The following is a 54646-nucleotide window of genomic DNA, read 5'->3' as shown; positions in this document are numbered from 1 at the left end:
CGGGGCATGGCTTGGTTTCTCCTGTGTGCACCCGTCATAGGCGCAAATGGCGGCCGCGCCACCTCTTGGCTGAGGGAGGGGGCGATAGTCAGGCACTTGGGGTCAGGCGCGGGTCAGCGTGCGCTTGAACGCGGCGACCACATCCGGGTCATAATGGGCGCCGGCCGCCTGCTCCAGAACGGCCAGCGCGGCGTCGAGGCCCAGCGCCGGACGGTATGGCCGGTGATTGACCATCGCATCGGCGGTATCGGCCACGGTCAATATCCGGGCTTCCAGCAGGATCTGGTCGCCGGCAAGACCGAAGGGATAGCCTGAGCCATCCAGCCGTTCGTGATGCTGGCGCACGATATCGGCAACCGGCTGCGCGAACTGGACACGGCTGAGCACCTGATAACCGGCCTCGACATGCAGCTTGACCAGATCATGTTCCAAAGCGGTCAGGCCGGTCGGTTTCACCAGCAGTTCGACCGGGATGGCATTCTTGCCGATGTCGTGGACCAGGGCCGCCAGGCGGACAATCCGGCAGCGCTCGTCGCTCAGCCCCATCTCCCTGGCGATCCGATCGGCCAATGTGGCCACATTCTGCTGGTGGCCGGCGGTATAGGGATCGCGCATCTCGATCATTTCGGCCATGGCCAGCAGCGATTGTTCAAGGGCGAGGTCCTGCTGGGCCACATGGGCTTTCGTCTGTTCCCGCAGCTCCTGCTGTTCGGTCACATCGTGAAAGCAGACCACCAGATTCTCCACCGTGCCATCGGTGGTGCGCAGCACGGGCCGGGCGCTGAGCCGGATCCAGCGGCGGCGGCCATCGGGGTGGGGAACGCCGAGCAACTGGTTGTCCAGCCCGATGCCGGTGCGCACCACCTGCATGATCGGATGTTCCTGACCGGCAAACACCGATCCATCCTCCCGGGTCACATGCCATTCGCCCTTCACCGGGCTCCAGCCGATCATGTCGGCCTCCTTATAGCCCAATATGGCTTCGGCGGCCGGATTGACCCGGATCACGCGGCCATCGGCATGATGATAGACGACCCCCGTGCTCATGGTTTCGAACAGCACGCGATAATGAAGATCGCTGTGCAGCAGTTGGTCACGGACATCGGCCAGATCGGTGATGTCGGTGGCGGTCAATGTGATGCTGGTGCACGGGCCTTGCAGCGGTTGTCGCTTGAGGCGCAGGTGCCAGCGCCGTCCCAGCGCACCGATATGGTCATGTTCTGACGTGCCGCTTGCCAGCACCTCGTCGATATAGGCCTTCCAGTCGGTTTCTGTTCCACCGTTGACGGCAGTGCGCAGATCGACGCCAGCGGGATCATCCAATCCCAAGGCGCGCGACAGCCAGGCATTGCCGGCATCATTGCCATACATCAGCTCAAAGCCGGGGTAGGCCATCACCAGCACCACATCAGGCATCTGGGCGATGAGGTCATTCGCAAGTGACTTGGCCAGAGCAGGTTTCGTGCGTGTGCTAAGCATCAACCCCCCGGTTCAACACGGCTTGTCGACGATGCGGCGCCGTCACCAGCACCCAGCCATCAATATATCCAAATTGAACAGTATCACGAAGAAATTGCAAATGACATCCGCTTCATCGCTTCCTATCCTTTGGTATCGAAGAGGCTCACCGCCACCAACCGGCACGCCGGCGAAATTACATTTAACAATTATTCGCGCATGTTTTGCTCGAGATTTTTCATGATTGGTTTCTGGTTCTTCAGCGTCGATCAGGCAGAGCTGGTTCCAGGGGATCAGATGTCACCGCCGGGATTTGCCGATGCGGGGAAAGAATATTGTGGATCATCACGGACCGCATGACCTGCGGCGCCATCTGCAATTGTGATGTTGATCAAGTGGCGCGCAGCGGCCTGCGCGTTGATGGTGCACCTGGTGCCTGTGGTGCTTCAGTCCGGACGATGGCGCGACACGGAAGGGTGGGCTGGCCCGAAACCGCCGGCGAAAATTTGCAATGCCCGATCAGATTTCGACCTGACTGCCCAATTCCACCACACGGTTCGTCGGCAGCTTGAAGAAATCCATCGCGCTTTCGGCGTTGCGCATCATCCAGCTGAACAGATGTTCGCGCCAGATCGCCATGCCGGGCTTGTCGCTGGCCAGCAAAGTCTGGCGCGACAGGAAGAAGCTGGTTTCCATCATCTTCAGCTTCGGCCCGCAGTTTTCCACCGTCTTCAGCACGGCCGGGATGTCGATTTCCTGCATGAAGCCATAGCGGATGAGGATGCGATAGAAACCGCCACCCAATTCGCGCACGCCGATGCGATCCTCGTCGGAAACGTACGGCACTTCATCGATCACCACGGTCAGGATCATGATGCGTTCGTGCAGGATCTTGTTGTGTTTCAGATTGTGCAGCAGCGCCTGCGGCACGCCCACCGGCGATGTCGTCATGAACACCGCAGTGCCGGGCACGCGGGTGGCGGCGGCGGCGGCCGATTTGATGAACACCTCGATCGGCATCGACGAATCACGCAACCGATCCTGCATCAGCGCGCGGCCTCGCGACCAGGTGGTCAGGCCGGTGAAGCCGATGAGGCCGATGACCAGCGGGAACCAGCCGCCATCAGGCACCTTGGTGAGATTGGAGGCGAAATAGGCGAAATCGACGATGGCAAACACGGCCAGCAGCGGCGCCGCCCACCACATCGGCCAGCGCCAGATGGTGAGCACCAGCACGCCGAGCAGCAGCGTATCGATGAACATCGTGCCGGTCACGGCGATGCCATAGGCCGCTGCCAGGTTGGACGAGGATTGGAAGCCGAACACCAACGCCATCACCAGCACCAGCAGGGTCCAGTTCACTGCCGGGATGTAGATCTGTCCGAAGGCCGAAGCCGAGGTGTGCACGATCTTCATGCGCGGCAGGAAGCCCAGTTGAATCGCCTGCTGCGTCACCGAAAACGCGCCCGAAATCACCGCCTGGCTGGCGATGATGGTGGCCAGCGTCGCCAGCACCACCAGCGGCAGGCGCGCCCATTCCGGCGCCATCAGGAAGAAGGGATTGGCCACCGCTTCCGGTGTGACCATCAGCAGGGCGCCCTGGCCGAGATAGTTGATCATCAGCGCCGGCAGCACCAGCGCATACCAGGCCAGCCGGATCGGCTTGCGGCCGAAATGCCCCATGTCGGCATAGAGCGCCTCTGCGCCGGTCACGGCCAGCACGACACTGCCCAGCGCCAGGAAGGCCGCCAGCGGCGAATCGAGGATGAAGGCGGCGGCATGCCAGGGATTGAGCGCGGCGAGAATGCCGGGATAATCGAGGATGTTCACCACCCCCAGCACCGCCAGCGTAGCAAAATACACCAGCACGATCGGGCCAAAGATGGCGCCGACGCGCTGCGTGCCGCGGCTCTGGAAGAAGAACAAAGCCAGCAGGATGGTGATGGCGATCGGCACCACCACGGGGGCCATGCTGGCTTCGACCACAGTGATGCCCTCCACCGCCGACAGCACCGACATGGCCGGCGTGATGATGGCATCGCCAAAGAACAGCGCGGTGGCCAGCACGCCGAGCAGGATCAATTGCGCCGAGCGTGTGTCCCCCGGCGACAGGCGCGAGATCAGCGCCAGCAGTGCCAGCGATCCGCCTTCACCGCGATTGTCGGCGCGCATGATGACCATGACATATTTCAATGTCACCACCAGCATCATCGTCCAGAAAATCAGCGAGACGACGCCAAAGACGTGCAGCCCATCCACCGCCAGCTTGTGGTGGCCACCAAAGGTTTCCTTGAAGGCATAAAGCGGGCTGGTGCCGATATCGCCGAACACCACACCGACAGCCCCAACCGCCAGCTTGAGCAGCGATTGATGCCCGTGATCGGTCTGAGCGGCTGCGGACGGTGCGCCGTGGTTCGACATGCAGGTGCCCACTTGTTGCAGGACGCGCGGCCTATCACAGGGCCTGCCATGCTGCAATGCGGCAGGCGGCTCGAGATGCTGGTGAAGCGCACCAAGCCGGGCTATGGCGATGTCGACCGGAGGCGAACCCATGCGCATTGGCTTTCTGCTCTACGACAATCTCACCCAGCTCGATCTGACCGGGCCGGCGCAGGTGCTCAGCCGCTTGCCGGGCGCGCAGGTGGACTATGTGGCGGCCACGCTGGCCCCGGTGATGAGCGACTGCCGGCTGGCGCTGATGCCCACCATCACCATGGCCGATGCCGGCCAGTATGATCTGCTCTGCGTGCCGGGCGGCTTCGGCTGTTCGGCGGTGATGAATGACGCCGTGGTGCTCGATTGGCTGCGGGCGCAGGCGCCGGGCCTGAAGTATCTGACCAGCGTGTGCACCGGATCCTTGATCCTGGCCGCCGCCGGCCTGCTGCAGGGCCGCCGTGCCGGCTGCCATTGGGCGTGGGGTGAGTATCTGGCGCTGTTCGGTGCCGAATTCGTCGCGGAGCGCACGGTGATCGATGGCAACATCATCACCGCTGGCGGCGTCACCAGCGGCATCGATTTCGCCTTTCGCATCGCCGAACATCTGCACGGGCGCGATCTGGCCGATGTGCTGCGGCTGGCGCTGGAATATGATCCGGACCAGGCGCCGGGCGGCACCCCGGCCAGCGCCCGACCGGAGATATTGGCGCAGGTGCAAGCCATCAACGCCACCCGCATCGGCCAACGCGATGCCGAAATCCGCAGCGCTGCTGCAAGTTTTGCCGGAGACCAATCATGAAGACGATCCTCGCTGTTGCTGCCCTGATTGCCGCTGCGCCGGCTTTTGCCATACCCACGCCGGTGGTGGTGCGGGTGCTGTCCCAGGGCGCCAAGTTCATCGGTGACGGCATGGGCGGCGTGGAGGTGACGTTGGTCGATGTCGCCACCGGCAAGACGGTGAAGCAGGGCAAGGTGATCGGCGGCACCGGCGACACCGCGCGCATCATGAACGGTGCACCGCGCGGCGAACGGCTGGCCACCGAAGGTGTGGCGACCTTTGCCACCATGCTCGACATCGATGTGCCCACGCAGTTGCAGTTGACGGTGAACGGCCCGCTGAAGCCCGCCGGCACCGCGGTCTCGCTCACCACCACGCGCTGGCTGATCCCCGGCCAGCCGATTGCCGGCGATGGCTGGGTGGTGGAATTGCCCGGCCTGGCGCTGACCGCAAAGCGTGAAGGCGGGCGTGTCGTCGCCGATGTGTCGATGCTGTGCGGCTGCCCGATCGCACCGGGATCGCTGTGGGATGCCAAGCGCTTCCGCATCGACGCCTGGGTGGGCGACAAGCGGGTGCCGCTCACATACGCCGGGCAGACCGGGCGCTTTGCTGGCGAGGTGCCGGCGGGTGCGACCTGGGTGACGGCGCTCGATGCGCTGTCGGGCGCCAGCAGTGCAGTCAAGCTGACGCCCTGAGCGCCCTCAGCGCGATGGGAATGCCGAGCAGCGAAATCAGTGCATCGGTAAAGAACAGCGCGCGGGTTTCGCCCAGCGTGGTCGCCAGCCCCCACGCCGCGAACGAGGCCGCGGTCACCAGGCCATAGGCCAGCGCGAGCAGCGCCAGCGGCCGGTCTCGCGTCGCGGCCCAGCGCGCGGCGATGGTGATGGCGGCGGGGAGGAACAGAAACAGATAAAGGCCCTCCACCACGGTCACGGCGCGGCGGGTGGGCGGCGCGGCCCAATCGCCTGGGTAGGGCCACAACAGCCAGCCCTGCCAAGCGTACAGCCCGGCCATAGCCAGTTCGGCGAGCAGCCACAGCCGCAACAGCGCGTCCGCAACGTCGGGAGATTTTTCCGCCATGCCGTGGCCATAGCGCGGCGGATGGCGCAGCGCGAGACTGGCGGGGTGAACCTTCGCGTCCGAAGATGGTATTGAGCCCTGGAAGGACGTTGAGATGGCATTGATCACCCGTTTTGTCACCCGCTCGCTGGCCGCCGTTGCCACCCGCCAGATCGCCGCACGCGTGGCGCATGGCGGGCTGGGGCCGATCGGCAATGCTGCGGCGGTGGCGCTGCCGTTCGTGCTCAGCCGTGTGTCGCCGCTCGGCCTGGCGGCGGTGGCGGTGGGCGCCTGGGCGGTGGGGCGGCTGGCGCAGGACGCGCCGGCGCCAGCTGCAGACCGCGCGCCGGCGGATTATTGAGGCCATTTCCCCTCTCCCCTCGCGGGAGAGGGGTGCGAGGCGAAGCCGAGCGGGGAGAGGGAATGCTCCGGGGTGACCACGGTTGCACCCCCTCACCCTCCCGCCGCTTCGCGGCGGGCCCCTCCCTCTCCCGCGGGGGGAGAGGGGTATGTGATTGCACCGGTCACCACGCGCCGCTATCCCGAGACCGGTTTTGGGAGGCTCTATGATCGTCCGTGGTATTTCGTTGGCCGCACTGGCCCTTGCGCTGGCGCTGCCCGCCCTGGCGCAAACCGCCGACAAGTCCCCCGAAAAAGCATCCGACGCCATCCCCGCCCCCAATCGCGTCACCGCCAAGCGCGCCGGCACGTTCGGCGGCATCAAGATGAATTACACCGCCATCGTCGGCGAGACCTACCTGAAGGACAAGGACGGCAAGCCCACCGCCGCCATCTTCTCCACCACCTATCTGAAGGACGCGCCCGAACCGAACCGTCCGGTGTTCTTCCTGTTCAACGGCGGCCCCGGATCGGGCAGCCTGTGGCTGCACATGGGCGCCTTCGGGCCGAAGCGGGTGAATATCCCCGATGCCAAGGATGACGGCGCGCCGCCCTATGACATCAGCGACAATCCCGAATCGCTGCTTGATGTCGCCGATCTGGTGTTCATCGATCCGGTCGGCACGGGCTGGAGCCATGCGCTGGGCAAGACCGATCCCAAGGAATTCTGGGGTGTCAAATCCGACGCCGAATCCGTCGCGCAATTCGTCCGCCTGTGGCTGAACGAGCACAATCGCTGGAACGCACCGAAATTCCTCGGCGGCGAATCCTATGGCACAACCCGCTCCGCCGCGGTCGCCCATGAACTCAACCGGCAATACAACGATGTCGCGCTGAACGGCGTCATCCTGATCTCCACCATCCTCGATTTCGGGCTGGAGGCCGAGGATGAAGGCAATGAAATGCAATATATGGGCCTGCTGCCCAGCTATGCCACCGCCGCCTGGTATCACGGCAAGGTGACGAACAAGCCCGCAAACGTCGCCGATTGGGCCGCCGAAGCCCGCGCCTTTGCCGGCGGCCCCTACATCACCGCGTTGATCAAGGGCAACAGCCTGCCCGCCGATGAACGCGCCGCCATCCGCAAGCAACTCGCCCGCTTCACCGGCCTTTCCGAAACCTATCTCGAACAGGCCAATCTGCGCGTCACCCCGGGGCGCTTCTACAAGGAACTGCTGCGCGATCGGGGCCTTTCCATCGGCCGGCTCGATGCGCGCTACACCGGCAAGGATTACGACAATGCCGGCGAAACCCCCGACAATGATCCCAGCTTCTATGGCATCGATGCCTCCTACCCGGCGGCGGTGAACGCCTATCTGCGCGGTGATCTCGGCTACAAGACCGACCTGTCCTATGTCTCCATCGGCGGCGTCGGCCGCTGGGATTGGCGGCTGGGCAACGGGCGGGATTCCTACATCAACGTCGCCCCCGGCCTCGCCCGCACGCTGCGGGAAAACAGCCACCTGAAGGTCTGGGTCGGCCAGGGCTGGTATGATTTCGCCACGCCGTTCCACATGGCCGAATATTCCATGAACCGCCCCGGCTGGCCGACCGACCGCGTCGAGTATCATTATTACGACGCCGGCCACATGATGTATGTGCGCGCGGCTGATCGGCTGAAACTGTCGAACGATATCCGCGATTTCATCCGCCGGCAGCGTTGAACGGCGCCGCCGGCCAATCCGGCGCCAATATATCGTCGTCCGGACCCTGCGGCATCGCGGCAAGCGCCCGCAATTCCGCCCGCAGTTTTGCCACACTTGCCGAATCCGGCGGGATTCGGGGTTTCAAAGCGTCCGTTCTTTGCCGATCCAGCCGCTTGAGGTGATACAGCAGCAGCCGCACATCCGCGGGCCGTCGCCGCACCGCCACCACCACACCCTCCCGCTCGATCACCTCCTCCTCACCGTCCAGCAACCGGTCCATCGCAAGATCCTCGATCAAGCGGCCCCGGTCCGCCAGCGCCGCATCCCAGGCCGCCGCAAAATCGACGCTGTGGGCCTGCCGCCGCAACCAATAAGCCGATTGCTTCGTCATCCCCGCACTGCGCGCCGCCGCCGAGACGTTCCCATGCAGGGCAAGATGATCAAGAAACCGCTGCTGCCGCTCCGGCGACCAGCCATTGTGCTGCGGACGCAAAGAGGTTTTGGGGGCGGGGGGCGTGTTGCTGCTCATGGATTTGGTATAACCCATTGGCGGGGTTGTAGGACAGACCGGGAACGGAGGAAGTGGAGCCTCCGGCGGGCAGGGACTCGTCCCTGCACCCGTGAGTTTTCGTGAGCACCTATCGCGGCAGTCAGCGAATGGCCATTGCGCCGGATTCCCCGCCGCCCTAGAATCCGGTTTGTACGGCAATTGCAGAAAGGTGTAGAGGCCGCACAGTAGCATAGGACAATCCAGTATGGGCATCGAAACTCAAGCAATCCTGCCCGGTCATTTGACGGCAGAAAATGTCTGCGAGCTTCTGGCCACACAGTGCGGCGTGACGCGCGCTGTTGCCAGGCCCATGCATCGGCCCGAGTACAAGATCATAGAGTTCGTTGATCGCAGCGGCTCGCTTCAGGCTTTGAACCTCTTTTTGAACTCCTACGCCGCTTCGGACTATGCGGACGTGTTCACAGGCAACAGCACACTTGCCACGTTGGAGTTCAGCCCGCCCAACTTTGAGGTTCTAAGCGCCCTTGCTGGCGAAACTGGGGGCTATGTCCAGCGTATTGGCGGAGAGTCGTGGTCAAAGGTCGCGGCGCGCGTGGCATAGGGGGCATTGGGGGCAAACCGGACCTTGCAAATGGTCAGGTGCCCCCTCGCACAAATTCACCAATTTATACGTCGTTGAGTGCAGAAGGTTAATCGATTTCGATCTTAAGGCTGGGGTCCGTTTCGTACTTCTCGATGATAACATTGTACCGATTTACAATGTCAGTAACAACTTCACGGGTCGCTCCACTGGAAAATCCACCGATTTCGTGGAAATTAGTAACCATAAAGTGTTCAAAATCGAGTATGTCTACTCGCCCCTCGATCCCTTCAGCTTTAGAAAGAACCTCCGCAGCTATAACGCCGGAGGAATTAGTTACGATTATAGGCTTAGCGCCGGCCTCGATGTTCTTTCTGCATTTCTGAAGCAGGGGGCCGGATGGAGATGTAGTGACGTGTATCGATACGTCTCCGAGGTCAAAGTCTCCACCCCTTCCAGTATCATTTTGATTTGATCCATGATGCGGTATTTCAATTGATCGTTGCGAAAATGCTGCCTCCAACTTAGCGCCAACAAGATGCTGCATCACAGTTCCAACGACTTGAGTTCCTCTTGTTTCGCTTTGGCGCTCTTCAGCCTTAGAAATAAGGTTCCTTAAGATCGATCGAAGGCCAAGAGCGGGATCCATTTTGAATGAGATTGGAGTAGCAGAAAAAAATGCCTTTACTCTCTCAATCCAATAACCTTCTATCGCCGGTATGTCTAATGAACCGGCAGCATGCCATCGATTCATAGTAGCGATAAGGGCTTCCATGCGCTCAATACTGCCTCGCGATGTGCGACCTCCTTCGCTTGCCAATACGCGGTCAATGCCGTTCCTGAGAAGTATTCTAGCCGTTGCCGCACCGCCTGCCCCTTTTACCTGTCCAGCTTTCGGCGACCTGAACCGCGCGGGGTCAAGCGGCAACTCCTCTTTCGACGCTTGATCTACAACCGTAAGAGCAATAGCTAAAGGTCCCTTAGTCTTAAAATCAAATGCCTCTACGAGCGCATCGAGCTCTTCGCGTTGCTTACTACTCAGCGGCATGTGCGTGTTCCAATTTATTCGATGTACCAATCAGTATTGGTTCTAGTAAGCTCATGGCTAAGTGCCTTACGACCGGAACTACCACACCGTCGCCGGCAACATGATAAGCATCATTATAGTTTTCAGGCAACGTAAACCAATCCGGTAACCCCATGAGCTTTGCAGCTTCTCGCGCCGACAATAGTCGAGATCGCACGGCAGAACCTTTTACCACTAGCACAAACTGCCTAGACGAGCCGCCCGATGGCGTGCGGAGACACCCGGCGACGCCGTCACATCTAAGCTCAGACCGTTGCTCGCCTAGCCTAGTTCTCCTGTAAATTGTCCCAATCATGCGCCTGCCGCTCTTCTTCATCGCGTCCAACTTGGCGACGTTGAGTGGGCTCATCATGCCGACTAGGCGCTTAGTCTCCGCTTCCGTATGCCACCTCACACCCTCTGGGTTGTCGGACACAATAACATCGAGTGTTGCGACTTTGGACGTGGGGCGAGGCAAGCGCCACCAAATCCAATGGCGCTTCGCATGCAGTGACAATCCTTGCTGCGCTGCAACAAGAGAATTAGGATGCCAATCTTTAGACGAGAAACTATCGTGCAAATTATTAGGTAAATCTAGGTCTTGTCTGACGCCGATTATAAACACTCGCGGGCGTGACTGCGGTACGAAGTGTACAGCATCAATTACCACTGCGCCGAAGCGGTAACCCGCGTCAGCAAAGCACTGACCTATTGCAGCAAAGTTTTGTCCGCTTTTTGCAGTGAGTATCCCATAGACGTTTTCTAGAACGATAAGGCGCGGCCCGCGTCCTTCTTCCATCAATTCCAACATAATGTGCCAAAACGCCCAGAAGGTGCCAGACCTTGTGCGCTTTATGTCGCCGGCATCCCCTATGCCCCCATAGTTTCCGGCGAGCGAAAGGTCCTGACATGGGAAAGATGCCCAAGCTAGGTCTGCTTGCTCCGGCAACCGCCCAGCATCAAGCGTTTGGATGTCCGCTAAACTGAGGTCTGCATCTCCCCAATTGCACCGGTATGTCTGAGCCTTCATGGGATCGATGTCGTTGGCAAAAACGCATTGCCAGTCTGAGCCTAGCCCAGCTCTGGCCATGCCCCCGCCCGCAAAGAACTCATAGAAAGTACGCACGCTTCCGGGTCTCCTCAGCGTTCCCTTACTGTTCCACACCCTTAGGGCTGAGATGATGCGGCCTCAATCCTTATTTCATCCAACCTTGTCTGGGCGTTGCCGGTTGAGCAGCACACGTTAGCCGGCCTTGACGTCCTCCTCGATCCTAGCCTGCGCAAGTCGATTGAATAGCGACACAAAATCTGCCTGCCGCATAGCTGCTTACGGTATAGCGTGCAAAAAAGCCAAGCCAAACCCCGGATCAGGTCCGGGGCGACGGGTGTGGAGGGGAGGGTGGCTCCAAAACAAACGGGTTCAGGGACGAGTCCCTGCCCGCCGCCCCGGATCAAGTCCGGGGCGACAAGGCTGTTCTTCTCTTACGCCGGATAGCGCGCCGCCATCATCGCCCAAGACTGCCGCGCCATTTCGGTCAGCACCGCCACGTCGATATCGGCGAGTTTCTTCACATAGAGGCATGACACGCCGGTGGTGGCCTTGCCCAGGCGCGCCAGCAGGTCGGCGTGGCCGTCGAAGCCGTCCATCAGATAGATCACGTGCTGCGCCTTGCGTGGGGCGAAGCCGAGGCGGGGGGCGGTGCCGCTGCGGCCGCTGGCGTAGGTGTAGTCGTAGCGGCCGAAGCCGATGATGCTGCCCCACAGCACCGGCGCGGTGCCGCTGATTTCGGCGAGCAGGGTGCAGATGGCGTGCGCATCGGCGCGGCGCTGGGCGGGTTCGAGGGCGGCCAGGAAGGCGGCGACGTCTTGCGTGGTGGGCTGGGTCTTGTTTTCGGCCATGATGTCCTCCCCGTGTGGGAGATATAGCATCGGTTGGGCGGCTGCGCATTGGCGGCGTTGCGTGGGGCATGTGGCGCGCACCCACCCCCGGCCCCTCCCTTGAAAGGGAGGGGAGAAGAGGGGCGACTGTTGCAGGATCGCTGCGCGCGCCGCACAAGGCCGCCACACGAATCACGATGTTCAAGGAACCGCCGATGTCCCAAGTCAACAAGGTCGTTCTCGCCTATTCGGGCGGGCTGGATACCAGTGTGATCCTGAAATGGTTGCAGACCGAATATGGCTGCGAGGTGGTGACCTTCACCGCCGATCTGGGCCAGGGCGAGGAGCTGGAGCCGGCGCGGGCGAAGGCGTTGCTGCTGGGGATCAAGCCGGAGAATATCTTCATCGACGATCTGCGCGAGGAGTTCGTGCGCGATTATGTGTTCCCGATGATGCGCGCCAATGCGCTGTATGAAGGCCAATATCTGCTCGGCACCTCGATCGCGCGGCCGTTGATTGCCAAGCGCCAGATCGAGATTGCCAAGCTGGTCGGCGCCGATGCGGTGAGCCATGGCGCCACCGGCAAGGGCAATGATCAGGTGCGGTTCGAGCTCGGCTATTATGCGCTGGCGCCCGATATCCGCATCATCGCGCCGTGGCGGGAATGGAATCTCACCAGCCGCGAGGCGCTGATCGCCTTTGCCGAACAGCATCAGATCCCGGTTGCCAAGGACAAGCGCGGCGAGAGCCCGTTCAGCACGGATGCCAATCTGTTGCACACGTCGTCCGAGGGCAAGGTGCTGGAAGACCCGTGGGAAGAAGTGCCGGACTATGTCTACAGCCGCACCGATCACCCGGAGGATGCGCCGGACGCGCCGGAGTATATCACCGTCGATTTCGAACGCGGCGATGCGGTGGCGGTGAATGGCGAGGGAATGTCGCCGGCCACGTTGCTGGCCAAGTTGAACGAGCTGGGCAAGCGCCACGGCATCGGCCGGCTCGATCTGGTGGAGAACCGCTTTGTCGGCATGAAATCGCGCGGCATGTATGAAACGCCGGGCGGCACCATCCTGCATCTGGCGCATCGCGGTATCGAGCAGATCACGCTCGATCGCGGCGCGGCGCATCTGAAGGATGAGCTGGCGATCAAATATGCCGGGCTGCTCTACAACGGCTTCTGGTTCTCACCGGAACGCGAGATGCTGCAGGCGGCGATCGATCACAGCCAGGCCAAGGTGAGCGGCACGGTGCGGCTGAAGCTGTACAAGGGCAGCGCCAGCGTCGTGGGGCGCAAATCGCCGAACAGCCTTTATTCGGCCGGCATCGTGACCTTCGAGGATGACCGTGGTGCCTATGACCAGCGCGATGCCGCCGGCTTCATCAAGCTGAATGCGTTGCGGTTGCGGTTGTTGGGGCGGCGCGACGGGCGGTAGGCCGGTGAATCCCCCTCGCCGGCAAGCGGGAGAGGGGGCGTTCAACCGCCGCGCGGTCTCACCACGGGATCGTCGCGCCGGTGTAGTCCAGATAGCGCTGGCCGGGACCGCGCACGGTTTCGATCACATCGGCCAGGCCCTTGGCGCTGGTCGCCACGTCGATGTCGGCGCCGTCGCCGCCCATGGCGGTCTTCACCCAGCCGGGGTGCAGGTTGAGCACGGCGATATCGCGGCTGCCGACATCCTGCACGGCAAAGCCGCGGGTCAGGCTGTTGAGCGCGGCCTTGGACGCGCTGTAGAGTTCGGCATAGCCATGGTCGCGGCTGCCGACGCTGCCCAGTCGTGACGTCATGAAACCGATGCTGCCCCCGTCCTTGATCAATGGCAACAGCAGGCGGGCGGCGCGGATCGGGGCGATGGCGTTGGTCCAGAACAATTGGGCCATGGCATCGCGGGACACATTGGTGGCCGTCTCGCTGCGCGGTCCGGTGATGCCGGCGTTGATCAGCACATGATCAAAGCGTTCACCGGCCAGGCTGGCCGCCAGCGCCGTGAGCGTCGCATCATCATCCATGTCGGCCACGGCCAAGCGGGCGCCGGTGGCGGCCAGTTCGGGCGCCGGGCTGCGGTGCGTGGCCGTCACCTGCCAGCCGCGGCTGATCAGTTCGCTGGTGAGACCAAGGCCGATGCCGCGCGAGGCGCCGAGGATGAGGGTGGATTTCATGGGCTGCATGTCCTTAAAGATTGAAACTCTGCTTGATGCCATCGATCACGAACTGCGCCGCCAGTGCCGCCAGCACGACGCCGAGCAAGCGGGTGAGGGCGCCTTCGAACTTGGCGCCCATCAGCTTCATCAGTGGCCCGGCCGCCAGCAGCGACAGGAAGGTGAGGGCCAGCACTGCCACCAGAGCGGCAAGCACGGCGAATTCGCTGGCGACATCGCCGCCGGTGCGGGCGCTGAGCAGCATCACGGAAGCGATGGACCCCGGCCCGGCCAGCATCGGAATCGCCATCGGGAAGACGCTGATATCTTCTTCTTCCAGGGGCTTGCCCGATGCGGCGGCCGTTGATTTCACTTCCTCGGCGCGGCTTTCGCGGCGCTGGGTGCGTTTTTCGAACACCATGTCGATGGCGATCACGAACACCATGATGCCGCCGGCAATCTTGAACGCCGGCAGGGTGATGCCCAGCGCCGACAGAAAGGCTTCACCGCCCAGCGCAAAGGCGACCAGCACGCCGGCCGCGATCAGGCAGGAGCGGATCGCCATCTGGGTGCGGTGGGCACTGCTCGTGCCGGCGGTGAGGCTGGAAAAGATCGGCACGCAGCCCGGCGGATCGATCACCACGAACAGCGTGACAAAGGCCGAGATGAACAGCTGGACGAGCGGGCCATTCAGGGCAAATTCGGTCATGTCGCGGCCCGTGCGGTCGCGGCCGACAGCGTGTTGGCCAGCAGGCAGGCGATGGTCATCGGCCCGACGCCGCCCGGCACCGGCGTGATCCAGCCGGCGCGGGTGACGGCGCTGTCAAAATCGACATCGCCCACCAGCCGGCTCTTGCCATCGGGCAGGGCGATCCGGTTGATGCCGACATCGATCACGCAGGCGCCGGGCTTGATCCATTCGCCCTGCACCATGCCGGGGATGCCGACAGCGGCCACCACGATATCGGCGCGCGTCACATGCGCGGCCAGATCGCGGGTGCGGCTGTGGGCGATGGTCACGGTGGCGCTCTTGTTCAGCAGCAGCGCGGCCATCGGCTTGCCGACCAGGATGGAGCGGCCGATCACCACCGCTTCGGCACCGGCGATGGTGCCAATCGCGTCCTCGATCAGCATCAGGCAGCCACTGGGCGTGCACGGCACCAGGCCCGGGCGGCCGCTCACCAGCAGGCCGGTGTTGATCGGGTGCAGGCCATCGACATCCTTGGCCGGATCGATGACGGCGATCACGCGGTCGCTATCGATATGCGCCGGCAGCGGCATCTGCACCAATATGCCGTCAACTTCAGGATCGCGATTCAGGCGCGTGACCAGCGCGAGCAGATCGGCTTCGCTGGTGCTGGCCGGCAGGCGATGTTCGCCAGAGATCATGCCAGCCTCGCGGGTCGCCTTGCCTTTTGATCCCACATAGACGGCGCTGGCCGGATCATCGCCAACCAGCACGACGGTCAGGCCAGGCTGGCGGCCATGCGCCGCCACAAAGGCGGCAACGCCCGTCGCAACCTCGGCGCGCAGCGCCGCAGCGCGCGCCTTGCCGTCGATCAGAGTTGCACTCACTGCAACAGCAGCCCGCTATCCATCACCAGCGCCGGCACCAGTTGCTGCAGGCCGGCCAGGATCAGCCACAGCACGGCCGGCGACAGATCGATGCCGCCGAAATCCGGCAGGATGCGGCGGATCGGGCGCACCAGCGGTGCATAGACGCGGTCCAGCCCATTCAGGATGGCGCGCACCACCGGGTTGTAGGCGTTGATGATGTTGAAGGCGACCAGCCAACTGGAGATCGCCCACACCACCAATCCCCAGATCAGCACCTGGGTGATCATGATGAAGATGTTGACGAGCGCGAGGGTGGTGTTGGCCATGGGCGAGGGCTTTACCGTGCAGGCCGGCGCGCCGCAATTGAAACTCTGGCCAAAACAACCGGCACGCGGCACAACCGCCTGCGGGGAGGATCGTTCATGTCCACACGCTTTGCCACGCTGGCCGAGATCAGCGCGCATTTTGCCGCCACCACGCCGGATCGACCCGCCATCCGCGTGGAGGGTGCGGTGTGGAGCCAGGCGCAATTCCATGATCGCGTGCTGCGCAGCGTGGCGATGCTGCGCGGCCTGGGGGTGAAGCACGGCGACCGCGTCGGCTGGCTGGCGCTCAACCATCCCGATTATCTTACATTGATGTGCGCCTGTTTCCGGCTGGGCGCGGTGCTGGTGGCGATCAACGCCCGGCTGGTGGCGCGCGAGATTGCCTATGTGCTGTCGGACGCCGGCATCGAAGTGATCGTGTCGGAAACCGCGTTCCTGCCGCTGGTGGAGGATGCGCAGGCCGCCACCGGCCTTGCCCATGTCGTCCTGCTCGATGCCGACCATCATGGCCGCCCGGCCTTTGCCGTTGCTGTGGCCGCCCATGTTCCCGATGCCGCCATGCCGGCGATTTCGCCCGATGATGTGGCGCTGCAACTTTATACCAGCGGCACCACCGGCTTTCCCAAGGGCGCGCTGCTCAGCCACCGGCAATTGCTCGGCACCATCGAGAAGGGCCAGTTGACCGGTGAAGCCTGGGGGCGGTGGGACGCGGATGACGTCGCGCTGGTCGCCATGCCGCTGTTCCATATCGGCGGCACCGGCTGGGCGCTGCACGCGCTGGAGGCCGGCGCGGCGATGGTGATCCTGCCGCGCCCCGATGTGGCCGGCATGGTCGAAGCGATTGAACGCGAGCGCATCACCCGGATGTTCGCGGTACCGGCGGTGCTGCTGGCGATCTGCAACCATCTGGAAACCGCGCCGGCGGATCTGACCAGCCTGACCGAGCTTTATTATGGCGCCTCACCGATCCCGCTGGATGTGCTGCGCCGCACGATGCGGGCCTTTCCAAATGCCGGCCTCATCCAATGCTATGGCGCCACCGAAACCTGCGGCACCGTGGTCAGCCTGTCGCCCGCCGATCATGATCCCGCCGGCAACGCCCGCATGCGCGGCTGCGGCAAGCCGCTGCCCGGCAATGACGTGAAGATCATCGATGGTGATGGCGGCGTGCTGGGGCCGGGCGAGGTGGGGGAAATCTGCATCCGCTCCGTCAGCGTGATGAGCGGCTATCAGAACAAGCCCGAAGCCACGGCCAAGGCGGTTGTCGATGGCTGGTATCACAGCGGCGATGCCGGTTACCTGGATGAAGATGGCTATTTGTACATCCACGATCGCGTGAAGGACATGATCGTGTCGGGCGGCGAGAATATCTATCCGGCCGAGGTGGAAAATGCCCTGCACGAACATCCGCTGGTGCTGGATTGTGCGGTGATCGGCGTGCCCGATGAGCGCTGGGGCGAAGCGGTGAAGGCCATGGTGGTGAAGAAAGGCGCGGTGACCGCCGCCGAGCTGATCGCGTTTGCGCGGGTGCGCATCGCCGGATTCAAGGTGCCCAAGAGCGTGGATTTCATCGACGCGCTGCCGCGGAACCCAAGCGGCAAGATCCTGAAGAAGGATCTCCGCGAGCCGTTCTGGGCCGGGCGCGAGCGCAAGGTGAATTGATCTGGAACAGATCGTGCACAGTTGAAGCGCGTTACGCCCTCCCCGCAAGGGGGAGGGAGCCGTGCTCCGACCAAATGCAATCAATTCGGAACCAAAAAAAGGCGGCCCGGCAATCGCCGGGCCGCCTTCCATCGAACCGGCATCAGCCTCAGTTCGGCTTCTGCATGTCCTTGCCGGCTTCTTCCAGCGTTTCGCCGGTGTTCTGCTTGGCGTCAGCCGCAGCGGCTGCAGCCTTGTCGCCGGCGCGTTCCATGGCGTTGCCGGCCTTGTCGGCGGCATTTTCCATGGCGTTGCCGGCGTTTTCAGCCGATTGCTCCATGGCGTCGCCAGCGGCCTTGGTGTTGGCGGCGGCGTCATCGGCGGCCGATTCGGCGGCCTGGCTGGTTTCTTCCTTGGTGGTCTTCGAACAGGCGGTCAGCGCCACCGGCAGGGCAGCGATCAGCAGGAAACGGGCGATGGTGATTTTCATGGTCTTGCACTCCTCTGGTGCAAGCAAACCGTGCAAGACGGCCATGGTTCCCGTTCGCGGCCCGGATCGACGACATTATTTTCGGGCTATCCCGGCGATGCCGCCGAACCGGCCAATATGCCGCCATCGATGTGGAATTCGCTGCCGGTGACATAGGCGCTTTCGTCGCTGGCCAGATAGGCGGCCATGGCGGCGACTTCGTCCGAAGTGCCAAAGCGTTTCAGCGGCGTGTCGGCGACGAAGGCGCGTGTGGCGGCCTCCCGTTCGGCCGGCGTGGTGCCGAGCATCGGTTCCCACATCGGGGTGAGGATCGCGGCCGGGTGGATGGAGTTGCAACGGATGGCGAGGCCCTGCTGTGCGCACCACAGCGCCATGGTCTTCGTGTGGTTCCTGACCGCCGCCTTGGAACTGGCATAGGCCGCCGCCGCCGGGATGCCGACCAGGCCGGAGCGTGACGAGATGTTGATGATGCTGCCAGTGGCTTTGGGGCGCATCGCGCGGATCGCGGCGCGGCAGCCCAGGAAGCTGCCATCCAGATTGACCGCATGAACGCTGCGCCAATCGGCCAGGCTGGCATGTTCGGGATCATGGGCGGCAGGCGCGCCTTCAAATCCGGTGATGCCGGCGTTGTTGACCAGGATGTCGAGCCCGCCGACCGCAGCCATCACGGCATCCCACGCCGCTTCATCGCGCACATCGAGCAGCGCGAACTGCCCGCCAATGCTGGCGGCCACCGCTGCACCGGCCGGATCGATATCGGTGACCCACACGCACGCGCCCTCGGCGGCAAAGCGCCGGGCAATCGCCTCGCCGATGCCGCGCGCGGCGCCGGTGATCAGCGCGGTCTTGCCTTCCAGTCTGGTCATGCGCCTGCTATCGCGCCGACCAACACGCACTTCAAGACAGGACAATATCATGCAGACCATCGGGGTGATCGGCGCGGGCCTGATGGGCAACGGCATCGCGCATGTGGCGGCGCAGGCCGGTTATGACGTCATCCTGTCCGATGTGGCGATGGAACGCTGTGAAGCGGCGCGCGCCACGATTGCCAAGAACATGGCGCGGCAGGTGGGCAAGGGCGTGTTGACGCAGACGCAAGCCGACGCCGCGATCGCCCGCATCCGCCTGACCACCGACAATGGCGATTTTGCCGCCGCCGATCTGGTGATCGAAGCCGCCACCGAGAATGAGGCCATCAAGGGCAAGATTTTCGCCGGCCTGAACGACGTGCTGAAGCCGGACGCGCTGCTGGCCAGCAATACCTCGTCCATCTCCATCACAAGGCTGGCGGCGGCGACTGGCCGGGCCGACCGGTTTTGCGGGCTGCATTTCTTCAATCCGGTGCCGCTGATGGCGTTGGTGGAGATCATCCCCGGCCTTGCCACGTCCGCCGCCACCACGGCCACCATGCAGGGCTTTGCCGCCAAGCTGGGCAAGACGGCGATCCTGGCGGGCGACGCGCCGGCCTTCATCGTCAACCGCGTGCTGTGCCCGATGCTGAACGAGGCGATCTTTGCGCTGGGCGATGGTGTCGGCAGTGTCGCCGATATCGATGCCGGGCTGAAACTGGGCGCCAATCACCCGATGGGGCCGCTGGCGCTCGCCGATTTCGTCGGCCTGGATACGCTGCTTTCGATCATGCAGGTGATGCAGGCCGGCACAGGCGATCCCAAATATCGCCCGGCGCCGCTGCTGGTGAAACATGTCGAGGCCGGCTGGCTGGGCCGCAAATCGGGCCGCGGATTCTATGATTACAGTGGGCCGGAGCCTGTGCCGACACGATGAGACTGACCTTCACCAAGGGCAGCGGCAAATATGACCGGCTGGACATCGTGGCCAGCGATGGACCCCGCCCGCCGATCGATTGCCCGAAACAGGGCATCATCCCGCACGACATGTTTCACTGTGCGGTGGAGGCCGAGGTGACAGCGGCGGGCTTCCTGCGGCTGATTGCGCACGGCGGCGACAGCGGGCAACGCGCAGCGCTGGGGATATCGTCGGCTGAAAGCGTCGAGCGGCTGGTCGAGATGTTCCAGGGCGAAGGCTGGAGCCAGACGGCACTGCCGGACGCCGAGTTCATCGCCCTCTATGCCGTCACCTGTGAAGAACGCGGCGACACGCCGTTGCCGATCACCGGCGCGCTGCTGGCGGCGATCCGGGCGCGCATTGCCGATGTGTCGGTGCAGTGGGCGGCGGTGCCGGTGCACGGGAAATTGCTGCTGGAAATGCCCAGCCATCCCCAATAAGGCCAAGCCGATGAGCGCACACGCCCCCCACCCCGACATGCTGGCCAAGACCGAAACGCTGATCGAGGCCCTGCCTTATTTGCAGCGCTATGCCGGCAAGATTTTCGTGGTGAAATATGGCGGCCACGCCATGGGCGATGCCGAGCGCGCCCGCGATTTCGCCGAGGATATCGTGCTGTTGAAAGCCGTGGGCATCAACCCGGTGGTGGTGCATGGCGGTGGGCCGCAGATCGGCAATCTGCTGAAGCGGCTCGGGATCGAAAGCCGCTTTGTCGATGGCCTGCGTGTTACCGATGCGGCGACGGCTGAAGTCGCCGAAATGGTGCTGGCCGGCAGCATCAACAAGGAAATCGTCGCGCACATCGCCCAGGCCGGCGGCCGGGCCGTTGGCATCAGCGGCAAGGATGCCGGGCTGGTGACCGCGACCAAGGTGGAACGCACGGTAAAGGACCCCGGCAGCGCCATCGAACAGGCGGTGGACCTCGGCTTTGTCGGCGAACCGGCCAGCGTCGATCGCAGCATCATCGATACGCTGGTAGCGGCCGGCATCGTGCCGGTGATCGCGCCGGTGGCGGTGGGCGCGGATGGCCACACCTATAATATCAACGCCGATACCATGGCCGGCGCCATTGCCGGCGCGCTGGGCGCGGCGCGATTGTTCCTGCTCACCGATGTGGCCGGCGTGCTCGGCAAGGATGGCACGCTGAAAACCGATCTGTCGCCGGCGGCGATTGCCGGCCTGATCGACGATGGCACCATCACCGGCGGCATGATCCCGAAACTGGAAACCTGCGTGAGCGCGGTGGCGGCCGGGGTGGATGCCGCGGTGATCCTCGATGGCCGCGTGCCGCACGCGCTGCTGCTGGAGATCTTCACCCGCAAGGGCGCCGGCACGCTGGTGCGGGCGGGCTGAAGACCGCCTTCGGCTGCCGATCCCCGCGATTGCTGTGGCAACACCGTGCTGCTAGCATTTCGCCAAACAGGGGGGATTTCATGCACATCACCATCACGCCGCTTCGCGTGCTGCACCGGTTTTTGGCTTTTGCCGGCGCCGCACTGCTGATCGGGCAGCCGGCGCTGGCGCAAGCGCGGCGCTTTTCGGCGGATGATCTGCCCCGGATCGTGCGCCTGTCTGATCCGCAGCTGTCGCCCGATGGCAAATCGGTGGCGGTGGTGATCGGCCGCGCCAATCTGGTGGACAATCGCTGGGATGGGCAGCTCACACTGATCGATGTCGCCACCAAGGCGAGCCGGGTGCTCACCGTCGATCGGCGCGGCGTCGGCAGCCTGCGCTGGGCGCCCGATGGCCGTGCCCTTGCGTTTCTGGCCAACGACAGTGCCGGCCGCGCGCAGGTGCATGTGATGGCGATGGGCGGCGGCGATGCCCGCCAGGTGACCGCGCACAAGACGACGATCACCCACCTCGCCTGGCGCCCGGATGGCGCGGCGCTGGCCTATGCCGCCGCCGATGACGAACCCGAACGCACCGGCGAAGCCCGCTTCGAAGACGCGTTTGAAGTGGGCAACAACAGCTTTCTCGATCGTGTCGCGCGCCGGCCCACCCACATCTGGATGGTGACGCTGGCCGATGCCGTCGCCCGGCGGGTGACCAGCGGGCCGCAGTCGATCCCCGTCGGACTGCCGCCGTCGGGGCCGCCGTCACAGTTGAACTGGTCGCCGGATGGCACCAGCATCATCTTCCAGCAGGCCGCCACTGCCGCCACCGGCGATACCGACAGCAGCCGGCTGGCCAGCGTCGAGGTCGCGACCGGCACGGTGCGCGCGCTGTTGCCGGGCGCCACGCGGCAATCGGGGCCGCGCCTGTCGCCCGATGGCAGAAGCGTCGCCTTTGTCTCCCCGCGCGGCGGCATTGCCGCGCAACAAAGCCGGGTGATGGTGGCGGACCTGGCCGGCGGCGCGGCCCGTGACGCCGCCCCCGATCTTGATGTCGATGTCGAACTCGTCGGCTGGCTGGCCGATGGCCAGTCGCTGCTGCTTTCCGGCACCGACGGCACGCATGGCGGTCTGTGGGTGGCGCGCGGCGGCAAGGCGACGCGGCTCGATCTGGGTGATCTCGATCCGGTGACGGCAGCGGTGCAGGGCAGCGGAATCGTCTTCACCGCGACCACGGCGGATCGGCCGCCCGAACTGTTCGTGATGCCGACGATCAAGGCAAGACCGGCGGTGCTGACCAAAGTGCAGACCGCGACGGACGGCCTCACGCTCGGCCGGCAGGAGACAATCACCTGGGCCAGCGATGGCTATACCGCCGATGGCGTCCTCACCTATCCGCCCGATTACAAGCCGGGCACGAAACTGCCGCTGGTGCTGTATATCCACGGCGGGCCGGTGGCGGCATCGCGCCAGTCGTTCAGCACTTCGGCGCATATCCTCGCAGCGCAGGGCTGGCTGGTGCTTGAGCCCAATTATCGCGGCAGCAACAACCGCGGCCATGTCTTTCAGGAAGCCATCATCCGCGATGCCGCCGCCGGGCCGGGCCGCGATATCATGGCCGGGGTGGCCAGCCTCGACCAGCGCGGCCTGATCGATCGCAGCCGCATGGCGGTGTCCGGCTGGTCCTATGGCGGCATGATGACCAGCTGGCTGATCGGCAATTATCCCGATGCCTGGGCCGCCGCCGTGGCGGGGGCGCCGGTCACCGACATTCTCGATCAATATACCACGGCGGACAACAACCGCGCCCGCGCCGGCCAATATGGCCCGTCACCGTTCGTCGGCGACAATATGGCCAGCTATGCCAAACAGTCGCCGATCCAGTTCGCCTGGCGTGCCAAGGCGCCGACGCTGATCATGGCTGATGTCGGCGACTGGCGGGTGACGATCCCGCAGGCCTACAAACTCTATCGTGCGCTGTCCGACAACAATGTGCCGGTGACGTTCGTCGCCTATCCGGTGCCCGGCCACAGCCCTGCCGATCCGATCCGCGCCCGTGATGTGTGGCGGCGCTGGGTGGATTGGCTGAAGCCGCGGCTGGCACCGGCTGCGGCGCGCTGATTCGTTTTGGCTCCCTCCCCCTTGCGGGGAGGGCGTGGAATGCTTCAAGCTGTGCGCAACCGGATTTAGGCGAAATGCCCGACCAGCGGGCGGCCATGGCGCCAACGTTGCTGTTCCACCGCATCCAGGGCGAATTCGGCGACTTCGGCGCGGGTGACGGCGGCGACGCGGACATTTTCCGGCACCGGCCAGACGGCATGCAGACCGCCCTTCAGGGGGCCGTCGGTGATCGGGGCAGGGCGCACGATGGTCCAATCGAGGTCGCTGGCGGCGATCAATTCCTCCTGCACCGCCATGTCGGGGTGGCGGTCGCGGGCGATCAGCGGAAAGATCAGCCGGTTGTACAGCCAGCCCGCCCGCGCACTGGTTTCGCGCAGGCCGGCGCTGGTGATCGCCACCAGCCGCCGGATGCCGGCGGCCTTCATGGCTGGCACCAGGGCGCGGGTGGCATCGGAAAACAATGTGTCCGGGGTGGCACGACCGGCCCGCAGCGCAAGAATCACCGCGTCGTGGCCGGGCAGGGCCTTGTGCAGCACATCGGCATCATCCGGCTTGGCCGCAACCGGCAAGGCACCGGGTGGGACCCGCGCCGGGTGCCGGCTTTGCCCTGATACATGATGGCCACGGTTCAACGCCGTTTCCACGATCACCCGGCCAAGCTGGCCAGAAGCCCCGATCACCAACAGCCGCACGATAGTGCCCCCAGGGGGGATGCCCCTGCGTGAATATGTCGCATGCTGCGGTGCGGTACGCAAGGCCTGTCTGGCAGACCCGGCGTTTTTGTCAGTCTTGTGGCGGCGCCGGCGCGGCGGAACCGGCCACCGGCGTGGCATCCTGCGGCGGGGTGGATACGGTGCGGGTGGACCGGATCACCGGTGCATCGCGATCCTGCCAATCGATGAACCGGCCGCGCACCGCCTTGTAATTCGCGCCCGAATCATAAAGCTGCAGGCCTTGCAGATCGAGATCGCGCGCTTCGGCATTGCCCATCGCCGCCAGCAGGGTGAAACCGGCGACATAGGCGTTGCGTTTGGCGGTGGCGAGCGTGACGCGCGCGTTGATCAATTCCTGTTCGGCGTTCAGCACTTCGATGATGGTGCGGTTGCCGACGCCGTTTTCGGCGCGCACGCCTTCCAGGCTGAGACTGTTGGCGGCGATGGCCGCTTCCGCCGATTTGATCACATCCAGGCTGGCGCGCCAGCTCGCAAAGGCGGCGCGAACCTGTTGGATGACGCTGCGTTCGGTGCCGATCTGGTTCTCCATCGCGGCGGTCCGGCGCGCCTGGGCCTGGCGGATCTGCGCGGCCGGACGGCCGCCCTGATACAGCGGCAGCGCCAGCCGGGCACCCACCACGGCGGAGGTTTGCGAGGCAGGCTGTTTGGGGAAGCCGGGCGGCACGATGGCGCCGCCGAAATTGTCATTGCGGCTGACCGTGCCAAACCCGGACACGGTCGGCAGCCGGCTGCCGCGCGCCGCGCGCACGTCATAGCCGGCGGCTTCGCTGTTCCGAGTGGCGGCGGCGATATCCGGGTTTTCCTTGATGGCGGTTTCCACCGCTTCGGTCACGTCGGCCGGCAGATTGGGCAGCGGCGGCGGCGTGGCCAGATCGGTGGGCACATCGCCGACCTGCTGGATGTAACGCTCCTTCGATGCGATCAGATTGGCTTCGGCGTTGCGCAGATCGGCCTGGGCCTGGCTCAATCGGGCTTCGGATTGCGCGACATCGGTGCGGGTCAGATCGCCCACTTCGAACCGATCGCCGGTGGCACGCAGGTTCACGCCAAGCTGGCTGACATTGGCGCGGTTGAGCTCGACGATCGCCATGTCGCGGATCACGTCGTTGTATGCAGCCACCACCTGGCTGAACACACTGGCTTCGGTGGCGCGCAGGGTTTCGGCACCGGCCGCGACGCGGGCGTCGGCGGCCTTCAGGCCGTTGCGCACCAGCCCGCCCGAATAGAAGGGCACGCTGAGCTGCATCTGCGTCTGCGCGGTGCGCGGAATGATGATGAACTGGCCGCCCGGGATCAGCACGTTTTCGTTGAAGTTGGAGTTCAACTGCAGCGACGGCAGGCCATCGGCGCGTTGCAACGGCACATTTTCATCGGTGGCCATCTGGTTGGCGCGCGCGGCGTTGATCGTCGGGTTGGTCTGATACGCCTTGATCAAGGCGCCTTGCAGGGTTTCGGCGGCGGCGCCACCGGGCAATGACAGCATCGTGCCGGCAATCAGCGCGGCCATCATGCGGGTGCGGGCTGGCGTGCCCCCCTGCGGGCCCCCCGATGCGCTATGCGTCTGCATTCACTTCATTCCTTCGTTCAGACCAGCCGTTTCACCACGGCCTGCCGGCGCCCCCGCGGGTGCCATATAGAGGCAAGACACAGCCGGGCCAAGGGGCGCGGGCCGCAAATTTGAGCAACGACCAAATCTCGGTTCATTTCACGGCCGGCACCGCCTTCAGATAAGCGGCAATGGCGGCGCGATCGGCATCGGAAAGCTGCGCCATGTTGGCCTGCACCTCCACCATGGTGCCGCCCACCGAATCATAATCGGGGGTAAATCCGGTCTTCAGATAGTCGGCGATTTCGGCGGCGCTCCAGCGCAGCTTGCCCGGCGTGATGTTGGGGATCTTGCCCTTCCCTTCGGGATCGGCTGCGCCGGCCAGCCACCTGGCCTTGTCCACGCCGCCATAGGGCGTGCGCGGGCTGTGGCACTCGCTGCAATGGCCCGGCCCTTCGACCAGATATTGCCCGGCGCGCAACGGCGCCGAGGCCTTGGCGGGCAGCGCCACCACCGGTGCGGCGTCCAGATAGACGCGTTTCCACAGGCCGATGCCGCGCCGGATATTGTAGGGAAAGGCCATGGCCCCGGCGGCCGGCTTGCCCGCCACGGCCGGCAGGGATCCAAGATAGGCGAACAGATCGGCGATGTCGGCCGGCGTCATGCGGGCATAGCTGGTGTAGGGAAAGGCCGGGTAATAATGGCGGCCATCAGGCGACACGCCGCGGCGCATGGCATTGTCGAAATCGGCCAGGGTCCAGTTGGCCAGGCCATCGCCACCGGGTGAGATATTGGGCGGCTGGAAATCGCCGAACGCGGTTTTCAGCACGGCACCGCCGCCCAGTTTCAACCGGTCATTGCCCTTGGCGCCTTTCGCGGCGTGGCACGATGCGCAGCCGCCGGCCCAGAAGATGCGCGCCCCGCGCGCGGCATCGCCAGGGCCTTGCGCCACGTCGGCGTCGGGCAGGCGCTGGGGCGCGGTGACGATGAAGCCCGCCACCGCACCCAGCAATATCAGCCCCGCAAGGCCGCCCAGCAGCCTTCGCATGTCAGTCCTTCTTGATGCGGAAGCCTTCGTGGCAGCTCTTGCAATTGGCGGTGACCATGCCGAACGCCTTGCCGAATTCGGGCTGGGTGGAGACCTTGGTGGCGGCAGCGGCAATCGTGTCGGTCTGGAACTTGGTGGTGGCGGCCCTCCATTCGGCCGGCTTGCTCCAGATCGCCGGCGAAGCTTCGGTATCGCCGCCGTTGCTGCCGGCCGGGAAACGCCCCGGGAAGGCCTTGGCGGCGGCGACATAGTTGGCGAGGATCTTGTTGGCCACGGCGGCATCGAACGGGGTCACGCCCTTCAGCATGTCGCCACCCAGCTTGGTGTCGCGGCCATTGCCTTTCATGATCGCCTGGCGATCTTCCAGGGGGCCGGCAAAGGCGACGGCTGGGGCAATGGCGGGCAGGATGATGGCGGTGGCCAGAACGGCAGCAAGCATGCGCATGTGAATCTCCCTCGTTGGCCTTTACGGCTATATCCTTCATATCCCCTGTCGCGCCGATCGGCCAATGGCGCAATTGGCGCAGAAATGATTTCAGGCCTGCAAATCGGGCGGCGTCGCCTCTGCCACCAGCAAGGCGACGGCTTCGGCCAGCGGCACGATCTTCTGTTCGCCGCCGTTCAGGCTGCGCAGCGCCACTGTGCCTTCTTCGGCTTCGCGACGGCCAACGACCAGCATGTAGGGCGCCTTTTGCAGGCTGTGCTCGCGCACCTTCAGGTTGATCTTCTCGTTGCGCAGGTCGGTTTCGACGCGGATGCCGGCCTTGGCCAGCGTGGCGGCGACCTGTTCGGCATAGCCATCCGCATCCGAAACGATGGTGGCGACCACGGCCTGCACCGGTGCCAGCCACACCGGGAACCAGCCGGCGAAATGTTCGATCAGGATGCCGATGAAGCGTTCATAGCTGCCCAGGATGGCGCGGTGCAGCATCACCGGGCGGTGGCGATTGCCATCTTCCCCCACGAATGACGCATCCAGCCGTTCGGGCAGCACCGTATCGGTCTGGATGGTGCCGACCTGCCAGGTGCGACCGATGGCGTCGGTCAGATGGAATTCCAGCTTGGGCGCATAGAAGGCGCCTTCGCCCGGCAGTTCTTCCCAACCCCAATCCGCGTTGTCGCGCCCGGTGGCCTTGACGGCATCGCGCATCGATTGTTCGGACCAGTCCCACATCGCATCGCTGCCGAAGCGCTTTTCCGGGCGCAGCGCCAGCTTGATGGCATAGCGGAACCCGCCCAGATCCTTGTAGACCGCATCGAGCAGATCGCAGAACGCCGCGATTTCCGTGACGATCTGGTCTTCGCGGCAGAAGATATGCGCGTCGTCCTGGGTGAATTGGCGGACGCGCATCAGGCCGTGCAGGGCGCCATGCGGTTCATTGCGGTGGCAGCAGCCCATTTCGGCCAGCCGCAGCGGCAGATCGCGGTAGGATTTGATGCCCTGCCGGAAGATCAGCACATGCGCCGGGCAGTTCATCGGTTTCAGCGCCATCCATTGTGCGTCGCTGCTCACCACCGGGCCTTCATCCTCGGTGTTGGGCACTTCGTCGGGGATGACGAACATGTTCTCGCGATATTTGCCCCAGTGACCGGATTGCTCCCACTGGCGCGCGTCCATGATCTGCGGGGTTTTCACTTCCCGGTAGCCCGCAGCGTCCAGCCGGCGGCGCAGATAGGCCTCCAGCGCGCGATAGATCACGAAACCGCGCGGATGCCAGAACACGCTGCCGTGCGCGACTTCCTCCAGATGGAACAAGTCCATCTCGCGGCCCAGCTTGCGGTGGTCGCGCTTGGCGGCCTCCTCCAGGCGCAGCAGATGCGCATCGAGCTGCTTCTTGTTGAGCCAGCCGGTGCCATAGATGCGGGACAGCATCGCGTTGTTCTGATCGCCGCGCCAATAGGCCCCCGACACGCGCGTCAGCTTGAAGGCCGCCGGATCGAGCCTGCCGGTGGAGGGCAGGTGCGGCCCCTTGCACATGTCCATCCAGTCTGTGCCCGACCAATAGACGCTCAATTCCTCGCCGTCGGGAAGTTGCGCCGCCCACTCGGCCTTGAACGCTTCGCCCTGCGCAGCCCAACGGTCGATCAACGCCTGTCGGCTCCACACTTCGCGGCGCAGCGGCTTGTCGGCGCGAATGATGGCGCGCATCGCATCTTCAATGGCCGGCAGGTCTTCCTCGGTGAAGGGCCCGCGCGACGGCGGCGGCGCGACGTCGTAATAAAAGCCATCGTCGGTGGACGGGCCGAAGGTGATCTGCGTGCCGGGGAACAGGCCCTGAACCGCCTCGGCCAGCACATGCGCGAAATCATGCCGCGCCAGCTCCAGCGCATCGGCCTCATCGCGGCCCGTCACCAGCGCCAGTTGCGCGTCGGCTTCGATCGGGCGGCTGAGATCGACCAGTTCGCCATCCACCCTGGCAGCAATCGCCGCCTTGGCCAGGCCAGGCCCGATGCTGGCCGCGACATCGGCACCGGTTGTCCCGCGCGCCACCTGACGCGTGGAACCATCGGGCAACGTAAGGGCGATGAGATCGGACATGATGGCCTTCGGTCGAGTGCGCTGCCACGCCGGCAGCCCGCCGCGCTTAGCCAAAATTCACCAGCCTCGCCACCGCCATCTCGCACCGGCCGGCCGTGCGGGCGTGTGCGCTTCCCGAGCCTTCCGCCCGGCGGTCTGTTGGCCTACAACGCCGTCATGCCCATTCCGCAGCAATTCCCGCATGGCGGCGCTTCGCTTGCCTATCGTTTCACGCCCGGCGCCGGGCCGCTCATCCTGTTCCTGCCCGGCTTTATGAGCGATCTCACCGGCAGCAAGGCCGTTGCGGTGGCCGATTGGGCGCGTGGCCATGGCCAAGCCTGCCTGCGACTGGATTATTCCGGCTGCGGTGCCAGCAGCGGCGATTTTCTGGATGGCAGCATCGGGCGCTGGACCGGCGATGTGCTGGCATTGATCGATCATCTCTGGCCGAGCGGACAGGTGCTGCTGGTCGGATCGTCGATGGGCGGCTGGATTGGGTTGCTGGCCGGCATGCGGCTGAAGACACGGTTGGCCGGGTTGGTCGGCATTGCTGCCGCGCCGGATTTCACCCGATGGGGCCTGAAGATCACCGATCTTGATCGGGAACATCTGGAAACCAACGGCTATTTCACCCGGCCTTCAGACTATGGCGCGCCCTATCGTTATTCGCGCGCGCTGATCGCCGATGCGCCGGATCATCTGTTGATGGACGGGCTGATCCCCATCGCCGCGCCGGTGCGGCTGCTGCACGGCCAGTGCGATGATGCGGTGCCGTGGCGGCTGGCGCTGGATATCGCGGCGCGCATCACGGGCGAGGATGTTCAGGTGCGGCTCATCAAGGATGGCGATCATCGCCTGTCGCGGGAGGCGGATATCGCCGCGCTGGTCGGCATGATCAAGGAACTGGTGTGAAGCGGTTTGTGCTCCTGTTGGCTCTGTGCGCGGCGCCTGCGCTTGCCGCACCGTCCGACCCGACCCGTTACCGCGCCTGCCTGGAAATGGCGCCGAAGGATCCGGCCCGCGCCTTGCAGATGGCCTATGGCTGGCGCATCGAAGGCGGCGGCGTCGCGGCACAGCATTGCCTGGCGGTGGCGCAGATGCACGCCCGTCACCATGAGGCCGCGCTGAAAAGCTATGAGGCGGCCGGCCAGGCCAGCGAGGCGGCGCGCGATGGCCAGGCGATTGCGCTGTGGCGTCAGGCCGCCGATGCCGCGCTGATCGTCGGCCAGGCGGATACCGCGGTGCGCTTCCTGACGCGTGCGCTGGGCAAGCCGGGCGGGCTGGAACTGTCCCCAAGGGCCGAAGCCGATCTGCTGGTGCTGCGCGCGCAGGCGCTGGTGGATGACAGCAAGCCGGAGGCGGCGATGGCCGATCTGGCGCGCGCCACCGATATCGCACCGGATGGCTTCACGCCGTGGTTGTTGCGCGCCACGCTGGCCCGGCGCGGCGGCGACGTGGCGGCGGCCGAAGCGGCGCTGCTCAAGGCCGCGGCGCTGGCGCCGGATTCGCCGGATGTCGAGCTGGAAGCCGGCAATATCGCCCTGGCCAAGGGCGACACCGTGCTGGCGCGGCAGGCCTGGGAAGCGGCCGCCAGCGATGGCCCGGACACGCCGGCGGGTGCCGCGGCCAGTGCTGCGCTGGGCCGCATGGGGCCGTCTGCCCAGAAGCTGCTTGCACCCGAAGCCGCGCAAAAGCCGCTGACGGATGCTGTGCTGCCTGCTACACCCCGCTGATGGCAAGAGCAGATTTCAAGTTCGTCTGGATGCAACGCGCCCGTTATGCCGAGGTCGATGCGCAGGCGGTGGTGTTCAACAGCCGCTATCTCGAATATTTCGATATCGGCATCACCGAGTATTTCCGCACCGTCGGCCTCTATCCGCAGCCCAATCTGCAAGGCGCGCCCGATCTGCATGTGGTGAAGGCCGAGGTGGTCTATCATGCCCCGGTGCTGCTCGATGAGATGATGGTGATCGGCGTGCGCTGCGAAAAAATCGGCCGCACCTCGCTGACCTTCGCCTTTGAAGTGCATGGTGAGGCCGGCGAGGATCTGCGCGCCAGCGGCACCGAGGTGCAGGTGCATGTCAACGAACCGCGCGGCCGGCCGTCTCCGGTGCCCGATGCCGTGGTTGCCCTGTTCGAAGCCTATGAAGGACGCGCGCTGAAATGAAATATCTCCACACCATGATCCGCGTGTCGGATGTCGCGGCGACGCTGGGCTTTTTCGAACTGCTCGGCCTGCAGGAACTGCGCCGCATCGACAACGAGGCCGGCCGCTTCAGCCTGATCTTCCTCGCGGCGCCGGGCGATGAAGATGCGCAGATCGAGTTGACCCACAATTGGGACGAGGCCGGATATGCAGGCGGGCGCAACTTCGGCCATGTCGCCTATGCGGTGGACGATATCTACGCCAGCTGCCAGCGCCTGCGCGATGGCGGCGTGGTGATCAACCGGCCGCCGCGCGATGGCCGCATGGCGTTCGTGCGCAGCCCCGATGGCATTTCGGTGGAACTGCTGCAGGCTGGCCCGGCGCTGCCGCCGGCAGAGCCTTGGGCATCGATGCCCAATGTCGGGAGCTGGTGAGATGCTCGACATCATCGGCGTGCCGGTCCTCTCCGACAATTATGTCTGGCTGGCCCATGATGCGGCGAGCGGCGAGACGGCGGTGATCGATCCGGCGGTGGCCGAACCGGTGCTGGCTGCGGCGCAGGCGCGCGGCTGGACGATCACGCAGATCCTCAACACGCACTGGCACCCCGATCATGTCGGCGGCAATGCCGTGATCGTGGCGGCAACGGGCGCCAGGGTGACCGGCCCGCGCGGAGAAGTCGCGAAGATTCCGCTGATCGGGCGTGCGGTTGCCGAAGGGGACGAGGTGCAGATCGGCGCCCATACGGGCAAGGTGATCGATTGCCCGGCGCACACTGCCGGCCATATCGCCTTCGCCTTCGAAGGCGCGCTGTTCGCCGGCGACACATTGTTTGCCATGGGCTGCGGGCGCTTGTTCGAAGGCACTGCCGAACAGATGCACGCCGCGCTCGCCAAGTTCATGGCGCTGCCGCCGCGCACCCTGGTCTATTGCGCCCACGAATATACCCAATCCAACGCGCGGTTTGCGCTGACCGTGGAGCCCGACAACATGGCGCTGGTCAACCGGGCGCAAGCCGTGGATCGCCTGCGCGAACGCGGGGAACCCACCGTGCCGTTCAGCCTGGCGATGGAGGCGGCGACCAATCCGTTCGTGCGCGCCGGCAGCGTCGCCGAACTTGCCCGTCGTCGCGCCGCGAAGGACAGCTTCCGCGGCTGAGGCTGTTCACTTTGCAGAAAGCTGTTGGCGCACATTATGGCCTGATGGTCAGAGAAATCCTTTTGGTGGCGGCCCTGTGTGCGACCGCCCTTGCCGCGCCAGCCCTGGCGCAAGATGCACCCAAACCGCCGGCCAAGCCGCTGGAGTGCTTGCAGACGCGCAGCATTTCGCAAGCCGAAGCCGCGAAGGACCAGCACTGGTACGCTCGCACCCGTGACGGCAAATGGTATCGCAACAACATGGAATGCCCCGGCCTCGCCCCCGGCCGCGCGCTGGTGCACGTCAGCCCGATCGGCAGCCAGTGCCGCGGTGATATCGTGCAGGTGGTGGATTTCATGCTTGGCGGCATCAGCTTCGGCGGTTGCGGCATGGGCGGCTGGGAACAGGTCGACGGCCCGCCGGGCAAGACAGCGAAGGTGAAATAGCCGAGGTCAGTTCGCTGTCAGCGGTTCGCCAAGGTCACGCCATTCCAGCATCGCGCTGATCATCTCCTCGGTGGGGTAAGCGAGGATGTCGGCTTCGCTGGCACCGTTGCGTTTTGCCCGTTCCCAATACCAACCGTTGAAATCCTCGAACAGATTGAGGATTCTGGTCGGCCCGATATCGGGTGCACGGGCAACACCACGCAGCCAACTGCGCACATGGCTAACTGCACTCAGCCGGTCGCCGTGATGGGTTCGAATATCCAACCCGGCAATGTCGGAAAGGGACAGCACCGCATCGCCGCGCTGCGCTTCGAGGATGAGAATGACCTTGCTGCGCAATCGTTCATCGCCAAAGATTTTGCAGCCATGATCAAGGCCCAGTTCAAACGGCATGTTTTGGCGGGCGAATTGTTGGCCGGGTTGGATGCGACTGCGGCTGAGATCGTGGATGGCCAATCGGGATCCACCAATGATGGTATGTATGCGATCCAGCCTCGCTGAGCCATTGTCGGCATTTTCTGGCGCAATGCGAGGATGAAAACCCAATGCCACCACGGCAAAGGCCATCGCCCTCAACATCGGCATGAATTCATCATCGAACGGGCAATTGAGGAAAACTGACCGATCGAAATCCGGCAAGATCGGCTCCGTTACGGGGTGTCTGGCGAAAGCTCGATCCGTTGCCGGATGAGGCCATCATGCCCGTGCAAGTAGATGACCATGCCCCCGGCTTTTACGCGCCGCTTCAGGGCTGCCATGGCGGCTTCCTGGGTCGGATACACTTTGCTGGCACGCTCGGCGCCGGCGCGGCGCACACGCCAGCCTGCTTCGACAGGCGAGACATGTTGTGCGGCATTGCTCATGCGCAAGCAAATATCATTTCACCCCCCGCCCTGCAATGCGCGCATCGATGGCATCCCAGATGCGCGCGGGCGTGTTGGTGCCGTTGAAGCGATCGATGGCGCGCAGGCCGGTGGGGGAGGTGACGTTGATTTCGGTCAGGCAACCGGCGATCACGTCGATGCCGACAAAGATCAGCCCGCGGCTTTTGAGTTCGGGCCCGATGCGCGCGCAGATTTCCTGTTCGCGCGGGGTCAGGTCGGTGGGCTGGGCGCTGCCACCGGCGGCGAGGTTCGACCGGATTTCGCCTTGCTTGGGCAAGCGGTTGATGGCGCCGGTCGGCACGCCATCCACCAGCACGATGCGCTTGTCGCCCAGTGCCACGTCGGGCAGGAATGCCTGCACCATGAAGGGTTCGCGCCAGACGCTGCCGAACAATTCCACCAGCGCCGGCAGATTGCCATCTGTCTTGTCGATCAGGAACACCGCCGCGCCGGCATTGCCATAGAGCGGCTTGACGACAATGGCGCCGTGGCGGGCGCGGAAATCCATGGCTTCGGCCAGGCTCTTGGTCACCAGCGTCGGCGGCATCAGATCGGGAAAGCGCAGCACGAACAATTTTTCCGGCGCGTTGCGCACTTCGGCCGGATCATTCACCACCAGGGTCGCGTGCTGCACCTGTTCGAGCAGGTGGGTGGCGGTGATATAGCCCATGTCGAACGGTGGATCCTGCCGCATCAGCACCACGTCTGCATCATCGGCCAGATCGATGTTTCGCGCCTCCCCCAGCCATTCGAAATGGTTGCCGATCTGGTTCATCACCCGCAGTGGCCGCGCCAGCGCGCGCACCCGGCCGTTTTCCGCCGACAGATCATCGGCGAGATAGTGGAACAGCGTGTGGCCGCGTGCCTGCGCCTCTTCCATCAGGGCGAAGCTCGAATCGCCGGCGACATTGATGGTTTCGATCCGGTCCATCTGGACCGCGATGCGCAGGGTCATGGGATCAAGCCTTCAATTGTCTGAACGGGCCAGCGCCGCCAGCGTGGTGCGGATGCGTGCCCCAAGTGCGGGATCGTGGGTGGTTTCCAGCATCGCGGTCAGGCTGGCGCGCGCGTCGGCCAGGCGGCCCAGCCGTTGTTCCAGCCGGGATCGTTCCCACCACAGGGCACTGATCCGCGGTGCCAATATGGTCAGCCGTTCATACAGCGTCAGCGCCCGCGTCACATCACCGGCCAGTTGCGCCCGGCTGGCCTGATTCGAAACCAGCCGCACCAGCATCTGGCGGTTGCCCAGCACCGGAAAGCGCCCGCCGATCGGCAGGCCGCCGCCCTGGCGGGCAATGTCGGCGGCGCGCGCCTGCGTCACACTGGTGCCATGTTCGAACGGATCGATCAGCGCCGGGGTGCCGCCGCCATGCACTTCCACCAGCACATGGCCAGGCAGCGACAACGCCTCGGCCCGCCAGCCGACCCGGCGGGCCAGCGCGACATACAGGATCGACAGCGCAATCGGCAGGCCACAGCCCCGCGCCGCCACTGCCACCAGATCGGCATTCAAGGGGTTTTCATAATCCTGGGCATCGCCGGTGAAGCCGCCATCGCCGGCAATCAGCCCGGCAAGCCGCAGCGCGCGGGCCTGACCCGTGGTCGGCGCCAGATCGCGTTGCAAGCTGATCGCCCAATTCTGCATCAGGCGGCGCAGGCGCGCGGCATCGCCACGCGGCCGATCTGCCAGGCTCAATGCGATGCCGGCCTCGATCAGATCGATATCGCCATCATCCATCAGGCCGATTCTGCCCAGTTCAATCACGCTGCATCACCATCCATCCTGCCAGATTGCCACCAGATGCACCGGCAACGCCCAAGGCCGGATTACCACTGCGTCGTGCCTGATCACCGCGCCCGGCCAGCCATGGCGCGGCGCCAGCCAGCGAGCGGCGGACTGGCAGCGGCGCGCTGCGGCAGGATGCAGCGCCATCACGCCGGAGTCGAGAGCGGGCCGTGCCTTCACTTCCACGAACACCAATGTGTCCTTGTGGCGCATCAGCAGATCAATCTCCCCCACCGGGGTTTTCAGGCGCTGGCCGATCAGGCGATAGCCCTTGGCGATCAGCCAGATCGCGGCGATTCGTTCGGCAGTGCGCCCCCAGCGTTCACTTTGGCGGCGCTCCCGGCGTTGCCGCTGCTTATTCGCCATGCTTGATCACCAGCGCCCGGGCATAGGCGTCGGATCTGGACACGCCCAGCGCTTCGGCCACGCTGCGCGCCGCATCCTTCACTTTCATCGTCGCCAGCGCGGTGTGCAGCGCGGAATCGAGATCAGCCGCCGTGGCTGCCGCTACGGGCAAGGGTGGCCCGACCAGCACGACGATCTCGCCCTTCGGCGGCGCATCGGCCCAGCGCGCGGCGAGTTCCGACAAGGGCCCGGTCACCATCTCCTCGAACCGCTTGGTGAGTTCACGCCCCACGCCGGCCGGCCGATCCCCCAGTCCATCGTGCAGCGCGGCCAGTGTCGCGGCCAGGCGCGGCCCCGATTCGTAAAACACCAGGGTCGCCGGCACCGCCGCCAGTTCGGCAATCGCATCGTGCTTCGCCTTGGTCTTGGCGGGCAGAAAGCCGGCAAACAGGAAACGATCGGTGGGCAGGCCGGCGATCGACAGTGCGGCGATCGCCGCGCAGGCGCCTGGCACCGCCACCACATTCACCCCGGCGTCGCGGGCATCGGCAACCAGCTTGTAGCCCGGATCGGAAATCAGCGGCGTGCCGGCATCGGACACCAGCGCCACCGGTTCCACCAGCGCCCGCGCGATCAGGGCCGGGCGCACCGCGGCGGCATTGTGATCATGATAGGGCTGCATGCGCGTGGCGATGCCGAAATGGTTCAACAACCGGCCCGTCACCCGTGTATCTTCACAGGCGATCAGGCTGGCGCCGTTCAGCACCCGCACGCCGCGCAGGGTCATGTCTCCCAGATTGCCGATGGGGGTGGCCACAATGTATAGGCCGGGCGCGAGGCTGGCTGGCTCCTCTGGGGAGTCCGGTTCGGAAGAAGGAAGTTCGTGCACATGGCTATCAAGAGCGGTCTTGGCCGCAACTGGCAAGTCCTGCGGCCTGCCGTGCTGGCACTTGCCGTGGTGGTGGCCGCCTGCACCCCGGCGCGCAAGGCGCCCGTCCCGGTCGCGCCGCCGCCGCCGCCGCCGGTGGCCGCCCCCCGGCCGGCGCCGCTGCCCGAAGCGCGGCTCAACAAGGTGGCGCTGCTGGTGCCGCTGTCGGGTGCCAACGCGGCGCTGGGCGAATCGATCGCCAATGCCGCCGCCATGGCGATGACCGATCTGGGCAAGCCGCAGGTGCAACTGATCACCTATGACAGCGCGCCCGGCGCCGGCGAGGCCGCTGCCAAGGCGGTGGCCGATGGCGCCGGCCTGATCCTGGGGCCGCTGCTGGCCAGCGATGTGCCGGCGGTGAGCGCAGCGGTGGCCGGGCGGCCGGTGCCGATCCTGTCGTTTTCCAACGACGCCGGGGTGGCCGGCGGCGATGTGTTCGTGCTGGGTTTTCAACCGGGCCAGGCCATCAACCGCGTCATTGCCTATGTGCGCAGCCGTGGCATCGAACGCTTCGCGGCGCTGGTGCCGCAGGGCGCCTATGGCCAGCGTGCGCAACTGGCGTTCGTGAAGGCGGTCAACGATGCCGGTGGTCGCTCGACGGCGGTGGTCAGCTATGGCCGCGAGCCGGACAAGCTGCTGGCCGCCGCGCGCCAGGTCACCAACCATGATGCCCGTCTGCGCGCCAGCGGCAAGCCGGTGATCCGCCCCGATGGCACGGTGGCGCGCGTGGCCGGCGCGCTGGCACCGGTGCCGTTCCAGGCCTTGATGATCGCCGATTCGGGCAATGCCGCGCTGCGCTTCCTGCCGCCGCTGGCGCGCTTTGGCGCTGCGCCCGGCCAGGTGGTGATATTGGGCACGGAGCTGTGGAACAACGAGCCCGGTCTTGCCCGCGTGCCGGCGCTGAAGGGCGCGCTCTATGCCACCGTTGCCGATGCGCGCTTCAACAGTCTCGCGATGCGTTATCGCACCAAACATGGCGGCAACCCGTCGCGGCTGGCGTCCCTGGGCTATGATGCGGTGCTGCTGGCGCATAGTCTGGCGGCGCGCTGGCCGCTGAACCAGCCGTTCCCGCGCGCGGCGCTGCTGGCGCCGGATGGCTTTGCCGGCATCGATGGCGCGTTCCGCTTCACCCCCGGCCGGGTCGCCGAACGCGCGCTGGAAGTGGACCAGATCGGCAGCGGCGTGGTTTCACCGGCCCCGACGAGTTTCTAGGACCAAACCCGCTCCCTCCCCCTTGCGGGGAGGGCGTTCAAGCACTTCCTACCGCGCAATCTCCGCCAGCACGGCGTTGGCCAGCGGCCAGCCGGCGGCGGTCAGGCGCAGCCCCTGTGTGTCGGCGGTGATCAGGCCCTGCGCCGCCAGCCGCGCCGCAGCGTCGGGCCGAATCGCCTCGGCCAGCGTCACGCCGGCGCGCGCTGCGAACCGGGCGGCGTTCAGCCCTTCGGCGAGGCGCAGGCCCATCACCAGCGCTTCGGTCGTGCGTTCGGGGATCGTCAGCGGCGTTTCGCTTTCCATGCCGTGGCCATGTTCGGCGATGCCGGCCAGCCAGGCCTCCGGCTTCTTGCGGCGCAGCGTCGCCACGCCATGGCGGCGCCCGTGCGCACCCGGCCCGATGCCGGCATAATCGCCATAACGCCAATAGACGAGATTGTGCCGGCTTTCCTGGCCGGGCCGCGCGTGGTTGGAGATTTCATAGGCCGGCATGCCCGCCGCCGCCGTCACGTCCTGCGTGATGGCGAACAGATCGGCGCTGGTGTCCTCATCGGGCATCACCAATGCCCCCCGCGCATGCAGGGCGGCAAAGCGCGTGCCGGGCTCGATGGTCAGTTGATAAAGCGACAAATGGCTGGTGCCGAAGCCGATGGCGCGAGCAAGCTCTGCCTGCCAGCCTTCGCGGGTCATGCCGGGCCGGTCATAGATGAGATCGAAGCTGACGCGGCCGAACGTCGCCTGCGCCACATCCAGCGCCGCCAGCGCTGCGGCCACATCATGCGGGCGGCCGAGCAGTTTCAGCGCATCATCATCCAGCGCCTGCACGCCCAGCGACAGCCGGTTGACCCCGGCGCTGGCAAAGCCGGCAAAGCGCGCGGCTTCGACGCTGGAGGGATTGGCTTCCAGCGTGATCTCGATGTCACCATCCGGTGCCCAATGCTGGCAGGCAGCTTCGATGATCGTGGCGACGGTGGCGGGCGGCATCAGGCTGGGGGTGCCGCCGCCAAAGAAGATGCTGGCCAGCTTGCGCCCCGGCAGGCGCGCGGCTTCGAACGCCAGATCAGCGAGCAGTGCCGCCTGCCACTGCGCCTGATCGACCGACGCGCGGACGTGGCTGTTGAAATCGCAATAGGGGCATTTGGTGACGCAGAACGGCCAGTGGACGTAAAGGGCGAGGGGGTCGGCGCTTGTCACGCTCACCCCCAGCCCCTCCCGCAAGCGGGAGGGGCGCCGTTCAGCCCTTGCACAATCTGCTCCCCGCCCGCTTGCGGGAGGGGCTGGGGGTGGAAAAGTGTCAAGCGCCCACCGCCGGCAACAGCCCCACCAACAGCCCGAACGCCCGCGCCCGGTGATTGTCGGCTTCCTTGTCGGCCCGCGCCATCTCGCCATAGGTCTGGTCGCGTGCCTCCATCAGGAACATCGGGTCATAGCCGAAGCCATTCCCCCCACGCGGCGGCCACACCAATGTGCCATCCACGCGGCCTTCCACCACCTCGGTGTGGCCATCCGGCCAGGCGACGCACAGCGCGCAGATGAAGTGCGCGGTGCGCGGGGCATCGCCCAGTTCATCGTTCACCCGCGCCATGGCGGCGCCGAAATCCTTGGCTTCGCCCGCCCAGCGCGCCGAATAGATGCCGGGCGCACCGCCCAAGGCTTCGACACACAGGCCGGAATCATCGGCAATTGCCGGCAGGCCGCTCGCCGTGGCGGCGGCCAGCGCCTTCAATCGGGCATTGCCGATGAAACTGTCTTCGGTTTCCTCCGGCTCCGGCAGACCCAGTTCGCCGGCCGACACCACATCCAGCCCATGCGGGCCAAGCAATTCGGCCAGCTCGATTACCTTGCCCGGATTGTGCGTGGCCAGCACAAGCCGGCCCGGCTGGAGCGGCCTCATCGGCCCACCGCAACCAGTTGCGCGGCAAACACCTGGTTGCAGCCGATGCGGGCGAGGCGCAGCAGGCGCAGCAGGGTTTCTTCATCGAACGGCTCGCCTTCGGCCGTGCCTTGCACCTCGACGATGCCGCCCTGGTTGGTCAGCACGAAATTGGCGTCGGTGCCGGCGTTCGAATCCTCGATATAGTCCAGATCGAGCACCGGATGGCCATTGTACACCCCGCAGCTGATCGCCGCGACTTGTGCGGGCAGCGGATCGGCGGCCAGCGGCGTTTTTGCATGGATGTGATCGATGGCCAGCCGCAGCGCCACCCAGGCCCCGGAAATCGCCGCCGTGCGGGTGCCGCCATCGGCCTGGATCACGTCGCAATCCAGCGTGATCTGCCGCTCGCCCAAAGCCACCAGATCGGTGACGGCGCGCAAGGAGCGGCCGATGAGCCGCTGGATTTCCTGGGTGCGGCCTGATTGCTTGCCCTTGGCCGCCTCGCGGCTGCCGCGGGTGTGGGTGGCGCGTGGCAGCATGCCATATTCGGCCGTCACCCAGCCCTTGCCTTGCCCGCGCAGCCAGGGTGGCAGGCGTTCTTCGACGCTGGCGGTGACCAGCACATGGGTGTTGCCGAATTTGACGAGGCACGATCCTTCGGCATGGGCCGAAAAACCGGGGATCATTTCGATCGACCGCATCTGGTCGGGGGCGCGGCCGGATGGGCGCATGAGGCAAGCCTTTCAAGATTGAACAGCCGTGGCCTTATTGCCTGGCGACCCGGAAGGGAAGGGCCCCCCAATGCCGCCCCCCCCAATGCCACCCATTGCGCCCACCCGTCTGCCGCCATACACTCTGCCCATGCAGCAGACCCCGTCGCTGGCCGAACTCAACGATCGGGCGCGCGCCATCTTCCGGCAGATTGTCGATGCCTATCTGCTGTCCGGTGCGCCGGTGGGCAGTCGCACGCTGGCCAAGGGCGGCGGGTTGGGCCTGTCGCCGGCCTCCATCCGCAATGTCATGCAGGATCTGGAGGAACTGGGCCTGCTGGCCGCACCGCACACATCGGCCGGGCGCTTGCCGACCGAACTCGGCCTCAGGATGTTTGTCGATGGCATGATGCAGGCCGCCGAAGTGTCGGAGGATGAACGCGCCGCGCTGGAGGCCGGGCTGGCACCCGGCGTGGCGATGGAGGAAGCGCTCACCCGCACCACCGCGGCGCTGTCCGGCCTGTCGCAGTGCGCCGGGCTGGTGCTGGTGCCGTCGCGCGAAATGATCATCCGGCAATTGAGTTTCGTGCCGCTGTCGCCGCTGCGGGCGCTGGTGGTGCTGGTCGGTGCCGATGGCAGCGTGGAAAATCGCCTGCTCGATCTGCCGATCGGCATGTTGCCGGCCACATTGGAAGCCGCCGCCAACTATATCAGCACGCGGCTGGCCGGATTGACGCTGGCCGAGGCGATGGTGCGGCTGGAACAGGAAATCGCCGGGCATCGTGCGGCGCTGGATGTCCTCACCCAGGCGGCGGTGGCGGCCGGGCTGGCGGTGTGGTCGGCCGACGCCACGGCGCGCCCGGTGCTGATCGTGCGCGGCCAGGCGCAATTGATCGAAGGCGAGATGGATCTCGACAAGGTGCGCCAATTGCTCGACGATCTCGAGGACAAGGCCGAACTGATCCGCCTGCTGGACATGGCGCGCGGGGCGGACGCCACCCGCATCTTCATCGGCGCGGAATCGCGATTATTCTCGCTGTCCGGCTCCAGCGTGATTGCGGCACCCTATCGTGGCAACGATGGCCGGGTGATCGGTGTTGTGGGGGTTATCGGGCCGACGCGGTTGAACTATGCCCGTGTCATCCCCATGGTGGATTACACCGCCCGAACCTTGAGCAGATTGGTATCATGAACGACGTGACCGACACCCAGGATATCCCCGAAGCGCCCGAAACGGCCCCCGAAACCAGCGCGGAGCTGGATCTGGCCGAAGCCTTGCTGGCCAAGGATCAGGAAATTGCCGATCTGAAGGATCGCGTGCTGCGCGCGCTGGCCGATGTGGAAAACACCCGCCGCCGGCTGGAGCGCGACAAGGCCGAAGCCACGCAATATGCCGTCACCAATTTTGCCCGCGACATGCTGGCGGTGGCCGAAAATCTGCGCCGCGCCGTTGCCTCGCTGCCCGCCGAGGGCTTTGATGGGGTGCGCGCCGGCATCGAAGCCACCGAGCGCGAACTGATCGCCATCTTCGGCCGCCAGAACATCACCCGCATCGATATCATGGCCGGGCAGCCGCTCGATCCCAACCGCCATCAGGCGATGATCGAGGTGCCCAGCGATCTGCCGGCGGGCAGTGTGGTGGCCGAACTGGCCAGCGGCTGGACGATCCGCGACCGACTGTTGCGCCCGGCGATGGTCAGCGTGGCGCGCGCGCCGGATTGAGAACCCCACCCCCAGCCCCTCCCGCAAGCGGGAGGGGAGCCGTTTGGTCCATGCGCAATCTGCTCCCCTCCCGCTTGCGGGAGGGGCTGGGGGTGGGCATCATCCCGCGATGGCCGGCCAAGTCCCCCGCACCATAAACCCCCGCCAGCTGGCGCGCGCTCGCGAATTGCGCACCAACGGCACCCGCCATGAAGCCACGCTCTGGAGCCGCCTGCGAGGCAGCGCCTGCGGCCACAAATTCAGCCGCCAGATCAGTATCGGGCCCTGGATTGCCGATTTCGTTTGCCGGCGCCATCGCTTGATCGTGGAACTGGACGGTGGTTGGCATGATGTGGCGCGGGATGCGCGACGGGATGCTGATCTTTTGGCGCGTGGCTATCGCGTGCTGCGAATACCGAATTGGGCGCTTGATGAAGACGTGGACGGCGTGGTGCGCCAGATCGTGGCAGCAATCGAAGGGTAGTTCATGCCGTTCCCACCCCCAGCCCCTCCCGCAAGCGGGAGGGGAGTCGATTGTACCCGGCGCGAAACGCGCCCCTCCCGCTTGCGGGAGGGGCTGGGGGTGGGCAGCGCAGCCTAGACCCAGCCCAGTTCCTTCTCCGCCGCGCGCCGGTCGAGCTCCGCCCGGCTGATCTTTTCGCTCGCCGATTTCAACTGGCCGCAGGCGGCCATGATGTCCCGGCCGCGCGGGGTGCGCACCGGGGCGGAGATGCCGGCGTTGAAGATGATGTCGGAAAAGGCGCGGATGCGTTCGGGTGGGGAGCAGAGATAGGCGCTGCCCGGCCACGGGTTGAACGGGATCAAATTCACCTTGGCCGGCAGGCGATAGCGGCGGATCAGCCGCACCAGTTCGCGCGCATCCTCGTCGCTGTCGTTCTTGCCATCCAGCATCACATATTCGAACGTGATGCGCCGCGCATTGTTGGCACCGGGATAATCGGCACAGGCCTGCAACAATTCGTCGATGCCGAATTTCTTGTTGATCGGCACGATCTCGTCGCGGATTTCCTTGGTGACCGCGTGCAGCGACACCGCCAGATTGACGCCGATTTCATGGCCGGCGCGCGCCATCATCGGCACGACGCCACTGGTCGAAAGCGTGATGCGGCGTTTGGACAGGCCCAGGCCATCGCCATCCATCACGATCTGCAGCGCATTGCGCACATTGTCGAAATTATACAGCGGCTCGCCCATGCCCATCATCACGATGTTGGTGAGCATGCGCCCTTCCGGCGTGTAATTGTTGCCGGGGTTGTGCGCGCCGGGGATGTAGGGGCGATCATCGTCGTCATCATCCGTGTCGGGCAGGGCGGGCAGGCTGGCGGCGCCATTGGGCCATTCCCCCAGCGCATCGCGCGCCAGCATGACCTGGCCGACGATTTCCGCCGCGGTCAGGTTGCGCACCAGCTTCATCGTGCCGGTGTGGCAGAACCGGCAGTTGAGCGTGCAGCCGACCTGTGACGACACGCACAACGTGCCGCGCCAGGCATCGGGAATGAACACGCATTCGGCTTCTTCGCCATCGTCAAAGCGCAGCAGCCATTTGCGCGTGCCGTCGTTCGACACTTGCGCGGTCACCACCTCGGGGCGGCCGACGACGAAATGCTGATCGAGGATCGTCCGCATGTCCTTGGAAATATTGGCCATGGCCTGGATTTCGGTGACGCCGCGATTGTACAGCCAGTGCCACAACTGGCTGGCGCGCATGTTGATCTGCTTGGCTGGAATGCCGATGTCGGCCAGCGCGCTGCGCAGTTCGGCTTTCGACAGGCCGATCAGCACGCGCTTGCCATCGGCGCGCGTGCCCGCCTTGCGCGGCAGCACCATGGGATCGGACGGGCCGGGGATCGGCATCACCGCAGCGGGCTGTAGGCTATCGTCGGGGGTGGTTTCGGCGGCGTTGATCATCGCAGGGCCATAGACCAAAAGCCGGCCAGCGAAAACCGCTTGCGAAACCGCTTGCATGGCCCCGGCCGCACGGCGACTGTCGCACGGCAGGCGGGGGAGCAGCAATGGCGACACGGGCGGCGAACGACACCAGCGGCATCCTCTCCAACCGCAATCTGGCTTATGCCATGGCGGCGTTGTTGGCCGTGGTGCTGGCGGCGGTCGTGCGCGGCGGCGGTGGCCTGATGACGCTGCCGTTGCTGGTGCAGATCCATCTGCTCAGCATGATGGCGGTGATGGCGCTGACCGTGCCGATGCTGCTGAGGGCCAAGGGCACCCCGCGTCACCGTCGGCTGGGGCGGGTCTGGGCCGGGCTGATGTGGGGCAATGCCATCATCACCCTGTTCTTCAATATGGGCAGCGGCCATCCGGTCGGCGGCGTGTTTGTGGGCGATTGGTCCCCCATTCACGCGCTCAGCCTGTTCGTGATGGTGATGGTGCCGGTGGCGGTGATCAGGGCCCGGCGCCATGACCGGGCTGGCCATGCATCGGCGATGCGCGGGCTGGTCATCGGCAGCCTGCTCATCGCCGGTTTCTTCACCCTGCCGTTCGGACGGTTGCTGGGGACATGGCTGGCCGGTTGAGCCGCGCGCCAGAGCCTACATGGCGCTGATGCCGCCATCCACATACAGGCCATGGCCGGTCACCATCTTGGCTTCGTCGCTGGCCAGATAGACCGCGGCCCAGGCGATGTCATCGGGTTCGCCCACCGCGCCCAGCGGGATCTGCCGGCCCAATTTGGCCAGGCCTTCCTCGCGGCCCATGCGGCTGGTGATGCCATCCAGGATCGGCGTGTCGATGAACACCGGATGGATGCTGTTGCAGGTGATGCGATACTGCTGCTTGGCGCAGTGCAGCGCGACGCTCTTGGTCAGGTGGCGAACGGCGGCCTTGGCGCTGTTGTAGGCGGCGCTGTTGTGCGCGGCGATGACGCCGGCAATGCTGCTGAGGTTGATGATGCTGCCGCGCACGCCGGTTTCGCGCACGGTGCGCGCCATGGTCGGCAGGCTGAGCTTGCAGCCCAGGAACACGCTGTCCAGATCGATGCTGTGCACGCGTTTCCAGGTGTCGAAATCGGTGGCCTCCACCGTCGATCCCGCCGCGATGCCGGCATTGTTGACCAGCACGTTGAAGCCGCCCCATTTTTCTTCGGCGAAAGCGATGGCCGCTGCCCAATCCTCGGGGCTGGTCACGTCATGGCGGCAGGCGACCGCAGCTTCGCCGATGCTGGCTGCCACCGCGGCGACGCCGGCTTCGTTGATGTCGGTCAGGATCAGCCGCGCGCCTTCCTCGGCCATGCGCCGCGCCATCGCTTCGCCCAGACCCTGTGCTGCGCCCGTGATCAAGGCTACCTTGCCTGCCATGCGGTTCATCGTCGTGTCTCCCAATAGCTGAATTTGCCTGCACGCTGCCCCGCCGCGCGCGTCAGGGCAAGCTGATACTCTTGACGCTGGCTTGTGCGCACCATACCTCCCGGCGATGGCCATCCTCCCCATCATCGAAACGCCGGACGCACGGCTGAAACAGATCAGCACCCCGGTTGCCGCCGTCACCGGTGCCCACCGCACGCTGATCGCCGACATGTTCGAAACCATGTATGACGCGCCCGGCATCGGCCTGGCCGCCATCCAGGTTGGCGTGGCGGAACGCATCCTGGTGATCGATCTGCAACCCGAAGCCGATGAGACGCCGGACGACGCCGATCCCGAAACCATCGTGCGGGTGAAACAGCCGCGCGTGTTCATCAACCCGGAAATCACCTGGGCGTCGGACGAGCACAGCGTCTATCAGGAAGGCTGCCTGTCGGTGCCGGAAATGTACGCCGATGTCACCCGCCCGGCCCGCATCCGCGTGACCTGGCTCGACGAACAGGGTGCCGGCCATGACGAGGAACTGGACGGCCTGCTCGCCACCTGCCTGCAGCACGAGATGGACCATCTGAACGGCGTGCTGTTCATCGATCACCTCTCCCGGCTGAAGCGCGACATGCTGCTGAAGAAGCTGGAGAAGATGCGGCGGACGGGCCGGGCGGCGTAAAACCCCTCTCCCCTCGCGGGAGATTCGGCGCAGCCGAGCGGGGTGAGTGGGTGCACGTTTGATCACCCGCGACCACCCCTCACCCCGGGCCGCCTTCGGCGTCTCTCGCCCGCTCCCGCAAGGGGAGAGGGTTATGCGGTCACCGCGTCCACGATCAGCTTTGCTGCATCCTCGGGCGGCTTCAGCCGCGCCGGGTCTTCGCCCGGATAGGCCGCGGCGCGCATCTTGGTGCGGGTGGCGCCGGGGTCGATGATGTGGGTGCGGATGGCGCTGATGTTGCGCACTTCGGCGCCATAGGTGTGCACCAGATTTTCCAGCGCCGCCTTGGTCGCGGCATAGCCGCCCCAATAGGCGCGCGGGGCGCTCGCCACCGACGAGGTGATCGCCACCAGGCTGGCGGCACGCGACTGGCGCAGCCAGGGATCGGTGGCGCGGATCAGGCGCATGTTGGCGGTCAGATTGATCGCCACCAGCTTGTCCCATTCCTTCAGATCGAGATGCGGCACCGGCGCCAGCGTGCCAAGCAGCCCGGCATTCAGGATCAACGCATCCAGCGTCCCCCAGCGCGCGCCGATGGCGGCCCCCAACCGATCGATGGCGTCGAAATCGGCCAGATCGAACGGCGCGATGGTGGCGGTGCCGCCAGCGGCGTGGATGCGATCATCCACCTCGGCCAGGGCCTTTTCGGTGCGGGCGGTGATGATCACATGCCAGCCGGCCGCCGCCAGCGCTTCGGCGGTGGCAGCACCGATGCCGCGGCTGGCGCCGGTGATCAGGGCGAGGGGTTTGGTGGTGTCGGTCATGGCGGGTGATTAGGGGCGCGGGCCCGGCGGGGCAAGGGGCGCGGCCGGCGGCAAAGCCGCCGAGTCCGTTTCGGAAGGGAGGACAGGAAGAAAGAGCGCGGCGAAGCCGCACCGTCGAAGCTGTTCCGCCGGCCTCAGGGCCGACGGCCAGCACGCGCCGCGCCGCGCTAAATCACCCGCTCCGCCAGCAGACTCAGCTGGTCCGGCACTTCGGCATCTTCCTGATCGGTCAACCGCGTCGGGTAATCGCCGGTGAAGCAGGCGTCGCAATATTGCGGCCCGCTGTCGTCGCGGGTGGCTTCGCCGACGGCGCGGTAGAGGCCGTCGATCGACAGGAACGACAGGCTGTCCACCTTGATGAAGTCGCGCATGCGTTCCACGTCCATCTGCGCCGCCAGCAGCTTGGACCGTTCCGGCGTGTCCACACCGTAATAGCAGCTGTGACGGGTCGGCGGGCTGGCGATGCGCATATGCACTTCTTCGGCGCCGGCTTCGCGCAGCATCTGCACGATCTTCACGGATGTTGTGCCGCGCACGATGCTGTCGTCGATCAGCACGACGCGCTTGCCGGTGATCATGGCGCGGTTGGCATTGTGCTTCAGCTTCACGCCAAGGTTGCGGATCTGGTCGCCCGGCTGGATGAAGGTGCGGCCGATATAATGGCTGCGGATGATGCCCAGTTCGAACGGGATGCCGCTTTCCTGGGCATAGCCGATGGCAGACGGTGTGCCGCTGTCGGGCACCGGCACCACGATATCGGCGTCCACCGGATTCTCGCGGGCCAGCTCGGCGCCGATGCGCTTGCGCACTTGATAGACCGACGATCCATCGACCATCGAATCGGGCCGGCTGAAATAGACATGTTCGAAAATGCACGGCCGCGGGCGCAGCGGCGCAAACGGCCGGATCGATCGCAGACCCCGTGCCGAGATGATGATCAACTCGCCCGGCTCCACGGCGCGCAGGAACGTCGCCCCCACCATATCGAGCGCCACGGTTTCGGAGGCGAGGATGTACGAATCGCCCAGCCGGCCGAGCACCAGCGGCCGGATGCCGAGCGGATCGCGGCAGGCCAGCATGCCTTCGGCGGTCAGGCACAGCAGGCTGTAGGCGCCTTCGACCCGCTTGAGCGCATCGATGAAGCGATCGAGCAGCGTGCGATAGGCCGAAGTGGCGACCAGGTGGATGATCACCTCGGTGTCGCTCGTCGATTGAAAGATGCTGCCGCGCCGCACCAGTTCGCGGCGCAGGGTCGTCGCGTTGGAGATATTGCCGTTGTGCGCCACCGCAAAGCCGCCGCTGGCCAGTTCGGCAAACAGCGGCTGCACATTGCGCAGCGCGGTCTCGCCGCTGGTGGAATAACGGTTGTGGCCGATGGCGATCTCGCCCTTCAGCGCATTGATCACCGAATCCTTGTCGAAATTGCCGGCGACATGCCCCATGGCGCGGTGGGTGTGGAATTCCTTGCCATCGAAGGTGGTGATGCCGGCGGCTTCCTGGCCGCGATGCTGGAGCGCATGCAGACCAAGCGCGGCAAGCGCCGCTGCCCCTTCCGCGCCATAGACGCCGATGACGCCGCATTCTTCGTGGAGATGATCCTGTTCCCACGGGTCGGTTGTCAAAATCGGGTCCATGGGGTCGGCCTTTGTCAACGTGCGTGTCCCGCGCCATATAGGGCCGGGCGGGACCGTTGTCTGCCCTTTTGCGACGGAAATTGTCACATGAATGCAACCTTGGACGAAAGTTCGGCGTTTACGCCCCGGTGGGGCGCCGATGGCCTGATCACCGCCGTTGCGGTCGATACGGCGTCGGGCGCGGTGCTGATGGTCGCTCACATGAACGCCGATGCCCTGGCGGCCACCATCGCCACCGGGGAGGCGCATTACTGGAGCCGGTCGCGCCGCGAGCTGTGGCACAAGGGGGCGACCAGTGGCGCCCTCCAGCGCGTGGTGGAAATCCGCGTCGATTGTGATCAGGATTGTCTGCTGCTGATGGTGGAACCGGCCGGCCCGGCGTGCCATACCGGCCGCCAGAGCTGTTTCTATCGCCGGCTGGGCAGCGCCGGCCTGGAACCCGTCACAGCGGAGAAGGCGTCATGACCGAGGACATTCCCACCGGCCTGCAGATGACGGTGTTCGACGAGACGTTCCGCAATCGCCCCAGCGAACGCTTTGCTGCGCTGCGTGCCGCCGATCCGGTGCACGAAGACAAGATGTTGGGCCGGGTGCTGCTCACCCGCGCCGCCGATGTGGCTGCGGTGCTCAAGGATCGCAGCCTGTCGGTCGACCAGAGCAACGCCGCGCCGGACACCATCGTGCAGCGGCTGACCAGCTTGCAGGACCGTGAAGCGCCGCGATCGATGCTGGTGCTCGATGATCCCGATCATGGCCGCCTGCGCCGGCTGGTGACGCACGCCTTCAATGCCCGCGCCATCGATGCCATCAAGCCGCGCGTGGCCGACGTTGCCGACGAATTGCTCGACGCGGTGGCCGACGCGCCGGAATTCGATCTGATCGAATCCTATGCCTCGCCGCTGCCGATCATCGTCATCGCCACCATGCTGGGCGTGGATGCGGCGGATGTCGGCGATTTCCGGCGTTGGTCGAAGGGGCTGGCCAATGTCTTCTCGCCGATCCGCACGCCGGAATTCCTGGCGGCGCTGAAGGCCAATGCCGATGAACTGAGCGCCTATTTCGAGCGCGCCATCGCGACACGCCGCGCCGCCCCGCGCGGCGATCTGATCAGCGCGATGATCACTGTGGAGGAAGGCGGCGACACGCTGTCCACACAGGAGATTGTCACCATGTGCAATCTGCTGCTGCTGGCGGGCAATCTGACCACCACCGATCTGATCGGTAACGCGACGCTGGCCCTGCTGCGCGCGCCCGATCAACTGGCCGTGGTGCGGGCCAATCCGGCGCGCATGGCCGATGCCATCGAGGAGACGCTGCGGCTCGACCCGCCGGTGATGCAGAGCCTGCGCATTCCGCTGGCGCCGCGCGAGATCGGCGGCTGCCCGGTGCGCGCCGGCGAAGCGCTGACCACCTTCCTGATGGCCGCCAGCCAGGACCCGGCGCTGCACGAAGATCCGCTGCGCTTCGATATCGACCGGGCGGACAAGACACATTTTGCCTTCGGCGGCGGTGTGCATTTCTGCCTCGGCGCGCCCTTGGCCCGCGCCGAGGCCGATATCGCGCTGACCAGATTGTTCGCCCGCTTCCCCGGTCTGGCGCTGACCGGCGCGCCCATCGAGCGCAACATTTCGGCAGCGTTCAATGGCGTGCAGCAATTGTGGGTGCGGCCCTGACCATTCTTGTCGCCGGCGCCACCGGGCTGGTTGGCGGACTGGTGCTGGGTCTGGCGCGCGACGTCATCCCCGTCAGCCGCCGCCCCATCCCCGGCCATCCGGGCGTGGTCGCGGATTTCGATGATCTGCCGCCCTTGCCGCCGGCCGATGTGGCGATCTGCGCGCTGGGCACCACCCGTGCCAAGGCCGGCAGCGACGCGGCGTTCCGCGCGGTCGACATGCATGCCGTGCTGGCCTTCGCCCGCGCTGCGCAGGCCGCCGGGGTCACGCGTTTCATTCTGGTGAGCAGCGTTGGTTCCAATGCCAGCGCCAGCCTGCTCTATCCGCGCACCAAGGGCGAAGTGGAGGCCGCGCTCGAACAGATGCGCTTCGCCCGGCTGGACATTCTCCAGCCCGGCCTGATCATCGGCCCGCGCAATGAGCGGCGGCCCGTGGAGCGCTTCCTGCAATGGGCGGCGCCAGCGATGGACCTTGCGCTGCCGCGCCACCTCGGCAGCATCCCGGCCGAGACCGTGGCCGGTGCCATGCTTGCGCTGACGAAACACAGCCAGCCCGGCGTGTTTCGCCACGGCAATCGCGCAATTGCCGCAGTGGCCGCGAAGTTCCTTGGTTTGCAGGGCTTTGGCCGGGCTTGATATCGTTCGTTTGCATGCTGATATCAAAAGCCCAACCGACCATGGTGCCCGATGCGCTTTTCGAGGCTGTTGCCGATCCCCTTGCTGGTGCCCTTGCTGGTGCCCTTGCTGGTCCCCTTGCTGGTCCTGGTGCCGGCCCATGCCGCAAAGCCGCCACTGGAACTGGAGGTTGACCGGCCCATTCATGCCACCATCGCCGGGCGACCGGTGACACTGCGTCTTGCCAGCGGCACGGTTGATCATGTCACGCTCAATGATCCGGTGGTCCGGCGGGTGGGTCTGCGACCGCAGCGCGAAGACGGAACGGCCAATCTGGAAGTGGGCGGTCTCAGGGTGCTCAAGGGGCGCCATGGCGGCGCCTGGGTGCGCGTGGCCGGCCGTTGGCAGGAACAGCAGATCTATTGGTTTCCCGGTGCATCGCCCCTGCCGCTCGATGGCAGCATTGGACCGATGGCCATCGCTGAACCGCGGCTGACCCTGCGGTTTGCGCCCGGCAATGCCGCCCCGGCGCTGCGCCTGCGACTGGTCGGCGAAATCGACACCACCGCGCATGGCCTGGTCAATGGCAAAGACTTTGGCTTTCTGGTCACCGTCGATCCCGGCGTCAGGCGCAGCTTGCCGCTGGTATCCGCGGCGGTCGGCGCCGCGCTTGCGAACCGCCTGGGGGGGCGCCTGGAGGGCGAACCCTGGTCGGAAGACATCGTGCTCGGCGTGCGCCGCCCTGTGCGCCGGCTTGTGCTGGACACGCCGCTGTTGCTGGGCCGGCTGCGCCTTGACGAGGTGGCGGTGCGGGTGGGTGGGCCACGGGACCGCACCCAGTTTCTTGCGCCAGGGCAACGGCCAATCGAGGAAGCAGCGCCGGACCCGGCGGAGATGACGGTGCGGGGCCGGACGCTGGTGAACCGGCGCGTCGCCTATGTCATGTCGCTGTCGCGAACCCAGATGGAGCAGTATGGCTGTACCCATCTGGGCATCGACAAGCGATCAGGGCATTGGGAACTGGCCTGCCATGTCGCGCAGGACCGTTGATGAGGCGGGCCGGTGATTCAGGCTGCAGCGCGTCGCCGCCGGCGGGCGAAGCCGACCAGCGCAAAGCCCAGCAGCAACAGCGCCCAGCTTTGGGGTTCCGGCACCGCCGCCGGGGGTGATGGCGGCACGATGGTGCCGTGGCGCAATGCATCAAACGCCACCAGCGGTTCCAGCGGCATGGTGAAGGTGATGGTGGAAAAGGGTGCGTCGGCGATCACGCCCCAGAAACGTGGCTGGTTGATGGTCAGGCCCAGCGTGTCGCTGCCAAAACCGCCGGTGATTTCCATGTCGCCTTGCGCACCCGGCACGCCATCGAAATTGGACGTTACAAAGATGCCGAACGCATTGATCGTGCCGTCAAAGCTGAACACCGCCCGGCTGTTGCCATTATCGTCATAAAAGACATAGCCGGCGCCTTCGACCAGGCCGGCCGGCAAGACATTGTTGCTGCGCGAGGATTGGATGCTGTTGCTGCTGCCAGCCAGTTCGCCCAGCGTGAAGCCGGCATAATTTTGCAGGGCGGCCCCGGCGCGCGGGGCGTTGAAGCCTTCGAAGCTGAGCGTGGCGCCGCCGGCAGCCAGAAAGGCGGCCTCGTTCGTGTAGAAGCTTGTCGCCGCCGCTGCCGGTGCCGACAGCAATGCGCCGATCACAAAAGCCAGTCCCGCTCGCTGCACCTGTTGCATCACTTGCGCCCCCGAACATGACGGCATTGCCGCCAATCAGAAACCTAGCGCAGCAATCAACCCTGACGCCACCGCCATGTGATCCGATTCGGCTGCAATCTGAACCAGTTCAGTATTTGCTGCCGCGCCCGCTTCCCTGCTGCGCTCTGCCGGCTTGCCTTGCGCTGACGCCGGGCTTTGCTTGACCTTTACGTAAACGTCACCTACCCGGATCGGCCATGAACGATATGGCCCAGCCCCCCGTGGTTGATCTGCTTGCCGCCGAGCTGCTTCACGCCTTCGCCACCGCGCCGGCGCCGCCGGTGGCCGGCGATGTTCAGCAATTTTCCATCACCGAACTGGCGCTGGCCTTCAATGTCACCCCGCGCGCCATCCGATTCTATGAAGATCAGGGCCTGATCACGCCGGAGCGGCAGGGCCAGAACCGCATCTATTCCAGGCGGGACCGCGCCCGGCTGGCGTGGATCCTGCGCGCCAAGAATGTCGGTTTCAGCCTCGCCGAAATCCGCGAGATGATCGATCTTTATGACGTCGGCGATCACCGCCAGACCCAGAAGCGCGTGACGCTGGAAAAATGCCGGGCGCGTATCGCGCTGCTCGCCGAACAGCGCGCCGATATCGACGCCACCATCACCGAACTGCAGAATTTCTGTGCGATCGTTGAAGGGTCGCTGCGCACGCAACAGGGCAGCGATGCCGAACCGTTGCGCACGGCCACGAAAGGACGCTGACATGCCGCGTTATACCGCGCCTGTGAAAGACACGCTGTTCGTGCTCGATGCCGTTGCCGGCCTCTATCACCACGGCAATGTGCCCGGCTTTGCCAGCGTGTCGCCGGATCTGGTCGAGGCCGTGCTGAATGAAGGCGGCAAATTCTGTTCGGAAGTGCTCGCCCCGCTCAACCTGCCCGGGGACCGGCAGGGCTGCACCCGCCATCCCGATGGCAGCGTCACCGCGCCGGACGGGTTCCGTGATGCTTACCAGCAATTCTGTGATGGCGGCTGGGGTGGTCTGATCGCCGACGAACATCACGGCGGCCAGGGCCTGCCCTACACCATCGGCGCCGTGCTGCAGGAATATATCGCCGCCAGCAACATGGCGTTCGGCATGTATCCCGGCTTGTCCGAAGGCGCGCAGGCCGCCATCGACGTGGTCGGCACGCCGGAGCAGAAGGCCAAATATTTGCCGCCGATGGTGCACGGCCGCTGGACCGGCACGATGAACCTGACCGAGCCGCAGTGCGGCACGGACCTCGGCCTGATCCGCACCCGCGCCGAACCGCAGGCCGATGGCCGTTGGTCGATCACCGGCACCAAGATCTTCATTTCGGCCGGCGAACATGATCTGTCGGAAAACATCATCCACCTCGTGCTGGCCAAGACGCCGGGCGCGCCGGACAGCGTGAAGGGCATCAGCCTGTTTCTGGTGCCGAAATTCATGGTGGGTGACGATGGCAGCCTGGGCGCGCGCAATGGCGTTTCGTGCGGCAGCATCGAACACAAGATGGGCATCCACGCCAACGCCACCTGCGTGATGAACTATGATGGCGCCACCGGCTATCTGCTGGGTGAGGAGATGAAGGGCCTGGCCGCCATGTTCATCATGATGAACGCGGCACGGCTGGGCGTGGGCATCCAGGGCCTGGCGCAGGCCGATGCCGCCTATCAGAACGCCGTGGATTACGCGAAGAACCGCCAGCAGGGCCGCAGCCTGACGGGTGCGAAGAATCCGGATGGCAAGGCCGATCCGATCATCGTCCACCCCGATGTGCGTCGCATGCTGATGGATGCGCGTTCCTATACCGAGGGGATGCGTGCGCTGGTGTTGTGGAGCGCCATCCGCGTCGATCTCGCCCGCAAATCACCAGAGCCTGAGGCCCGCGAACTGGCCGATGATCTGATCAGCCTGTTGACGCCGGTGATCAAGGGCTATGGCACCGATCGCG

Annotated in this window: 62 protein-coding genes (2 of these 62 cut by a window edge); 29 read left to right on the top strand and 33 right to left on the bottom strand. The window is 65.4% G+C overall.

What is annotated here, in order from left to right; all coding sequences use genetic code 11:
• The 3 genes from ABWP22_RS12155 to ABWP22_RS12145 all read right to left on the bottom strand — a co-directional run.
• On the bottom strand, positions 1-8 hold the start of the coding sequence (locus ABWP22_RS12155) for an NADP-dependent oxidoreductase (RefSeq protein WP_353200243.1). Its footprint begins 988 nt before the window's first position; only the first 8 of its 996 coding nucleotides appear in the window; its start codon is at positions 6-8; its stop codon lies beyond the left edge, outside the window.
• Between the two features lie 94 nt (positions 9-102).
• A complete protein-coding gene (locus tag ABWP22_RS12150) occupies positions 103-1416 on the bottom strand; it encodes an HD domain-containing phosphohydrolase (RefSeq protein ID WP_353200242.1) in 1314 nt (437 codons plus the stop codon).
• 561 nt (positions 1417-1977) lie between these two features.
• Positions 1978-3879, bottom strand: a complete 1902-nt coding sequence (locus ABWP22_RS12145) for a potassium transporter Kup (RefSeq protein WP_353200241.1) — start codon at positions 3877-3879, stop codon at positions 1978-1980.
• 130 nt (positions 3880-4009) lie between these two features.
• Here ABWP22_RS12145 and ABWP22_RS12140 point away from each other — a divergent pair, with 130 nt between their 5' ends.
• Together ABWP22_RS12140 and ABWP22_RS12135 are read left to right on the top strand one after the other, a co-directional pair.
• The gene (locus ABWP22_RS12140; protein WP_353200240.1) at positions 4010-4693 is read left to right on the top strand and encodes a DJ-1/PfpI family protein; all 684 of its coding nucleotides are present in this window, start codon (positions 4010-4012) and stop codon (positions 4691-4693) included.
• The gene (locus ABWP22_RS12135; protein ID WP_353200239.1) at positions 4690-5367 is read left to right on the top strand and encodes a hypothetical protein; all 678 of its coding nucleotides are present in this window, start codon (positions 4690-4692) and stop codon (positions 5365-5367) included. The genes ABWP22_RS12140 and ABWP22_RS12135 overlap by 4 nt, the downstream gene beginning before the upstream one ends.
• On the opposite strand, the gene ABWP22_RS12130 is transcribed toward ABWP22_RS12135, so the two are convergent.
• On the bottom strand, positions 5351-5752 hold the full coding sequence (locus ABWP22_RS12130) for a hypothetical protein (RefSeq protein WP_353200238.1): 402 nt from the start codon (positions 5750-5752) through the stop codon (positions 5351-5353). The genes ABWP22_RS12135 and ABWP22_RS12130 overlap by 17 nt on opposite strands.
• Positions 5753-5846: 94 nt before the next feature.
• Here ABWP22_RS12130 and ABWP22_RS12125 point away from each other — a divergent pair, with 94 nt between their 5' ends.
• Positions 5847-6092 carry a hypothetical protein gene (locus ABWP22_RS12125; RefSeq protein WP_353200237.1) on the top strand — a complete coding sequence of 82 codons (246 nt, stop codon included), beginning with the start codon at positions 5847-5849 and terminating at the stop codon, positions 6090-6092.
• 205 nt (positions 6093-6297) lie between these two features.
• On the top strand, positions 6298-7794 hold the full coding sequence (locus ABWP22_RS12120) for a S10 family peptidase (protein ID WP_353200236.1): 1497 nt from the start codon (positions 6298-6300) through the stop codon (positions 7792-7794).
• On the opposite strand, the gene ABWP22_RS12115 is transcribed toward ABWP22_RS12120, so the two are convergent.
• Complete coding sequence (locus ABWP22_RS12115) at positions 7775-8167, bottom strand: hypothetical protein (protein WP_353200235.1); 393 nt, start codon at positions 8165-8167, stop codon at positions 7775-7777. The genes ABWP22_RS12120 and ABWP22_RS12115 overlap by 20 nt on opposite strands.
• A 364-nt stretch (positions 8168-8531) precedes the next feature.
• Here ABWP22_RS12115 and ABWP22_RS12110 point away from each other — a divergent pair, with 364 nt between their 5' ends.
• A complete protein-coding gene (locus ABWP22_RS12110; RefSeq protein ID WP_353200234.1) occupies positions 8532-8888 on the top strand; it encodes a hypothetical protein in 357 nt (118 codons plus the stop codon).
• Positions 8889-8976: 88 nt separating this feature from the next.
• Here ABWP22_RS12110 and ABWP22_RS12105 read toward each other — a convergent pair whose 3' ends face one another.
• From ABWP22_RS12105 to ABWP22_RS12095, 3 genes are all read right to left on the bottom strand, one after another.
• Positions 8977-9915, bottom strand: coding sequence for a DUF4928 family protein (locus tag ABWP22_RS12105; RefSeq protein WP_353200233.1), 939 nt, complete (start codon positions 9913-9915; stop codon positions 8977-8979).
• On the bottom strand, positions 9902-11059 hold the full coding sequence (locus ABWP22_RS12100; protein WP_353200232.1) for a DNA cytosine methyltransferase: 1158 nt from the start codon (positions 11057-11059) through the stop codon (positions 9902-9904). Before ABWP22_RS12100 ends, ABWP22_RS12105 begins: the two co-directional genes overlap by 14 nt.
• A gap of 356 nt (positions 11060-11415) precedes the next feature.
• Positions 11416-11832 (bottom strand): DUF1801 domain-containing protein, encoded by a 417-nt coding sequence (locus ABWP22_RS12095; protein WP_353200231.1) that lies wholly within the window; start codon positions 11830-11832, stop codon positions 11416-11418.
• Positions 11833-12026: 194 nt separating this feature from the next.
• On the opposite strand from ABWP22_RS12095, the gene ABWP22_RS12090 reads away from it, so the two are divergent.
• The gene (locus ABWP22_RS12090; protein WP_353200230.1) at positions 12027-13244 is read left to right on the top strand and encodes an argininosuccinate synthase; all 1218 of its coding nucleotides are present in this window, start codon (positions 12027-12029) and stop codon (positions 13242-13244) included.
• A 58-nt stretch (positions 13245-13302) separates the two neighbouring features.
• On the opposite strand, the gene ABWP22_RS12085 is transcribed toward ABWP22_RS12090, so the two are convergent.
• From ABWP22_RS12085 to ABWP22_RS12070, 4 genes are read right to left on the bottom strand one after another with little or no spacing between them, the layout of a single operon-like run.
• Positions 13303-13968, bottom strand: coding sequence for an SDR family oxidoreductase (locus ABWP22_RS12085; protein ID WP_353200229.1), 666 nt, complete (start codon positions 13966-13968; stop codon positions 13303-13305).
• A gap of 13 nt (positions 13969-13981) precedes the next feature.
• Positions 13982-14656 (bottom strand): MarC family protein, encoded by a 675-nt coding sequence (locus ABWP22_RS12080; RefSeq protein ID WP_353200228.1) that lies wholly within the window; start codon positions 14654-14656, stop codon positions 13982-13984.
• Positions 14653-15522: a bifunctional methylenetetrahydrofolate dehydrogenase/methenyltetrahydrofolate cyclohydrolase FolD gene (folD, locus tag ABWP22_RS12075; protein ID WP_353200227.1), complete on the bottom strand. Its 870-nt coding sequence runs from the start codon at positions 15520-15522 to the stop codon at positions 14653-14655. Before folD ends, ABWP22_RS12080 begins: the two co-directional genes overlap by 4 nt.
• Positions 15519-15830: a YggT family protein gene (locus ABWP22_RS12070; RefSeq protein ID WP_353200226.1), complete on the bottom strand. Its 312-nt coding sequence runs from the start codon at positions 15828-15830 to the stop codon at positions 15519-15521. Before ABWP22_RS12070 ends, folD begins: the two co-directional genes overlap by 4 nt.
• A gap of 96 nt (positions 15831-15926) precedes the next feature.
• Between ABWP22_RS12070 and ABWP22_RS12065 the strand changes: the two genes are divergently transcribed.
• A complete protein-coding gene (locus ABWP22_RS12065; RefSeq protein WP_353200225.1) occupies positions 15927-17492 on the top strand; it encodes a long-chain-fatty-acid--CoA ligase in 1566 nt (521 codons plus the stop codon).
• A gap of 148 nt (positions 17493-17640) precedes the next feature.
• Here ABWP22_RS12065 and ABWP22_RS12060 read toward each other — a convergent pair whose 3' ends face one another.
• Entirely contained in the window at positions 17641-17961 is a 321-nt protein-coding gene (locus ABWP22_RS12060) for a hypothetical protein (RefSeq protein WP_353200224.1), read from the bottom strand.
• A gap of 86 nt (positions 17962-18047) precedes the next feature.
• Positions 18048-18827 (bottom strand): SDR family oxidoreductase, encoded by a 780-nt coding sequence (locus tag ABWP22_RS12055; RefSeq protein ID WP_353200223.1) that lies wholly within the window; start codon positions 18825-18827, stop codon positions 18048-18050.
• A gap of 49 nt (positions 18828-18876) precedes the next feature.
• On the opposite strand from ABWP22_RS12055, the gene ABWP22_RS12050 reads away from it, so the two are divergent.
• The 4 genes from ABWP22_RS12050 to ABWP22_RS12035 all read left to right on the top strand — a co-directional run bounded on the left by ABWP22_RS12050 (position 18877) and on the right by ABWP22_RS12035 (position 23222).
• Positions 18877-19746: a 3-hydroxybutyryl-CoA dehydrogenase gene (locus tag ABWP22_RS12050; RefSeq protein WP_353200222.1), complete on the top strand. Its 870-nt coding sequence runs from the start codon at positions 18877-18879 to the stop codon at positions 19744-19746.
• On the top strand, positions 19743-20207 hold the full coding sequence (locus ABWP22_RS12045; protein ID WP_353200221.1) for a hypothetical protein: 465 nt from the start codon (positions 19743-19745) through the stop codon (positions 20205-20207). The genes ABWP22_RS12050 and ABWP22_RS12045 overlap by 4 nt, the downstream gene beginning before the upstream one ends.
• A gap of 10 nt (positions 20208-20217) precedes the next feature.
• A complete protein-coding gene (argB, locus tag ABWP22_RS12040; RefSeq protein ID WP_353200220.1) occupies positions 20218-21120 on the top strand; it encodes an acetylglutamate kinase in 903 nt (300 codons plus the stop codon).
• An 80-nt stretch (positions 21121-21200) separates the two neighbouring features.
• Entirely contained in the window at positions 21201-23222 is a 2022-nt protein-coding gene (locus ABWP22_RS12035) for a S9 family peptidase (protein WP_353200219.1), read from the top strand.
• A gap of 65 nt (positions 23223-23287) precedes the next feature.
• Here the strand turns inward: ABWP22_RS12035 and ABWP22_RS12030 are convergent, their stop codons facing one another.
• From ABWP22_RS12030 to thrS, 5 genes are all read right to left on the bottom strand, one after another.
• Positions 23288-23914 carry an NAD(P)-dependent oxidoreductase gene (locus ABWP22_RS12030; protein ID WP_353200218.1) on the bottom strand — a complete coding sequence of 209 codons (627 nt, stop codon included), beginning with the start codon at positions 23912-23914 and terminating at the stop codon, positions 23288-23290.
• Between the two features lie 91 nt (positions 23915-24005).
• The gene (locus ABWP22_RS12025; protein WP_353200217.1) at positions 24006-25523 is read right to left on the bottom strand and encodes a TolC family outer membrane protein; all 1518 of its coding nucleotides are present in this window, start codon (positions 25521-25523) and stop codon (positions 24006-24008) included.
• A 133-nt stretch (positions 25524-25656) separates the two neighbouring features.
• On the bottom strand, positions 25657-26550 hold the full coding sequence (locus ABWP22_RS12020) for a cytochrome c (RefSeq protein ID WP_353200216.1): 894 nt from the start codon (positions 26548-26550) through the stop codon (positions 25657-25659).
• A 1-nt stretch (position 26551) separates the two neighbouring features.
• A complete protein-coding gene (locus ABWP22_RS12015; RefSeq protein ID WP_353200215.1) occupies positions 26552-26995 on the bottom strand; it encodes a c-type cytochrome in 444 nt (147 codons plus the stop codon).
• Between the two features lie 90 nt (positions 26996-27085).
• Positions 27086-29089 (bottom strand): threonine--tRNA ligase, encoded by a 2004-nt coding sequence (thrS, locus tag ABWP22_RS12010; RefSeq protein ID WP_353200214.1) that lies wholly within the window; start codon positions 29087-29089, stop codon positions 27086-27088.
• A 156-nt stretch (positions 29090-29245) separates the two neighbouring features.
• Between thrS and ABWP22_RS12005 the strand changes: the two genes are divergently transcribed.
• From ABWP22_RS12005 to ABWP22_RS11980, 6 genes are read left to right on the top strand one after another with little or no spacing between them, the layout of a single operon-like run.
• Positions 29246-29980: an alpha/beta fold hydrolase gene (locus ABWP22_RS12005; protein ID WP_353200213.1), complete on the top strand. Its 735-nt coding sequence runs from the start codon at positions 29246-29248 to the stop codon at positions 29978-29980.
• Between the two features lie 8 nt (positions 29981-29988).
• Positions 29989-30801, top strand: a complete 813-nt coding sequence (locus ABWP22_RS12000; protein WP_353200212.1) for a tetratricopeptide repeat protein — start codon at positions 29989-29991, stop codon at positions 30799-30801.
• Positions 30801-31235 (top strand): acyl-CoA thioesterase, encoded by a 435-nt coding sequence (locus tag ABWP22_RS11995; RefSeq protein ID WP_353200211.1) that lies wholly within the window; start codon positions 30801-30803, stop codon positions 31233-31235. The genes ABWP22_RS12000 and ABWP22_RS11995 overlap by 1 nt, the downstream gene beginning before the upstream one ends.
• Positions 31232-31648, top strand: coding sequence for a VOC family protein (locus ABWP22_RS11990; protein WP_353200210.1), 417 nt, complete (start codon positions 31232-31234; stop codon positions 31646-31648). Before ABWP22_RS11995 ends, ABWP22_RS11990 begins: the two co-directional genes overlap by 4 nt.
• Before the next feature lies 1 nt (position 31649).
• Positions 31650-32372 (top strand): hydroxyacylglutathione hydrolase, encoded by a 723-nt coding sequence (gloB, locus tag ABWP22_RS11985; protein ID WP_353200209.1) that lies wholly within the window; start codon positions 31650-31652, stop codon positions 32370-32372.
• 44 nt (positions 32373-32416) lie between these two features.
• Entirely contained in the window at positions 32417-32797 is a 381-nt protein-coding gene (locus ABWP22_RS11980; RefSeq protein WP_353200208.1) for a hypothetical protein, read from the top strand.
• Between the two features lie 6 nt (positions 32798-32803).
• On the opposite strand, the gene ABWP22_RS11975 is transcribed toward ABWP22_RS11980, so the two are convergent.
• From ABWP22_RS11975 to rsmI, 6 genes are read right to left on the bottom strand one after another with little or no spacing between them, the layout of a single operon-like run.
• Positions 32804-33436 carry a hypothetical protein gene (locus tag ABWP22_RS11975; protein WP_353200207.1) on the bottom strand — a complete coding sequence of 211 codons (633 nt, stop codon included), beginning with the start codon at positions 33434-33436 and terminating at the stop codon, positions 32804-32806.
• An 11-nt stretch (positions 33437-33447) separates the two neighbouring features.
• Positions 33448-33660: a DUF2188 domain-containing protein gene (locus ABWP22_RS11970; RefSeq protein WP_353200206.1), complete on the bottom strand. Its 213-nt coding sequence runs from the start codon at positions 33658-33660 to the stop codon at positions 33448-33450.
• Positions 33661-33673: 13 nt separating this feature from the next.
• Positions 33674-34636 (bottom strand): glutathione synthase, encoded by a 963-nt coding sequence (gene gshB, locus ABWP22_RS11965; RefSeq protein WP_353200205.1) that lies wholly within the window; start codon positions 34634-34636, stop codon positions 33674-33676.
• A 12-nt stretch (positions 34637-34648) separates the two neighbouring features.
• Positions 34649-35446 (bottom strand): transglutaminase family protein, encoded by a 798-nt coding sequence (locus ABWP22_RS11960; protein ID WP_353200204.1) that lies wholly within the window; start codon positions 35444-35446, stop codon positions 34649-34651.
• Between the two features lie 6 nt (positions 35447-35452).
• Positions 35453-35833, bottom strand: coding sequence for a YraN family protein (locus ABWP22_RS11955; RefSeq protein ID WP_353200203.1), 381 nt, complete (start codon positions 35831-35833; stop codon positions 35453-35455).
• Positions 35823-36629 carry a 16S rRNA (cytidine(1402)-2'-O)-methyltransferase gene (gene rsmI, locus ABWP22_RS11950; RefSeq protein WP_502951123.1) on the bottom strand — a complete coding sequence of 269 codons (807 nt, stop codon included), beginning with the start codon at positions 36627-36629 and terminating at the stop codon, positions 35823-35825. Before rsmI ends, ABWP22_RS11955 begins: the two co-directional genes overlap by 11 nt.
• Before the next feature lie 72 nt (positions 36630-36701).
• On the opposite strand from rsmI, the gene ABWP22_RS11945 reads away from it, so the two are divergent.
• Positions 36702-37952 carry a penicillin-binding protein activator gene (locus ABWP22_RS11945; RefSeq protein WP_353200201.1) on the top strand — a complete coding sequence of 417 codons (1251 nt, stop codon included), beginning with the start codon at positions 36702-36704 and terminating at the stop codon, positions 37950-37952.
• A gap of 48 nt (positions 37953-38000) precedes the next feature.
• On the opposite strand, the gene hemW is transcribed toward ABWP22_RS11945, so the two are convergent.
• From hemW to rph, 3 genes are all read right to left on the bottom strand, one after another.
• Complete coding sequence (gene hemW, locus ABWP22_RS11940; RefSeq protein ID WP_353200200.1) at positions 38001-39146, bottom strand: radical SAM family heme chaperone HemW; 1146 nt, start codon at positions 39144-39146, stop codon at positions 38001-38003.
• Positions 39147-39246: 100 nt separating this feature from the next.
• The gene (rdgB, locus tag ABWP22_RS11935) at positions 39247-39846 is read right to left on the bottom strand and encodes an RdgB/HAM1 family non-canonical purine NTP pyrophosphatase (protein ID WP_353200199.1); all 600 of its coding nucleotides are present in this window, start codon (positions 39844-39846) and stop codon (positions 39247-39249) included.
• A complete protein-coding gene (gene rph / locus ABWP22_RS11930) occupies positions 39843-40559 on the bottom strand; it encodes a ribonuclease PH (protein WP_353200198.1) in 717 nt (238 codons plus the stop codon). Before rph ends, rdgB begins: the two co-directional genes overlap by 4 nt.
• 130 nt (positions 40560-40689) lie before the next feature.
• Between rph and hrcA the strand changes: the two genes are divergently transcribed.
• The 3 genes from hrcA to ABWP22_RS11915 all read left to right on the top strand — a co-directional run bounded on the left by hrcA (position 40690) and on the right by ABWP22_RS11915 (position 42723).
• The gene (gene hrcA / locus ABWP22_RS11925) at positions 40690-41730 is read left to right on the top strand and encodes a heat-inducible transcriptional repressor HrcA (RefSeq protein ID WP_353200197.1); all 1041 of its coding nucleotides are present in this window, start codon (positions 40690-40692) and stop codon (positions 41728-41730) included.
• Positions 41727-42260, top strand: a complete 534-nt coding sequence (locus ABWP22_RS11920; RefSeq protein WP_353200196.1) for a nucleotide exchange factor GrpE — start codon at positions 41727-41729, stop codon at positions 42258-42260. The genes hrcA and ABWP22_RS11920 overlap by 4 nt, the downstream gene beginning before the upstream one ends.
• A 109-nt stretch (positions 42261-42369) precedes the next feature.
• Complete coding sequence (locus ABWP22_RS11915) at positions 42370-42723, top strand: endonuclease domain-containing protein (RefSeq protein ID WP_353200195.1); 354 nt, start codon at positions 42370-42372, stop codon at positions 42721-42723.
• A 113-nt stretch (positions 42724-42836) separates the two neighbouring features.
• On the opposite strand, the gene rlmN is transcribed toward ABWP22_RS11915, so the two are convergent.
• Complete coding sequence (rlmN, locus tag ABWP22_RS11910; RefSeq protein WP_353200194.1) at positions 42837-44168, bottom strand: 23S rRNA (adenine(2503)-C(2))-methyltransferase RlmN; 1332 nt, start codon at positions 44166-44168, stop codon at positions 42837-42839.
• Between the two features lie 104 nt (positions 44169-44272).
• Here rlmN and ABWP22_RS11905 point away from each other — a divergent pair, with 104 nt between their 5' ends.
• Complete coding sequence (locus ABWP22_RS11905) at positions 44273-44791, top strand: DUF2306 domain-containing protein (protein WP_353200193.1); 519 nt, start codon at positions 44273-44275, stop codon at positions 44789-44791.
• 15 nt (positions 44792-44806) lie between these two features.
• Here ABWP22_RS11905 and ABWP22_RS11900 read toward each other — a convergent pair whose 3' ends face one another.
• Positions 44807-45580, bottom strand: coding sequence for a glucose 1-dehydrogenase (locus ABWP22_RS11900; RefSeq protein WP_353200192.1), 774 nt, complete (start codon positions 45578-45580; stop codon positions 44807-44809).
• A gap of 106 nt (positions 45581-45686) precedes the next feature.
• Between ABWP22_RS11900 and def the strand changes: the two genes are divergently transcribed.
• The gene (gene def, locus ABWP22_RS11895; protein WP_353200191.1) at positions 45687-46244 is read left to right on the top strand and encodes a peptide deformylase; all 558 of its coding nucleotides are present in this window, start codon (positions 45687-45689) and stop codon (positions 46242-46244) included.
• A gap of 131 nt (positions 46245-46375) precedes the next feature.
• Here def and ABWP22_RS11890 read toward each other — a convergent pair whose 3' ends face one another.
• Positions 46376-47047 carry an SDR family NAD(P)-dependent oxidoreductase gene (locus tag ABWP22_RS11890; RefSeq protein WP_353200190.1) on the bottom strand — a complete coding sequence of 224 codons (672 nt, stop codon included), beginning with the start codon at positions 47045-47047 and terminating at the stop codon, positions 46376-46378.
• 167 nt (positions 47048-47214) lie between these two features.
• Positions 47215-48681, bottom strand: a complete 1467-nt coding sequence (gene purF, locus ABWP22_RS11885; RefSeq protein WP_353200189.1) for an amidophosphoribosyltransferase — start codon at positions 48679-48681, stop codon at positions 47215-47217.
• Between the two features lie 87 nt (positions 48682-48768).
• Between purF and hisI the strand changes: the two genes are divergently transcribed.
• Genes hisI through ABWP22_RS11865 form a run of 4 tightly spaced genes read left to right on the top strand, consistent with a single transcriptional unit; the run spans position 48769 to position 52018 of the window.
• Positions 48769-49146, top strand: a complete 378-nt coding sequence (hisI, locus tag ABWP22_RS11880; RefSeq protein ID WP_353200188.1) for a phosphoribosyl-AMP cyclohydrolase — start codon at positions 48769-48771, stop codon at positions 49144-49146.
• Complete coding sequence (locus ABWP22_RS11875; RefSeq protein WP_353200187.1) at positions 49143-50354, top strand: cytochrome P450; 1212 nt, start codon at positions 49143-49145, stop codon at positions 50352-50354. Before hisI ends, ABWP22_RS11875 begins: the two co-directional genes overlap by 4 nt.
• A complete protein-coding gene (locus ABWP22_RS11870) occupies positions 50339-50989 on the top strand; it encodes a Rossmann-fold NAD(P)-binding domain-containing protein (RefSeq protein WP_353200186.1) in 651 nt (216 codons plus the stop codon). The genes ABWP22_RS11875 and ABWP22_RS11870 overlap by 16 nt, the downstream gene beginning before the upstream one ends.
• Positions 50990-51040: 51 nt before the next feature.
• Positions 51041-52018, top strand: a complete 978-nt coding sequence (locus tag ABWP22_RS11865; protein WP_353200185.1) for a hypothetical protein — start codon at positions 51041-51043, stop codon at positions 52016-52018.
• A gap of 17 nt (positions 52019-52035) precedes the next feature.
• On the opposite strand, the gene ABWP22_RS11860 is transcribed toward ABWP22_RS11865, so the two are convergent.
• A complete protein-coding gene (locus ABWP22_RS11860; RefSeq protein WP_353200184.1) occupies positions 52036-52701 on the bottom strand; it encodes a PEPxxWA-CTERM sorting domain-containing protein in 666 nt (221 codons plus the stop codon).
• A 227-nt stretch (positions 52702-52928) separates the two neighbouring features.
• Between ABWP22_RS11860 and ABWP22_RS11855 the strand changes: the two genes are divergently transcribed.
• Entirely contained in the window at positions 52929-53432 is a 504-nt protein-coding gene (locus ABWP22_RS11855; RefSeq protein WP_502951124.1) for a MerR family transcriptional regulator, read from the top strand.
• Between the two features lies 1 nt (position 53433).
• Positions 53434-54646: the 5' portion of an acyl-CoA dehydrogenase C-terminal domain-containing protein gene (locus ABWP22_RS11850; RefSeq protein ID WP_353200182.1), read on the top strand. It continues 578 nt past the right edge of the window; only the first 1213 of its 1791 coding nucleotides appear in the window; the start codon lies at positions 53434-53436; its stop codon lies off the right edge, out of view.

It is taken from the genome of Sandarakinorhabdus sp. (assembly GCF_040398665.1).
Taxonomy (GTDB): Bacteria; Pseudomonadota; Alphaproteobacteria; order Sphingomonadales; family Sphingomonadaceae; genus Sandarakinorhabdus.
The sequence above is the reverse complement of the archived record's forward strand: the minus strand, read 5'-3'. Positions and strand labels throughout refer to the sequence as shown.

Bases quoted from the DNA above. Each gene is read 5' to 3' on its own strand.
- ABWP22_RS12135 (WP_353200239.1), top strand. From the start codon at position 4,690: ATGAAGACGATCCTCGCTGTTGCTGCCCTGATTGCCGCTGCGCCGGCT.
- purF (WP_353200189.1), bottom strand. From the start codon at position 48,681: ATGGACCCGATTTTGACAACCGACCCGTGGGAACAGGATCATCTCCAC.
- ABWP22_RS12145 (WP_353200241.1), bottom strand. From the start codon at position 3,879: ATGTCGAACCACGGCGCACCGTCCGCAGCCGCTCAGACCGATCACGGG.
- ABWP22_RS12070 (WP_353200226.1), bottom strand. From the start codon at position 15,830: ATGGCCAACACCACCCTCGCGCTCGTCAACATCTTCATCATGATCACC.
- ABWP22_RS11955 (WP_353200203.1), bottom strand. From the start codon at position 35,833: ATGGCGAATAAGCAGCGGCAACGCCGGGAGCGCCGCCAAAGTGAACGC.
- ABWP22_RS12090 (WP_353200230.1), top strand. From the start codon at position 12,027: ATGTCCCAAGTCAACAAGGTCGTTCTCGCCTATTCGGGCGGGCTGGAT.
- ABWP22_RS12150 (WP_353200242.1), bottom strand. From the start codon at position 1,416: ATGCCTGATGTGGTGCTGGTGATGGCCTACCCCGGCTTTGAGCTGATG.
- ABWP22_RS11995 (WP_353200211.1), top strand. From the start codon at position 30,801: ATGGCAAGAGCAGATTTCAAGTTCGTCTGGATGCAACGCGCCCGTTAT.
- ABWP22_RS11865 (WP_353200185.1), top strand. From the start codon at position 51,041: ATGCGCTTTTCGAGGCTGTTGCCGATCCCCTTGCTGGTGCCCTTGCTG.
- ABWP22_RS12015 (WP_353200215.1), bottom strand. From the start codon at position 26,995: ATGCGCATGCTTGCTGCCGTTCTGGCCACCGCCATCATCCTGCCCGCC.
- ABWP22_RS12115 (WP_353200235.1), bottom strand. From the start codon at position 8,167: ATGACGAAGCAATCGGCTTATTGGTTGCGGCGGCAGGCCCACAGCGTC.
- ABWP22_RS11990 (WP_353200210.1), top strand. From the start codon at position 31,232: ATGAAATATCTCCACACCATGATCCGCGTGTCGGATGTCGCGGCGACG.
- ABWP22_RS12065 (WP_353200225.1), top strand. From the start codon at position 15,927: ATGTCCACACGCTTTGCCACGCTGGCCGAGATCAGCGCGCATTTTGCC.
- thrS (WP_353200214.1), bottom strand. From the start codon at position 29,089: ATGTCCGATCTCATCGCCCTTACGTTGCCCGATGGTTCCACGCGTCAG.
- hisI (WP_353200188.1), top strand. From the start codon at position 48,769: ATGAATGCAACCTTGGACGAAAGTTCGGCGTTTACGCCCCGGTGGGGC.
- ABWP22_RS12050 (WP_353200222.1), top strand. From the start codon at position 18,877: ATGCAGACCATCGGGGTGATCGGCGCGGGCCTGATGGGCAACGGCATC.
- ABWP22_RS11905 (WP_353200193.1), top strand. From the start codon at position 44,273: ATGGCGACACGGGCGGCGAACGACACCAGCGGCATCCTCTCCAACCGC.
- ABWP22_RS12045 (WP_353200221.1), top strand. From the start codon at position 19,743: ATGAGACTGACCTTCACCAAGGGCAGCGGCAAATATGACCGGCTGGAC.
- ABWP22_RS12080 (WP_353200228.1), bottom strand. From the start codon at position 14,656: ATGACCGAATTTGCCCTGAATGGCCCGCTCGTCCAGCTGTTCATCTCG.
- gloB (WP_353200209.1), top strand. From the start codon at position 31,650: ATGCTCGACATCATCGGCGTGCCGGTCCTCTCCGACAATTATGTCTGG.
- gshB (WP_353200205.1), bottom strand. From the start codon at position 34,636: ATGACCCTGCGCATCGCGGTCCAGATGGACCGGATCGAAACCATCAAT.
- ABWP22_RS11900 (WP_353200192.1), bottom strand. From the start codon at position 45,580: ATGAACCGCATGGCAGGCAAGGTAGCCTTGATCACGGGCGCAGCACAG.
- hrcA (WP_353200197.1), top strand. From the start codon at position 40,690: ATGCAGCAGACCCCGTCGCTGGCCGAACTCAACGATCGGGCGCGCGCC.
- rph (WP_353200198.1), bottom strand. From the start codon at position 40,559: ATGCGCCCATCCGGCCGCGCCCCCGACCAGATGCGGTCGATCGAAATG.
- ABWP22_RS12005 (WP_353200213.1), top strand. From the start codon at position 29,246: ATGCCCATTCCGCAGCAATTCCCGCATGGCGGCGCTTCGCTTGCCTAT.
- ABWP22_RS12130 (WP_353200238.1), bottom strand. From the start codon at position 5,752: ATGGCGGAAAAATCTCCCGACGTTGCGGACGCGCTGTTGCGGCTGTGG.
- ABWP22_RS12140 (WP_353200240.1), top strand. From the start codon at position 4,010: ATGCGCATTGGCTTTCTGCTCTACGACAATCTCACCCAGCTCGATCTG.
- ABWP22_RS12125 (WP_353200237.1), top strand. From the start codon at position 5,847: ATGGCATTGATCACCCGTTTTGTCACCCGCTCGCTGGCCGCCGTTGCC.
- ABWP22_RS12095 (WP_353200231.1), bottom strand. From the start codon at position 11,832: ATGGCCGAAAACAAGACCCAGCCCACCACGCAAGACGTCGCCGCCTTC.
- ABWP22_RS11855 (WP_502951124.1), top strand. From the start codon at position 52,929: ATGGCCCAGCCCCCCGTGGTTGATCTGCTTGCCGCCGAGCTGCTTCAC.
- ABWP22_RS12085 (WP_353200229.1), bottom strand. From the start codon at position 13,968: ATGAAATCCACCCTCATCCTCGGCGCCTCGCGCGGCATCGGCCTTGGT.
- ABWP22_RS12120 (WP_353200236.1), top strand. From the start codon at position 6,298: ATGATCGTCCGTGGTATTTCGTTGGCCGCACTGGCCCTTGCGCTGGCG.
- def (WP_353200191.1), top strand. From the start codon at position 45,687: ATGGCCATCCTCCCCATCATCGAAACGCCGGACGCACGGCTGAAACAG.
- ABWP22_RS12055 (WP_353200223.1), bottom strand. From the start codon at position 18,827: ATGACCAGACTGGAAGGCAAGACCGCGCTGATCACCGGCGCCGCGCGC.
- ABWP22_RS12110 (WP_353200234.1), top strand. From the start codon at position 8,532: ATGGGCATCGAAACTCAAGCAATCCTGCCCGGTCATTTGACGGCAGAA.
- ABWP22_RS11915 (WP_353200195.1), top strand. From the start codon at position 42,370: ATGGCCGGCCAAGTCCCCCGCACCATAAACCCCCGCCAGCTGGCGCGC.
- ABWP22_RS11945 (WP_353200201.1), top strand. From the start codon at position 36,702: ATGGCTATCAAGAGCGGTCTTGGCCGCAACTGGCAAGTCCTGCGGCCT.
- ABWP22_RS11980 (WP_353200208.1), top strand. From the start codon at position 32,417: ATGGTCAGAGAAATCCTTTTGGTGGCGGCCCTGTGTGCGACCGCCCTT.
- ABWP22_RS12060 (WP_353200224.1), bottom strand. From the start codon at position 17,961: ATGAAAATCACCATCGCCCGTTTCCTGCTGATCGCTGCCCTGCCGGTG.
- ABWP22_RS11875 (WP_353200187.1), top strand. From the start codon at position 49,143: ATGACCGAGGACATTCCCACCGGCCTGCAGATGACGGTGTTCGACGAG.
- ABWP22_RS11970 (WP_353200206.1), bottom strand. From the start codon at position 33,660: ATGAGCAATGCCGCACAACATGTCTCGCCTGTCGAAGCAGGCTGGCGT.
- rdgB (WP_353200199.1), bottom strand. From the start codon at position 39,846: ATGAGGCCGCTCCAGCCGGGCCGGCTTGTGCTGGCCACGCACAATCCG.
- ABWP22_RS11890 (WP_353200190.1), bottom strand. From the start codon at position 47,047: ATGACCGACACCACCAAACCCCTCGCCCTGATCACCGGCGCCAGCCGC.
- ABWP22_RS12020 (WP_353200216.1), bottom strand. From the start codon at position 26,550: ATGCGAAGGCTGCTGGGCGGCCTTGCGGGGCTGATATTGCTGGGTGCG.
- ABWP22_RS11860 (WP_353200184.1), bottom strand. From the start codon at position 52,701: ATGCAACAGGTGCAGCGAGCGGGACTGGCTTTTGTGATCGGCGCATTG.
- ABWP22_RS12035 (WP_353200219.1), top strand. From the start codon at position 21,201: ATGCACATCACCATCACGCCGCTTCGCGTGCTGCACCGGTTTTTGGCT.
- ABWP22_RS11920 (WP_353200196.1), top strand. From the start codon at position 41,727: ATGAACGACGTGACCGACACCCAGGATATCCCCGAAGCGCCCGAAACG.
- ABWP22_RS12105 (WP_353200233.1), bottom strand. From the start codon at position 9,915: ATGCCGCTGAGTAGTAAGCAACGCGAAGAGCTCGATGCGCTCGTAGAG.
- ABWP22_RS12025 (WP_353200217.1), bottom strand. From the start codon at position 25,523: ATGCAGACGCATAGCGCATCGGGGGGCCCGCAGGGGGGCACGCCAGCC.
- rlmN (WP_353200194.1), bottom strand. From the start codon at position 44,168: ATGATCAACGCCGCCGAAACCACCCCCGACGATAGCCTACAGCCCGCT.
- argB (WP_353200220.1), top strand. From the start codon at position 20,218: ATGAGCGCACACGCCCCCCACCCCGACATGCTGGCCAAGACCGAAACG.